Source organism: Thermobaculum terrenum ATCC BAA-798, from assembly GCF_000025005.1.
Lineage (GTDB): Bacteria > Chloroflexota > Chloroflexia > Thermobaculales > Thermobaculaceae > Thermobaculum > Thermobaculum terrenum.
The window spans coordinates 1,315,514-1,373,184 of the sequence record NC_013525.1 but is presented as its reverse complement, the minus strand read 5'-3'; the positions used below and the strand labels follow the sequence as shown (position 1 = coordinate 1,373,184).

At 46.2% G+C, this 57,671-nt stretch carries 55 protein-coding genes, 1 riboswitch and 1 other annotated feature (2 of these 57 running past the window's edge); of the genes, 34 read left to right on the top strand and 21 right to left on the bottom strand.

Going from position 1 to position 57,671, the window contains the following annotated elements; all coding sequences use genetic code 11:
• A protein-coding gene (gene coaBC, locus TTER_RS06420) for a bifunctional phosphopantothenoylcysteine decarboxylase/phosphopantothenate--cysteine ligase CoaBC (RefSeq protein ID WP_012875207.1) crosses the window boundary here: on the top strand, positions 1–331 show its final stretch. Its footprint begins 863 nt before the window's first position; only the last 331 of its 1,194 coding nucleotides appear in the window; its start codon lies off the left edge, out of view; the stop codon is at positions 329–331.
• Here coaBC and TTER_RS06415 read toward each other — a convergent pair whose 3' ends face one another.
• Together TTER_RS06415 and TTER_RS06410 are read right to left on the bottom strand one after the other, a co-directional pair.
• Complete coding sequence (locus TTER_RS06415) at positions 332–1,069, bottom strand: rhomboid family intramembrane serine protease (RefSeq protein WP_012875206.1); 738 nt, start codon at positions 1,067–1,069, stop codon at positions 332–334.
• A gap of 109 nt (positions 1,070–1,178) precedes the next feature.
• On the bottom strand, positions 1,179–1,490 hold the full coding sequence (locus TTER_RS06410) for a YtxH domain-containing protein (protein WP_012875205.1): 312 nt from the start codon (positions 1,488–1,490) through the stop codon (positions 1,179–1,181).
• Between the two features lie 169 nt (positions 1,491–1,659).
• Here TTER_RS06410 and TTER_RS06405 point away from each other — a divergent pair, with 169 nt between their 5' ends.
• The 15 genes from TTER_RS06405 (at position 1,660) to aroF (ending at position 16,604) form a co-directional block, all read left to right on the top strand.
• Positions 1,660–2,019: a hypothetical protein gene (locus TTER_RS06405; RefSeq protein WP_012875204.1), complete on the top strand. Its 360-nt coding sequence runs from the start codon at positions 1,660–1,662 to the stop codon at positions 2,017–2,019.
• Between the two features lie 21 nt (positions 2,020–2,040).
• Positions 2,041–2,772, top strand: coding sequence for a hypothetical protein (locus TTER_RS06400; RefSeq protein ID WP_012875203.1), 732 nt, complete (start codon positions 2,041–2,043; stop codon positions 2,770–2,772).
• Positions 2,773–3,002: 230 nt separating this feature from the next.
• Positions 3,003–4,952, top strand: coding sequence for a DUF2207 domain-containing protein (locus TTER_RS06395; protein ID WP_012875202.1), 1,950 nt, complete (start codon positions 3,003–3,005; stop codon positions 4,950–4,952).
• A gap of 27 nt (positions 4,953–4,979) precedes the next feature.
• Complete coding sequence (locus tag TTER_RS06390) at positions 4,980–6,149, top strand: DUF4178 domain-containing protein (RefSeq protein WP_012875201.1); 1,170 nt, start codon at positions 4,980–4,982, stop codon at positions 6,147–6,149.
• A 27-nt stretch (positions 6,150–6,176) separates the two neighbouring features.
• On the top strand, positions 6,177–6,893 hold the full coding sequence (locus tag TTER_RS06385) for a PspA/IM30 family protein (protein ID WP_012875200.1): 717 nt from the start codon (positions 6,177–6,179) through the stop codon (positions 6,891–6,893).
• 33 nt (positions 6,894–6,926) lie between these two features.
• The gene (locus TTER_RS06380) at positions 6,927–7,463 is read left to right on the top strand and encodes an antibiotic biosynthesis monooxygenase family protein (protein WP_012875199.1); all 537 of its coding nucleotides are present in this window, start codon (positions 6,927–6,929) and stop codon (positions 7,461–7,463) included.
• Between the two features lie 81 nt (positions 7,464–7,544).
• Positions 7,545–7,792: a binding site (T-box leader), on the top strand.
• Positions 7,793–7,847: 55 nt separating this feature from the next.
• Positions 7,848–9,350 (top strand): anthranilate synthase component I, encoded by a 1,503-nt coding sequence (gene trpE, locus TTER_RS06375; RefSeq protein ID WP_012875198.1) that lies wholly within the window; start codon positions 7,848–7,850, stop codon positions 9,348–9,350.
• A complete protein-coding gene (locus TTER_RS06370; RefSeq protein ID WP_012875197.1) occupies positions 9,331–9,927 on the top strand; it encodes an anthranilate synthase component II in 597 nt (198 codons plus the stop codon). The genes trpE and TTER_RS06370 overlap by 20 nt, the downstream gene beginning before the upstream one ends.
• A 3-nt stretch (positions 9,928–9,930) precedes the next feature.
• The gene (gene trpD, locus TTER_RS06365; protein WP_012875196.1) at positions 9,931–10,971 is read left to right on the top strand and encodes an anthranilate phosphoribosyltransferase; all 1,041 of its coding nucleotides are present in this window, start codon (positions 9,931–9,933) and stop codon (positions 10,969–10,971) included.
• A gap of 21 nt (positions 10,972–10,992) precedes the next feature.
• Positions 10,993–12,039, top strand: a complete 1,047-nt coding sequence (trpS, locus tag TTER_RS06360) for a tryptophan--tRNA ligase (protein WP_012875195.1) — start codon at positions 10,993–10,995, stop codon at positions 12,037–12,039.
• 11 nt (positions 12,040–12,050) lie between these two features.
• A complete protein-coding gene (gene trpC / locus TTER_RS06355; RefSeq protein ID WP_041424849.1) occupies positions 12,051–12,857 on the top strand; it encodes an indole-3-glycerol phosphate synthase TrpC in 807 nt (268 codons plus the stop codon).
• Entirely contained in the window at positions 12,841–13,467 is a 627-nt protein-coding gene (locus TTER_RS06350) for a phosphoribosylanthranilate isomerase (protein WP_012875193.1), read from the top strand. The genes trpC and TTER_RS06350 overlap by 17 nt, the downstream gene beginning before the upstream one ends.
• Positions 13,464–14,693: a tryptophan synthase subunit beta gene (trpB, locus tag TTER_RS06345; protein WP_012875192.1), complete on the top strand. Its 1,230-nt coding sequence runs from the start codon at positions 13,464–13,466 to the stop codon at positions 14,691–14,693. Before TTER_RS06350 ends, trpB begins: the two co-directional genes overlap by 4 nt.
• A gap of 1 nt (position 14,694) precedes the next feature.
• Complete coding sequence (trpA, locus tag TTER_RS06340; RefSeq protein WP_012875191.1) at positions 14,695–15,534, top strand: tryptophan synthase subunit alpha; 840 nt, start codon at positions 14,695–14,697, stop codon at positions 15,532–15,534.
• Between the two features lie 32 nt (positions 15,535–15,566).
• The gene (gene aroF, locus TTER_RS06335) at positions 15,567–16,604 is read left to right on the top strand and encodes a 3-deoxy-7-phosphoheptulonate synthase (protein ID WP_012875190.1); all 1,038 of its coding nucleotides are present in this window, start codon (positions 15,567–15,569) and stop codon (positions 16,602–16,604) included.
• A gap of 33 nt (positions 16,605–16,637) precedes the next feature.
• Here the strand turns inward: aroF and TTER_RS06330 are convergent, their stop codons facing one another.
• Genes TTER_RS06330 through aroB form a run of 6 tightly spaced genes read right to left on the bottom strand, consistent with a single transcriptional unit; the run spans position 16,638 to position 20,917 of the window.
• A complete protein-coding gene (locus TTER_RS06330) occupies positions 16,638–18,293 on the bottom strand; it encodes a MutS-related protein (RefSeq protein WP_012875189.1) in 1,656 nt (551 codons plus the stop codon).
• 22 nt (positions 18,294–18,315) lie between these two features.
• On the bottom strand, positions 18,316–18,603 hold the full coding sequence (locus TTER_RS06325) for an acylphosphatase (protein WP_012875188.1): 288 nt from the start codon (positions 18,601–18,603) through the stop codon (positions 18,316–18,318).
• Positions 18,604–18,623: 20 nt separating this feature from the next.
• Positions 18,624–19,079: a hypothetical protein gene (locus tag TTER_RS06320; RefSeq protein ID WP_012875187.1), complete on the bottom strand. Its 456-nt coding sequence runs from the start codon at positions 19,077–19,079 to the stop codon at positions 18,624–18,626.
• Positions 19,076–19,369 (bottom strand): chorismate mutase, encoded by a 294-nt coding sequence (locus TTER_RS06315; protein ID WP_012875186.1) that lies wholly within the window; start codon positions 19,367–19,369, stop codon positions 19,076–19,078. The genes TTER_RS06320 and TTER_RS06315 overlap by 4 nt, the downstream gene beginning before the upstream one ends.
• 28 nt (positions 19,370–19,397) lie before the next feature.
• Positions 19,398–19,835: a type II 3-dehydroquinate dehydratase gene (gene aroQ, locus TTER_RS06310; RefSeq protein ID WP_012875185.1), complete on the bottom strand. Its 438-nt coding sequence runs from the start codon at positions 19,833–19,835 to the stop codon at positions 19,398–19,400.
• Positions 19,832–20,917, bottom strand: a complete 1,086-nt coding sequence (aroB, locus tag TTER_RS06305) for a 3-dehydroquinate synthase (protein ID WP_012875184.1) — start codon at positions 20,915–20,917, stop codon at positions 19,832–19,834. Before aroB ends, aroQ begins: the two co-directional genes overlap by 4 nt.
• Positions 20,918–21,031: 114 nt before the next feature.
• Here aroB and hisS point away from each other — a divergent pair, with 114 nt between their 5' ends.
• Entirely contained in the window at positions 21,032–22,351 is a 1,320-nt protein-coding gene (gene hisS / locus TTER_RS06300) for a histidine--tRNA ligase (RefSeq protein WP_012875183.1), read from the top strand.
• Between the two features lie 30 nt (positions 22,352–22,381).
• Here the strand turns inward: hisS and TTER_RS06295 are convergent, their stop codons facing one another.
• The 4 genes from TTER_RS06295 to TTER_RS06280 form a co-directional block, all read right to left on the bottom strand.
• A complete protein-coding gene (locus TTER_RS06295; RefSeq protein WP_012875182.1) occupies positions 22,382–23,866 on the bottom strand; it encodes an aldehyde dehydrogenase family protein in 1,485 nt (494 codons plus the stop codon).
• Positions 23,867–23,907: 41 nt separating this feature from the next.
• Complete coding sequence (locus TTER_RS06290; RefSeq protein WP_012875181.1) at positions 23,908–24,969, bottom strand: tagatose 1,6-diphosphate aldolase; 1,062 nt, start codon at positions 24,967–24,969, stop codon at positions 23,908–23,910.
• 118 nt (positions 24,970–25,087) lie between these two features.
• Positions 25,088–26,902: a PEGA domain-containing protein gene (locus TTER_RS14700; RefSeq protein ID WP_148211905.1), complete on the bottom strand. Its 1,815-nt coding sequence runs from the start codon at positions 26,900–26,902 to the stop codon at positions 25,088–25,090.
• A 201-nt stretch (positions 26,903–27,103) separates the two neighbouring features.
• A complete protein-coding gene (locus TTER_RS06280) occupies positions 27,104–27,823 on the bottom strand; it encodes a ThuA domain-containing protein (RefSeq protein WP_012875179.1) in 720 nt (239 codons plus the stop codon).
• A 148-nt stretch (positions 27,824–27,971) separates the two neighbouring features.
• Between TTER_RS06280 and TTER_RS06275 the strand changes: the two genes are divergently transcribed.
• Genes TTER_RS06275 through TTER_RS14695 form a run of 8 tightly spaced genes read left to right on the top strand, consistent with a single transcriptional unit; the run spans position 27,972 to position 37,186 of the window.
• Complete coding sequence (locus tag TTER_RS06275) at positions 27,972–29,036, top strand: AI-2E family transporter (protein ID WP_012875178.1); 1,065 nt, start codon at positions 27,972–27,974, stop codon at positions 29,034–29,036.
• A gap of 56 nt (positions 29,037–29,092) precedes the next feature.
• Complete coding sequence (locus TTER_RS06270; protein ID WP_012875177.1) at positions 29,093–30,490, top strand: isochorismate synthase; 1,398 nt, start codon at positions 29,093–29,095, stop codon at positions 30,488–30,490.
• 8 nt (positions 30,491–30,498) lie between these two features.
• Positions 30,499–32,262, top strand: coding sequence for a 2-succinyl-5-enolpyruvyl-6-hydroxy-3-cyclohexene-1-carboxylic-acid synthase (menD, locus tag TTER_RS06265; protein WP_012875176.1), 1,764 nt, complete (start codon positions 30,499–30,501; stop codon positions 32,260–32,262).
• A 7-nt stretch (positions 32,263–32,269) separates the two neighbouring features.
• Positions 32,270–33,103: a 2-succinyl-6-hydroxy-2,4-cyclohexadiene-1-carboxylate synthase gene (gene menH, locus TTER_RS06260; RefSeq protein ID WP_012875175.1), complete on the top strand. Its 834-nt coding sequence runs from the start codon at positions 32,270–32,272 to the stop codon at positions 33,101–33,103.
• 22 nt (positions 33,104–33,125) lie between these two features.
• Complete coding sequence (gene menB / locus TTER_RS06255) at positions 33,126–33,941, top strand: 1,4-dihydroxy-2-naphthoyl-CoA synthase (RefSeq protein ID WP_012875174.1); 816 nt, start codon at positions 33,126–33,128, stop codon at positions 33,939–33,941.
• 26 nt (positions 33,942–33,967) lie between these two features.
• Entirely contained in the window at positions 33,968–34,873 is a 906-nt protein-coding gene (locus TTER_RS06250; protein WP_012875173.1) for a 1,4-dihydroxy-2-naphthoate polyprenyltransferase, read from the top strand.
• Between the two features lie 23 nt (positions 34,874–34,896).
• Complete coding sequence (gene menE / locus TTER_RS06245; protein WP_012875172.1) at positions 34,897–36,399, top strand: o-succinylbenzoate--CoA ligase; 1,503 nt, start codon at positions 34,897–34,899, stop codon at positions 36,397–36,399.
• On the top strand, positions 36,389–37,186 hold the full coding sequence (locus TTER_RS14695) for an alpha/beta fold hydrolase (protein WP_012875171.1): 798 nt from the start codon (positions 36,389–36,391) through the stop codon (positions 37,184–37,186). The genes menE and TTER_RS14695 overlap by 11 nt, the downstream gene beginning before the upstream one ends.
• Before the next feature lie 14 nt (positions 37,187–37,200).
• Here the strand turns inward: TTER_RS14695 and TTER_RS06235 are convergent, their stop codons facing one another.
• Positions 37,201–38,292: a M24 family metallopeptidase gene (locus TTER_RS06235; protein WP_012875170.1), complete on the bottom strand. Its 1,092-nt coding sequence runs from the start codon at positions 38,290–38,292 to the stop codon at positions 37,201–37,203.
• A gap of 189 nt (positions 38,293–38,481) precedes the next feature.
• On the opposite strand from TTER_RS06235, the gene trxB reads away from it, so the two are divergent.
• From trxB to acnA, 3 genes are read left to right on the top strand one after another with little or no spacing between them, the layout of a single operon-like run.
• Positions 38,482–39,459 (top strand): thioredoxin-disulfide reductase, encoded by a 978-nt coding sequence (gene trxB / locus TTER_RS06230; RefSeq protein ID WP_012875169.1) that lies wholly within the window; start codon positions 38,482–38,484, stop codon positions 39,457–39,459.
• 3 nt (positions 39,460–39,462) lie between these two features.
• The gene (locus tag TTER_RS06225) at positions 39,463–40,155 is read left to right on the top strand and encodes a thiamine diphosphokinase (RefSeq protein ID WP_012875168.1); all 693 of its coding nucleotides are present in this window, start codon (positions 39,463–39,465) and stop codon (positions 40,153–40,155) included.
• Positions 40,156–40,175: 20 nt separating this feature from the next.
• The gene (acnA, locus tag TTER_RS06220; RefSeq protein WP_012875167.1) at positions 40,176–42,920 is read left to right on the top strand and encodes an aconitate hydratase AcnA; all 2,745 of its coding nucleotides are present in this window, start codon (positions 40,176–40,178) and stop codon (positions 42,918–42,920) included.
• Positions 42,921–42,940: 20 nt separating this feature from the next.
• On the opposite strand, the gene thiE is transcribed toward acnA, so the two are convergent.
• From thiE to TTER_RS06195, 5 genes are all read right to left on the bottom strand, one after another.
• Complete coding sequence (thiE, locus tag TTER_RS06215; RefSeq protein WP_012875166.1) at positions 42,941–43,594, bottom strand: thiamine phosphate synthase; 654 nt, start codon at positions 43,592–43,594, stop codon at positions 42,941–42,943.
• Between the two features lie 148 nt (positions 43,595–43,742).
• Positions 43,743–44,825 carry an ABC transporter substrate-binding protein gene (locus TTER_RS06210; RefSeq protein WP_012875165.1) on the bottom strand — a complete coding sequence of 361 codons (1,083 nt, stop codon included), beginning with the start codon at positions 44,823–44,825 and terminating at the stop codon, positions 43,743–43,745.
• Between the two features lie 8 nt (positions 44,826–44,833).
• Complete coding sequence (locus tag TTER_RS06205; RefSeq protein ID WP_241215195.1) at positions 44,834–45,613, bottom strand: ABC transporter permease; 780 nt, start codon at positions 45,611–45,613, stop codon at positions 44,834–44,836.
• A complete protein-coding gene (locus TTER_RS06200; RefSeq protein ID WP_012875163.1) occupies positions 45,579–46,367 on the bottom strand; it encodes an ABC transporter ATP-binding protein in 789 nt (262 codons plus the stop codon). The genes TTER_RS06205 and TTER_RS06200 overlap by 35 nt, the downstream gene beginning before the upstream one ends.
• A 50-nt stretch (positions 46,368–46,417) precedes the next feature.
• Positions 46,418–46,539: riboswitch (TPP riboswitch) on the bottom strand.
• 60 nt (positions 46,540–46,599) lie between these two features.
• Complete coding sequence (locus TTER_RS06195) at positions 46,600–47,370, bottom strand: inositol monophosphatase family protein (RefSeq protein ID WP_012875162.1); 771 nt, start codon at positions 47,368–47,370, stop codon at positions 46,600–46,602.
• Between the two features lie 156 nt (positions 47,371–47,526).
• Here TTER_RS06195 and TTER_RS06190 point away from each other — a divergent pair, with 156 nt between their 5' ends.
• Positions 47,527–48,153: a helix-turn-helix domain-containing protein gene (locus tag TTER_RS06190; RefSeq protein WP_012875161.1), complete on the top strand. Its 627-nt coding sequence runs from the start codon at positions 47,527–47,529 to the stop codon at positions 48,151–48,153.
• Positions 48,154–48,193: 40 nt separating this feature from the next.
• Positions 48,194–49,492 (top strand): MFS transporter, encoded by a 1,299-nt coding sequence (locus TTER_RS06185; RefSeq protein WP_012875160.1) that lies wholly within the window; start codon positions 48,194–48,196, stop codon positions 49,490–49,492.
• 36 nt (positions 49,493–49,528) lie between these two features.
• Here TTER_RS06185 and clpB read toward each other — a convergent pair whose 3' ends face one another.
• Together clpB and TTER_RS06175 are read right to left on the bottom strand one after the other, a co-directional pair.
• A complete protein-coding gene (clpB, locus tag TTER_RS06180; protein WP_012875159.1) occupies positions 49,529–52,132 on the bottom strand; it encodes an ATP-dependent chaperone ClpB in 2,604 nt (867 codons plus the stop codon).
• Positions 52,133–52,156: 24 nt separating this feature from the next.
• Positions 52,157–52,462, bottom strand: coding sequence for a MerR family transcriptional regulator (locus TTER_RS06175; RefSeq protein WP_012875158.1), 306 nt, complete (start codon positions 52,460–52,462; stop codon positions 52,157–52,159).
• Positions 52,463–52,655: 193 nt separating this feature from the next.
• Between TTER_RS06175 and TTER_RS06170 the strand changes: the two genes are divergently transcribed.
• From TTER_RS06170 to TTER_RS06160, 3 genes are read left to right on the top strand one after another with little or no spacing between them, the layout of a single operon-like run.
• Positions 52,656–54,239 (top strand): amidohydrolase, encoded by a 1,584-nt coding sequence (locus tag TTER_RS06170; protein ID WP_012875157.1) that lies wholly within the window; start codon positions 52,656–52,658, stop codon positions 54,237–54,239.
• 14 nt (positions 54,240–54,253) lie between these two features.
• Complete coding sequence (locus tag TTER_RS06165; protein ID WP_012875156.1) at positions 54,254–55,288, top strand: M42 family metallopeptidase; 1,035 nt, start codon at positions 54,254–54,256, stop codon at positions 55,286–55,288.
• Entirely contained in the window at positions 55,282–56,493 is a 1,212-nt protein-coding gene (locus TTER_RS06160; RefSeq protein WP_012875155.1) for a trans-sulfuration enzyme family protein, read from the top strand. The genes TTER_RS06165 and TTER_RS06160 overlap by 7 nt, the downstream gene beginning before the upstream one ends.
• Positions 56,494–56,547: 54 nt before the next feature.
• Here the strand turns inward: TTER_RS06160 and TTER_RS06155 are convergent, their stop codons facing one another.
• The gene (locus TTER_RS06155; protein ID WP_012875154.1) at positions 56,548–56,934 is read right to left on the bottom strand and encodes a hypothetical protein; all 387 of its coding nucleotides are present in this window, start codon (positions 56,932–56,934) and stop codon (positions 56,548–56,550) included.
• Positions 56,935–57,042: 108 nt separating this feature from the next.
• Between TTER_RS06155 and TTER_RS06150 the strand changes: the two genes are divergently transcribed.
• Positions 57,043–57,671, top strand: partial view of a CapA family protein gene (locus tag TTER_RS06150; RefSeq protein ID WP_012875153.1) — the 5' portion only. Its footprint extends 346 nt past the window's final position; 629 of the gene's 975 nt are visible here — the first part of the coding sequence; it begins with the start codon at positions 57,043–57,045; the stop codon falls past the right edge of the window.

Sequence of the window (57,671 nt, the reverse complement as noted above, 5' to 3'; positions counted from 1 at the left end):
TCCTTCCAAGATGAAGAAGACTGGCGAGGACCTAGTAGTCAGACTAGTTGAAACACAAGATATACTAGCTTCGATTAGTGAGGTACCAATTGCTAAGGTTGGATTTGCAGCTGAGACGGAGAACTTAATACAAAACGCCAAGGCCAAACTAACTAAGAAGAACTTGGATGTTATTATCGCAAACGATGCTGTTGAGACGATCGGCTCTGAATATGCAAAGGTAGTCATTATTTCTAAAGATAATGATTACCTTGAACTTCCTAAATTACCTAAGGAGGATGTAGCTCAGAAGATAATATCTTACTTGGCGAATTATCTCCTTTCCAGGTAGTTATAACCTTGGATCATAATAACCTCTTGGCGTTACCTTGACCTCTCTTCCTCGAAATAGGAAGACCAACATCAATCCAGCAACGAATCCACCTATGTGTGCCCAAACGGCGACTCCTCCTGTCTGGGCTGTGGGCGCGCCAAGATCAGCTATACCTTGGAATACCTGTAGCAGTATCCAGATTCCTATAAGTATCAGAGCTGGTATATAGGTGGTAGTGATGAAGTAGAAAAATATTACTAGTGTTCTTATATTGGCTCGTGGAAACAGTACTAAATAGGCAGCAAGCACACCAGCTATAGCACCGCTTGCTCCCACACTGGGGATTGGTGATAGTCTATTGAAAAGGATATGTGTAATGCCAGCTATTATGCCACATGCAAGGTAGAAGATAAGATACTTTACATGTCCCATATTAGCTTCGACGTTATCTCCAAATACCCATAGGTAAAGCATGTTGCCACCTATATGAAGCAAACCTGCATGCATGAACATAGCGGTAAAGAGGGTGATGAATATAGGGTGTGGTGATGGAGCACCTATATCCCTTCCAAGGGTGTACTCTACTGGAATAACTGCCCACCTAGTGAAGAAAGCCTCTATCGATGCGGTGTTTGCAGTTAAGTTAATTCCCCCTAAGCTGGCTTCATATATGTAAACGAGTATGTTTATAGCAATTAGCGTCAGGTTAACAAACGGAAACCTAGCTCTATAGTTGACATCAGAGATCGGGATCATATCTTCTCCACAATATGGTTGGAATTATATGAATATGCTGCTGGATAATAATAGATCAATCTCCAGCAGCATCACTAGCAAGAGCTTCTTTAGTTACTGAATTTGTGTTCTAATGGGTATCCGGCCCCGAATGTCTTATCTGTTCGGACGCATTAGATATGTTTTCGCTAGCTGATGACTGCATTGACTCAGCCTTTTCTCCTGCTCTTTCAGTAGCTCGTTGAGCCTGTTCCACTACTTCCTGAGTACGCCTTGCTGTTCTATCTATAGTTTGGCTGCTTGCATCGAGAACATCAGAAACATAACCGGTAAGCCACTGTACGATTTGTGCCCTGGTTTCCCTACCGCTACGCGGGGCAAATAGTATACCGAAGGTCAATCCGTACACAAACCACTTAATTGCAGTTATTAGCTTGCTCACTTTTTCCTCCTTAAGATTTCTCTTCTTTCGGTCTTTGGTCTAACCTGTGTAAACTCGCCGCAATTATGATACTATCAATCTTAGATTACTTCTGAGGCTTAGCCACGGTAAGAGAGAAGCAAGAAATATGCCATATTTCTGTTTTAAATCCTGATTATGGAGGGTTTAGGTGGCTCATAGTAGACCCAGACTAGATGCTATTAGGGTTGGCATGCTCGTGCTATCCTCCAATGGTCCGCAGCTGCTTGGAACCATTGAGGAGATATTAGTCTCCCCTGACAAGAGGCGAGCTTGGCTTCGCTTGTCTGAGCATTCAGTTCCTATTCCCGTGGAAGCAGTTGAGCATATAGGCTCTAATGGTGTTATGCTCAATTCAGAAGCTGAGAAGAAATTGCTGACCGGTTGGGGAGATGTTCCAGCTGATTATGTATCCACCTATCTCTACCACTGGGCAGACTCCAAGCATGAACCAGCTGAAGTTCAAAAGGATCTAGAAGCCAATGCTTTGAACCCTAAGAAAGAGTCTTAGCTCGATGTTGGAGCATTTGTTATGTCTCAAGCCGTTTTGGCAATATTTCTGAGAGAAGAAGATTGTACTCGAGCTGTCGAGAAGCTTAGGGAAATAGGCGTAGAGCCCTCAGATATAGCCGTAATCCACCAATCTTCCCGGATTATTTCCACCTCGCTGGATAGTGAGGGACTACCTGAGGAGCTATTCACCGGAATATTAAGTGGTGCAATATTAGGTGGTTTGATAGGGTGGATTCTGTCTCTTGGAGTCTTTGATCTTCATGGTATAGGTCGTTTTGCCGCCTCTCATGCTTGGGGGGCGGTTATTTCTGGAACCTTTCTTGGAGCTGCTTTACTTGGTCTGCTATCTGCAGTGGCTTTTATATACAGCAGGCCTAGAAGTAGTTCTTATGATGAGATCAGAGAATCCTTGATCACCGTTAAATCTTCTTCAGTTCCATCTGAACAGTTGATAGCCTTATTGAAGTCCATAGGTGCGGAGAACGTACATCCCATAGAGTGGGATTTTGAATCCGGAGGAGGACTATTTCGATCATCTCAGATAGAGATAGGCAGCCCAGTATGGTCTTCGGATTCCAGAAATATAGGTGTTGTTGAATCCAAATACCAAAATAAATTTGTGGTACGTACGCAAAACAATGAGTTCGAACTCGATCTAAATAACGTCATAGGTATAGATTCCAGGGGTATCCACATCAATCTACCATCTATTGTATTTGCTAGTTCTCCTAGCGAACACGAAAGTCGTTGAAACCTCTCTATGCTGTTCTGAGTTGTTACCTAGGGAGATGCTGGGGCTTAGATAATGAACACTGTCAGTAAGCAACCAACATGGTATAAGTTAGCCGTTAGGTTAGATTTCGCTCGGCCTTTGTTCGCAACTCTTGTGGAAAGGAAGAACTTGATAGCCAAGTGTACAGCTGTGCTTCTCCTAGTGTGCGCTATATCAGTTACTCTTAGGGTAATTTACAGGATAGACAAATGAGAAACTACACCCTACTTCGAGTCTCCGTTCTCCTGGTGCTTACTTTCGTTATTGCCATCTTTCCCGCCTTTATCTTGTCTTCCTCTACCCATGCTCAAGATAAGTCCCTTGTCTGGGAAAGATTCGACTCTACTCTTAGTATCTCTAGATCTAATGAAGTAAGAGTGACTGAGATAGAACAAGTTAAGTTCTTATCCGGCACATGGCGCAACGGGAGCAGAACGATACCGCTAGATCGGATAGATGAGATCAAGGATGTATCGGTGGAACAATTAGACTCACAGGGGCAGGCTACTCCTCTAAGCTTTAATGCCGACCATAGAGGAAATGATGTTGTCATAACTTGGAGCTTTGATACTGCCGGTGCAGGTGATGTGCGCACGTTTAGAATAAACTACACCGCTGTTGGTGTGGTAAGGCTTTACCCCAACTCTCGACAAATAAGATGGCAAGCAGTGCCTCCAGATCGGGCTTTCCCTGTGCAAAGCAGCACTGTACGAATAATTTTCCCTGAGCCCATAGATCCTTCCAAGGTAACATTGGCTTCTTATCCTGAGAGGTTAGGGGGAACATCTAGATTTACAGATAACACTGCTGTGTTTACTGTTCGCGATATTCCCGCTTATGACGGATTTGAGGTTAGGGTTGAATTTCCCGCTGGTATTGTTGAGGGTCCACCACCCAGCTGGCAGGCTGCTGCAGATAGGGCTGATTATATTGCTGAGAACATAAGGCCGATAGCTAACTTCATATCTTTGTTCGTAGCAGTCTTATTGGCCTCGCTGGGTACTGTCTTCTTAGTCCTGCTTTGGTATACGAAAGGTAAGGATCCTGATGTGGGGCCTGGCCCAAGTATGTTGAAGGAGCCTCCTAGTGATCTTCCAGCTCCGCTGGTAGGTGTCCTGATAGATGGGAAAGCAGGATCTGAGGACGTGGTGAGTACCATCGTATCGCTTGCGGAAAAGGGTGTTATTTCTCTCGAACCTGTGGAAAGAAACGATCTGCTTGGCAGTAACAGAGACTATAGAATAACTTTGCTTGGAGATGTAAAGGATTCTTCTCTATTTCCCCACGAACGCGCTCTTCTATGGATGTTCTTCAACAATGGAGATAGAAAGGAAATATATCTATCTGAAGCTAAGCAGGTATTTACCGCGAGCATGCAAGTATTCACTTCTAACCTTTACGAGGAAGTTGTTGAACTTGGCCTGTTCAAGGCTAACCCTGAGTCTGTACGTAAGACTTACCGACGCATTGGGTGGACTGTGGTTATTCTAGGGGTTCTAGGAGCGCTAGTAGTTTCTATCTTGTTTAACACTTATGTCTCCTGGTTTCTTGGAGCTCTACCATTCGTTATTCTTGCAGTTTTGGGCATGGCTCTAGTTGCCTTATCTGAGGTCATGCCAGTGCGTACTGTAAAAGGAGCTATAGAGGCAAAGAAATGGCTAGCCTTTAGAAACTATCTTGCCAGGATGGAGTTAACTGAGAACCTAGCAAAGCAGCGTGAACTCTTTGAAAAATACCTTTCTTATGCAACAGTCTTTGGACTTAGTAACTCGTGGATCAAGAAGTTTTCGTCTGTTGGTGTACCGGCTCCATCATGGTATAGAGGCAGCTATGGATGGGAAGGATTAAATCGTAGTGGTTATGGTAGCTCTCCTTGGGCTGGTCCAGGACCTATAATAATCTTCCCTCCATTTGGCGGTGTCTCAGGCTCTGGACATCACGGTGGTTCTTCGGGAAGTGTTGACTCAGGAGAAGGTCTGCATGATAATACAGGTCTAACTAATATGGGAGACGGTCGTGGTGTACTTGACCGTTCTAGCGCTGGACTTGCGGACTTACTGGATATGGCTTCTGATGCTTTCGGCAGCTCACATTGGGGAGGCGGTGGTGCCGGCGGATTTGGAGGAGGTAGTGGAGGAGGCGGGGCTGGTTTCAGTTAGTGACAAGGATTTTTTGGAGAAACTAGGATGATCCCTCAGGGCAGGTTTTGGGGTGCTCTCATAGCTGCTGCTGGGATAGCTCTGGGTTTCCTTTGTCTTGTCTGGACTCTAACCTCAGCCGGCAGTACAGGAGGGAAGATATTAGGCTTATCTGTCGTAGTTATCTTGGCGCTTCCGCTGGTCTTTGGTGGCGCATATCTTTTTATGCAGGGATCCAAGGAGAAGGAGCGCGAGCAATTTATTGTGTCTAAGCAGAAGGCTTTGGAAGTAGAAACTCTTTCTAGAGCACAGATAGCTGAGATCATAGAATTGCAACGCGATAGAATCAAGAAAATTCTCCAATTGGAGGAATCCACTTTAGATCCTACCTCTTGCCTTATGCTGGAAGACATCACAGTGAGGCTTGAAGGTGCATCTCGAGTGTTACAGAGGTCTGCGTACGACCGATTAGCTAGCCCTGAATCACTACTTGGCTCACCAGGTAGTGATATAGCTGTGCAAAGCGTGGATAGCGCCCTGCAAGGTCTAGTTGAAAAGTTGGAAGATTCTGTATCCAAGCTCACTGGAGATTTATCCAATCAATCTTCTCGTACTAGCTCCATATCGGAGCTTGCCTCTATAACTGATAACCTTGAGGACGCTATAAATCGAAGATATGCGCTTGTTGCTGGCACTCACTCTAGAGCTTTACCGACTGTAGCTGAGCTTCTGAGCGATGTGGCTCCTGTGGGGGCAACCAATCTGTCCGACTTTACTAGTTTGTCGCCGGGGGATGCGGTTACCTACGAGGAAAAAGACTATCTTATCAGCGCTAGGCTTGAATGGAGGGATAGAGATAAGATTTGGTGGACATATATGCTGTCTTCTAAGGATGACACATGGCTTTATGTCGCGGACGGCGGTACCCGTATAGGCATCATGCATAGGGTCACTGGCATAGTCATACCAGAGGGAGACTCTTTTACTAGTGAGGGTAAAAGTTATCGGGCTGCGATCGATGGCACGGCACTTGTTGAAGTTACCGGGGCTAGCGGATCGAGAGGTGGGCTAATTGTTACATACAGAAGATATGATTCGAGTGAAGGCTTTCTCTGGGTTGAGACTTGGCAGGATGAGAACAAAATATTCTCGGGAAGATGGGAGCGTCCTGAAAACATATCGGTTTGGAAGAGAAGATCTGAAGACAGAAAGGAATAGAATCGAGAGATGGTAAGGAGGGGAAAGATGGCAAGCATTATAGAGCGTATAGGTACGATACTTAGGGCTAACATCAATGCCATGCTGGATAAGGCCGAAGACCCTGAAGCTATGATAGATCAGATCATTCGCGACATGGCTAGTGCCATCGCTGAAGCTAGAGCTCAGGTTGCGGAAATGATAGCTCAGGAGAAGATCATAGAGGCTAATTTGGAAAGAAACAGGTCGTTAGCTAATGAGTGGCGACAGAAGGCAGAGTTGGCAGTTCAAAAGGGACGTGATGATCTGGCTAGAGAGGCGCTCCGCAGATATAACGACTATTTGGAAAATGCCAGTGTCTATGAGCAGCAGCTAGATGCCCAGAGAAAGATAGTTGACAAGTTGAAGAATGAGCTTCAGGCTCTAGAAAGCAAGTATGAGGACGCTAGAAGAAACAGAGAAGTCCTGATTGCCCGACATAAGCGAGCTGAGACTCAGCGTAAGGTCGCTACCATAAGTGCACAGCTCAATACGATGGATCCTGCTGCTGAGCTTGGACGTATGGAAGAGAGGATAAGGCTAGAGGAGGCTAGAGCTGAGGCTGAAGCCGAGCTATCGGCAAGCTCCCTAGATGAGCAGTTCGCTGCCTTGGAAGGGGACAGTCAGATAGAAGCGCAGCTACAGGAGCTGAAGAGACAATTGACTGCAGGTTCTGCACAGGAGTCGCTGCCAGAAGGTACTTCGAAGGAATCTTCCGAACAGTGATTTCTGTCAATACCTTATATTAGGAGATGAGAAGTGTACGTCTGGATCACCGCACGTCGTATAAAACCAGGTCTTATGAAGGAATTTCTAAAGGCATGGCATGATCCAGGCAATGCTCTGCCGGTTTCTCCAAATGAACCGGGAGGCCCTACAGTTTATGTATTGCTGCCTACCGATGATCCTAATGAGATGTGGGGTGTAGGCTACTTTGATTCACTGGAGACTATAAAACGCTTCAAAGAAAGCCCTCAGATGGCAAGGCGTCAGGAGGCTTTGTCCCCGTATATAGAAGAAGTGCTTTGGGACAGGGTGTTTGAAGCTCATCCCTGGGTCGAGTATGAAAAGCCATTATATTATGCTGTATATGTGCGTATGCGACCTGCTCAGCGCTTCAGATTGATAGCTGTGTGCCCCAATGCGCGTGAGGCCATCAATCAGGCTGACAGAGTAATGCAGGAAGCCAGGGCCAGCGGGTACGAACATCCTGAATGGACAATGAGAGCGTTCTTCGATCCTAGTGAGGCCCCGGATTCTTTACCACCTAATGTTTGGCATGATCATGTTCGATAAACTGAAGTCTGACCATTGTTACTATAGCTAGTCTTGATTATCCGTTGGTCAAGTTGTATACTCTCCACAAAGAAAATATTTTGAAAGGCTTTGAACAGGAATAGTAGGCATTCAAGCGGGGCTCAGAGAGCCGGGTTAGGTGTGAGCCGGTGCCAGCGCGAATGCTGAATGGGCCTGGGAGCTGCGAACCGAAAGCTTCCTGCAAGTAGGCTTCGCCGGAGTCTCCGCCGTTACAAGGAGAGAGGTATCGGAGCTTGTGTCTCCCGTACCTCCTGAGTGAGGCCTTAGGCCTAATTGGGGTGGCACCGCGGAAGCCCTCCGTCCCCAGCTTGTCTGGGACGGAGGGCTTTGAATTTTAAGCAGCCTTAGTTAGGAGAATAGGCAGTGTACGCACCCGACTTTGAAACTTTCAAGAAGATAGCTAAGCCAGGAGTAATAGTTCCGATATATAAAGAGATCCTCGCGGATTTGGAAACGCCTCTATCTGCTTATGCTAAGTTGCTATCTTCTGACTACGGATTTTTGCTTGAAAGCGTTGAGGGTGGCGAAAGGATGGCCCGTTATAGCTTTCTAGGTTCTGATCCGCAGGCTATAGCTATCTTTTCGCGAGATGGTTCTATAGTTTTGCAGGATGAGCATCTAATTCCTCTGGATACAAATGATCCCCTGGATCTCGTTAGCCAGAGACTGTCCAGGCCGATAGTGGGCAAACCGAGAAATCTGCCGAGGTTTCTTGGTGGGGCAGTGGGGTATATAGGTTATGAATGTGCCTCTCTATGGGAAAGATTGCCGCTGGCTCGAGAAAGGGCTATAGATGTTCCCGATGCGATATTGATGTTTGTTGATACCATTCTTATATTTGATAGGCTTAGGCACAGAGCTATCGTTCTTAGTAACACCCTAGTAGATGAGGATTTATCTGGCTCCTATGGGAGGGCTATTGAGCGTATAGATAGCTTTATAGATAGACTTTCTTTACCTCAACGCCTATCTCAGGTTGATGCGGAAGTCCCTTCTGAGGACTTAGATATCCAATCGAATATGACTCCTGAAGAATTTTGTGATGCTGTAGAGAAAGCTAAGCGTTACATAGCTCAAGGAGACATCATCCAAGTAGTTCTATCTCAAAGATGGACAAGGCAAACCATTGCTACTCCTATGGATGTGTATAGAGCTCTTAGAGCTATTAATCCATCTCCTTATATGTTCTTGCTTCAGATGGGTGATATCTCATTGGTAGGTGCTAGCCCCGAGATGCTGGTACGTGTGCAGGATGGTGAAGTTAGTACGCATCCAATTGCGGGTACAAGACCCAGGGGTAAAGATGAAGACGAAGATAAGCGCTTAGAGGAGGAGTTGCGAGCCGATCCCAAGGAAAGAGCAGAGCATATCATGCTAGTTGATTTGGGAAGAAATGATATTGGCAGGGTATCTATCCCTGGCACAGTCCGAGTTACCCAGTTAATGGATGTAGAGAGGTATTCTCACGTGATGCATTTAGTATCTCACGTGGTTGGTAGGTTAAGGGATGATTATCCTTCATGGGAAGCCCTTAGAGCTTGCTTCCCTGCGGGAACTGTTTCTGGCGCACCCAAGATAAGAGCTATGGAGATCATAGCAGATCTGGAAAGAGAGCAGAGAGGGCCTTATGCGGGCGCATTGGGTTACTTCGGCTATGGTGGGAATCTGGATATGGCGATAACTATACGAACTATCCTGATGAAGGATGGGCTAGCGCATGTCCAGGCAGGAGCTGGAATTGTCGCTGACAGTGAGCCTGCTAGGGAGTACCAAGAGACCCGAAACAAGGCCAGGGCTTTGATGAGAGCAATTGGTATGGCTGAGAGTTTCTCAAAGGAGAATGCTAATGCTGCTGTTAATAGATAACTATGATAGCTTTACATATAACTTGTATCAGATGCTTTCGCAGCTTGGGCAGGAGGTCTTAGTTTATAGAAATGATGAGATCACTATAAGTGATATCCAAAACATGGCTCCTGATCGTATCGTTATCTCGCCAGGCCCGGGGACTCCAGATGATGCAGGTATATCATGCGAGGTTATAAAGAGTTTAGGTGGCAAGTTGCCAATACTTGGGGTTTGCCTGGGTATGCAATGTATCGGCCAGGTTTTCGGTGGAAGGATAGTGAATGCTGGTGAGCTTCTACATGGCAAGACCAGCCTTATATACCACACAGGTAAAGGGGTATTTAGAGACATACCTTCTCCCTTTGAGGCAGTGCGTTATCATTCTTTGGTAGTAGATAGATCGTCCATCAGTGATGAGTTAGAGATCGTTGCCCAAACTTCTAACGGCTTGATTATGGGATTAAGACATAGAAGTATGCCTGTCGAGGGAGTACAGTTCCACCCTGAGAGTGTGTTGACCGAATATGGATCCAAGATACTTGCAAACTTCCTTAACGTGGATCTCAAAGAGCCATTACAGCTAATAGGAGCTTAGGTCATGGAAAGGGATGTGTCAGTAATTTATGAGGCAATACACTTACTTAGCCAAGGTAAATCTCTGACTCGAGATCAGGCTGAGGCAGTTATGGACCTGATAATGGAGGGGCAAGTTACTGGTGCTCAGTTCGGTGCCATAATGATGGGTTTGCACTTGAAGGGGGAAACTATAGATGAGATAGCAGGTTTTGCCTCGGTGATGCGTCGTAAGGCTCTGAGGGTAAATGTCAAGGGTGATGTCGTAGATACCTGTGGAACTGGTGGAGATAAGGCTGACACTTTCAATATAAGTACTACTGCTGCTTTCGTTATAGCTGCAGCTGGTGCCAAGGTTGCCAAGCATGGTAATAGGGCTATGAGTAGCAGGTGTGGATCAGCCGATGTTTTAGAAGCCTTAGGAGCGAGGATTGACCTTGGCCCTACTGCTGTAGAGAGAGTTATAGAGGATACTGGTATGGGCTTTATGTTTGCTCCTCTGTTCCATCCAGCTATGAAGTATGCAGCAGGTCCAAGAAGGGAAATGAGAGTAAGGACTATATTCAACATACTGGGACCTCTTACTAACCCTGCTGGAGCAAGAAGACAAGTGCTAGGGGTAGCTGATAGTGCCTTAGCATCGAAGATGATAGAGGCATTGCGTGAGCTGGGTTCCGTACATGCGTTGGTTGTGCATGGAGAGGATGGCCTTGATGAGATAACGCTATCTGGTCCTAGCATGGTATACGAACTTAAGGATGGGAAGATAAGCAGGTACGAGATCTGTCCAGAGCAGTTTGGATTTAGATCTTCTTCAACTCAGAGTTTACGCGGAGGCGATAGAGAAACTAATGCTGATATTACTAGGAAAGTTCTCACTGGTACCTCAGGCCCAGCTAGAGATGTAGTTCTAATAAACGCTGCTGCGGGCTTAGTAGCGGCGGATGTAGCTGAAAATCTGAAAGAGGGCTTGGAGATTGCGGCTCGTGTCATCGATGAAGGAGCTGCTATGGAGAAGTTGGACGCTTTCATAGGTGCGACTCATAGGTTTGCTGAAGAAAATTAGGGTGATTAGGAGGTCATTACATTGAGCGTTTCTGAGCTTGAAAAGGTTCCAGCCAATCTATCCCAGGCCCCCAAGTCTCGGGTTTTATCTGGAATCATGCCCACCGGGGACCTACATATAGGCAACTATATAGGCGCTATCAAGAACTGGGTTGCTATGCAGTACGAGCATGACTCCTTCTTCTGCATAGTCAATATGCATGCTATCACCACCCCTCAGGATCCTAAGGAGCTTTACGAAAAGACAAGAGAGGTGGCAGCGCTATATATCGCCTGCGGAGTGGATCCAAAGGTATCGACTATATTCGTGCAGTCGCATGTCCCAGCTCATACTGAGCTTTGCTGGATACTTAACTGCATCGCACCAATGGGGTGGCTGGAACGCATGACTCAGTTCAAAGAAAAATCGAAGGGTGATAGAGAGAGGTCCAGTGTCGGGCTCTTTGATTACCCTGTGCTTCAGGCTGCAGATATCCTGCTATATGGAAACGTTCCCCCAGTACCTCTCTATGTGCCCGTAGGAGAGGATCAAAAGCAGCATCTTGAGCTTGCGCGGGATCTGGCTGAGAGGTTCAATCGACTGTTTGGTGATACATTGGCCATACCTGAACCATACATACCTAAGTATGGTGCTCGCGTGATGGGACTGGATGATCCTACCAAGAAGATGAGCAAGAGTGAGAAGAGTAGATACCATGCTATTAGGCTTTTGGATAGTCCAGATGATATCAGGAAGAAGATTGCTAGGGCAGTGACTGACCCTGGTAGAGATATAAAGTTCGACCCGGAAAGGCCAGGTTTGTATAACCTTCTAACTATTTATCAGGCTGTCACTGGTCAATCCGAGGAGGAGATAGAGGCTCACTTTGAAGGAAAGGGTTATGCCGATCTTAAGCGGGAGCTTGCTGAAAGGTTGGTTGAGTACCTGGCTCCTCTCCAGGAGAGGTATCGTGATATAAGACAGGATCCATCTTATCTGGAGAACGTTCTGGCTCAGGGAGCTGAGCGTGCACGCGAGACATCTGCAGTAGTTCTGAATGCTGTCAAGAAAGCTGTGGGTTTGGAGTAATACAGTTGACTATGAGCAAGAATTTCCTAAGCGAGATCATTGATAACAAGCTCGAGGAAATCAGGGAAAGGCGCAATATTAATCCTGAACATGTCCTCATAAGCAGGCTTGATCGAGTCCGACCACCGCGGTCCTTATACAAAGCACTGCGCACGGTAAACACAGTGGGGGTTATTGCGGAGGTCAAGCGCCGCTCTCCATCGAAAGGAGATCTGAACACAACTCTCGATCCTGTCTGGATGGCTCGGGTTTATCAGAATGCACGAGCATCAGCTATAAGTGTACTGACTGATGAGAAATACTTCGGTGGATCGCTTGATGATCTTCAAAGTGTGAGCTCCCAGGTTGGTATCCCGGTGTTGCGCAAGGACTTTATTCTTGATGAGTACCAGGTAGTTGAGAGCAGGGCTAATGGCGCGGACGCCATACTGCTTATAGTTAGGGCGCTGACTGGAGACAAACTTGCCTGTCTCATAAATGCTGCCTCTGAGCTTGGTATGGATGCTCTTGTAGAAGTTCATGATGAAGAAGATGTAGACCTGGCGTTGGCGTCAGGAGCTCGTCTAATCGGCATAAACAACAGAGACTTGGAAAGCTTCCATACCACGATTGAAGTTACTCAGCGATTGGCTCCATATATTCGTGATCGTACTGATTCAGAGGTACTAGTGATCTCGGAAAGCGGTATCTTTAGTAGATCTGACGTGGAAAGCGTACAGGCAGCTGGAGCCGATGCTGTGTTGGTAGGTGAAGCCCTTGTTGTCTCAGGTGATCCTGCTAAGAAGATAGAGGAGCTGAGGGGTGAGCGTCGAGGTTAAGTTTTGTGGCATCAAGACGCTTGAACATGCACGTCTAGCTTCGCAGCTTGGTGTCGACTACTTAGGATTTGTATTTTATGAGAAATCTATTAGATACGTAAGTCCTGAAGATGCCGCGCGTATAGCTGATCAACTGAGAGGTGATATCAAATTGGTTGGGGTTTTTGTTAATGAAACCCCAGAAAGGCTTAATGAAGTTGCAGATCTCGTAGGTTTGGATTTAGTACAGCTTTCAGGGGATGAAAAACCAGAGATCATTTCCTATATCCGGAAACCAGTGATCAAAGCTATTCACGTCCTAGATGCTTATACCACTAGATCTCGAGTTGAGATCTATAAACCTTTATGTGAGATGATCCTTCTGGATACATACTCTAAGGACAAGATGGGAGGTACAGGGAGAGTATTTGACTGGTCCATAGCCCGGGAGATATCGACTTTCTATCCTGTCATGTTAGCAGGAGGTTTAAGTCCGGCTAACGTGCAGGAAGCTATAAGAATGGTGCGCCCTAAGGCCGTGGATGTAAGTAGTGGGATCGAGACTGATGGCGTCAAAGATCCTATCAAAATGAAAGCTTTTATAGAAGCTGTAAAGGGTGTGGAAGTATGACTGAGAATACAAGTTCTTTTTCTGCTATAGGTAGCCACTATCCCGATAATAAAGGTAAGTTTGGTAGGTATGGGGGCAGGTACGTTCCTGAGACTTTGGTGCCTGCTTTGGATGAGTTAGAAGAGGCTTACGCTTCCATCAAAGATGATCCCGAATTCCAGCAAGAGCTTAACCAGCTGCTGAAGGATTATGTGGGTAGGCCTACTCCCTTATATCATGCCAAAAGACTGTCTGAGATCCTGGGTGGTGCCCAAATATATCTCAAGAGGGAGGATCTAGCGCATACAGGTGCTCATAAGATAAACAACGCTCTGGGACAGGCTCTACTTGCTCGCAAGATGGGCAAGAGAAGGATAATAGCCGAAACTGGAGCTGGTCAACATGGTGTGGCTACTGCTACCGTCTGCGCCATGTTGGGTCTAGACTGCGTGGTCTATATGGGTTCCGAGGATGTTGAAAGGCAAAAACTGAATGTATATAGAATGGAGCTCTTGGGTGCCACTGTGGTGCCCGTCGAATCTGGTACCAGAACTCTCAAGGATGCTATCAACGAGGCGATAAGGGATTGGGTTACCAATGTTAGAGAGACCTTTTATCTTATAGGGTCAGTTGTGGGACCACATCCTTACCCTATGATAGTGCGGGATTTTCAATCAGTGATCGGAAAAGAGTCAAGGGAGCAGTTTCTATCTAAGGTGGGACGTTTACCAGATATTATAGTTGCCTGCGTGGGGGGAGGAAGCAACTCAATGGGCATATTCTATCCGTTCATTGAGGACAAAGATGTAAAGCTCGTTGGGGTTGAGGCAGGCGGCCTGGGTATAAGCTCTGGTAAACATGCTGCTACCCTCGTAGCAGGCAGCTACGGTGTCCTTCACGGGGCTGCCATGTATCTACTGCAAGATGAGAACGGCCAAATCATGGGTACGCATAGTATTAGTGCAGGCCTTGATTACCCCGGGGTTGGCCCAGAACACTCATATCTCAAGGATATAGGACGCGCGGAGTATACCAGCGTCAATGACGATGAGGCTCTTGAGGCATTCAAGCTTCTTTCTCGTACAGAAGGTATTATCCCTGCTCTGGAGTCTGCACATGCTGTTGCCTACGCCGCTAGATTAGCTCCTCAAATGTCTACTGACAGCTTAATACTCATCAATCTCTCCGGGCGTGGGGATAAAGATCTCGGGACCATAGTTGGTCCTGCTCAGGAGGTAGGTGCCTAATATGATATCTGTTGCTGACAGTTTCCAAAAAGCTAGAGATGAAGGCAGGTTGGCTTTCATTCCCTATATAATGTCTGGCTTTCCTGACGAACCTGCATCTGTCGAGATAGCGAAGATGTATGCTGAGACCGGTGCAGACATTATAGAGCTAGGAGTGCCTTTCTCGGATCCTCTGGCAGATGGCCCTACTATACAGCGGGCATCTAATAGAGCGCTTGCTAATGGTACCACACTGAGATCTAGTTTGGAAGTTGCGGAGAACATAGCACGGGAAGTAAGTATTCCTATAGTGATGATGAGCTATTACAATCCCATACTCAGGTATGGGGTACAAAGATTTTTCCAGGATGCATCTAATAGCGGAATATCAGCGGTGATAATTCCGGATCTCCTGCCGGAGGAGTCAGAAGAGGTTAGCACTTACTCGAGTGAATATGAAGTGGGGTTGGTATTTTTGGTTGCTCCCACGAGCACGGTTGACAGGATCAAATTGGCTGCACAGGCAGCTAATGCCTTCTTATATTGTGTATCTCTTACTGGAGTAACTGGAGCTAGAGATAGCCTTCCTGATTATCTTGAGCCTTTCCTCAGAACCGTCAGAGGACAAACAGATCTACCTCTTGTTGTGGGGTTCGGTATATCTAAGCCCGATCATATTAGACAATTGCATCAATTTGCTGATGGGGTTGTAGTGGCCAGCGCTATCATCAGCATGATAGAGAACTCTCCAAGCTGGCAGGAGGCCTTAGATTCCCTCCGTGCTTATCTAGGCCAAATGCGTGCTGCTACATTTGAATCTCTTAGCAAAGAGAACGTGAACGAGATTAAGTCCACAGCCTAATTTCTACAAAAACTTGTTTACGGAGGCATAAAGTGATCGTGGTGATGAAGGTTGGAGCGAGTGAGGAGGAGATAGGGAGGGTGATAGAGAGGATAGAGGTGGAGGGATTGAGTGCGCATGTGAGTCGAGGGATGGAGAGGACGGTGATAGGGGTGATAGGGCAGGGGGTGGACGTGCATCGGATAGCAGGAGTGCTAGGGGGCATGAGTGGGGTGGAGAGCCTGGTGCCGATCAGCAAGCCTTTCAAGCTGGCCAGCAGGGAGTTTCACCCGCAGGACACGGTGGTGGAGGTCAACGGGGTGAGGATAGGAGGGGAGGAGGTGGTGGTGATAGGAGGGCCATGCAGTGTGGAGAGCGAGGAGCAGACGCTGGCGACTGCCAGGGCGGTGAAGGCTGCTGGAGGGAAGCTGTTGAGGGGAGGGGCCTACAAGCCCAGGACCTCGCCGTACAGTTTTCGAGGGATGGGAGTGAGGGGATTGGAGATACTGGCCAGGGCGAGGGAGGAGACGGGTTTGGGGGTGGTGACGGAGGTGATGAGTGTGGAGGAGCTGCCGGTGGTGATGGAGTATGCGGACATGCTGCAGATAGGCACGAGGAACATGCAGAACTATGCGTTGTTGGAGGCGGTGGGGAGGACGGAGATGCCAGTGCTTTTGAAGCGTGGGATGAGTGCGACGGTAGAGGAGTGGTTGTTGGCAGCGGAGTACATCATGGCGCAGGGCAACAGGCGAGTGGTGTTGTGTGAGAGGGGGATAAGGTCGTTTGATCCTTACACGAGGAACGTGTTTGATGTGGGGGCGATAGCGTTGGTGAAGGGGTTATCGCACCTGCCTGTGATAGGGGATCCCAGTCAGGGGACAGGGAGGGCTAGTTTGGTGGTGCCTGTGAGTTTGGCGGCTGTGGCGGCTGGAGCTGATGGGTTGTTGGTGGAGGTGCATCCCAATCCGGAGGGTGCGATGAGCGACAACGCCCAGCAGGTGACGTTTGAGGGTTTTGAGGAGCTGATGGCAGGCGTCAGGAGGGTGGCCAGCGCTATCGGCAGATCCGCCGCCGAGCCTATGAGGGTATAGAACTAGGTAATCTTACCTAGTTCTATACCCTTCTTAGTTTTTTTCTATGTAGCTCCTATGATTCTTTTCTTTTAGAATTCTTTGCAAACCTTCGTAGGTCAATCCATGCTTGATAGCTATCTCTGATGCGAAAGAAGTGCTAGTTGGCTCTCCTGGCTTTATCTTGAAAGTGGACTCTACTCTGCCATTTTTGTGAGAGGTTTCCGCCACTAGGTTTCTGATTTTTGACTCAGATTGCATGTTAAGCTCATTGACCGACAGAGCCAGATCGTGTAGATGTGTTATGAGTACACCTCTGGCCCGCATTAGCTGCAATCCTTTGACGAAATCCTTAGCTATAACCAAAGCTTCCCTTTCTGATGTACTGGTAAGAGGTTCGTTCAATAAGACGAGAGAATTCTCTGTGGATTCCTCGAACAGCTCTCTGAGCCTTCGTATCTCGTCATCCAGTCTACCTTCTCCAATTGTCGATGTCTCCGCGCCGGGAAAATGGGTTAGTATGTTGTCAACCGGACTTATCTTAGCTTCCTTCGCAGGCACGAATAAACCACTTTGGAACAGAACTTGTGCTTGTCCGATAGCACGGCAGAACGTTGTTTTACCCCCTCTATTTGGACCTGTTACGATCAGTAGCGGATACTCCGCGTCTACAAGTACATCATTCGCTACAACTGATCTACTGAAGTCTGAGCCGTCTATCTTATCCCTGGCCTCCATCTGAATAGCTAGCGATAAATTGACGAGAGATTCTGCATAAAAGCACTTTTGCCCCATCGGTAAAATTCTGGGTCTACAGAAATTCAACCCTCTTTTCTCCAGGTGTTTTACCAGTCTTACGGCTCCTAGGTAAAACGCTATATCGTTTTCCAGAGCTACTATTGGGGCTGAGCTAACTCTTTTGAAAGTATCTAGAACCTTCGAGAGGGGTTTTACAGCATTCTCTAATAGTGTTTGAAGCTCCTGATAAAGCTTGCCGTCTCTTGGCAGTCCTCCAGAAGTTGATCTGTGAAGTTGACCTATTCCAAATCTTTGGTCTTCGCTACTAGTAGTTAGGAGTTTATCAAGCAGAGTCTTCTTGCCCTTAAATACATAGTTATTAAAGCTGATGATAGCAGCAGATTCAGGCTGCAAGTCGGGTCCAAGATTGATACCTATAGTTACGCTGTTTGTTTCACTTAGGGCTTCGTGTAGACTAGGTAGCTCTTTTCGTAGGTGTTCGATTGTTGGGTCATCATGAGCTCTGGCTACATCTTCTCTGAGTGATGTCAAACCTTTCGATTTAACATAAGGCGCATGTGCAAGGGCGTTATATAGTTGGTCCAAACACTCAATATATCTATCAAGCTCGCTTATTCTATTGATCACAGAGATTAGTGGGGAATCCCCGGGCCAATGGTAACCGGACGGACTCCTGAGCTCAATTATCTTCGGCAATAGCTCTAATAGTTCCTTAAATAACTGCTCATCATTCAATATATCTTCGAGTATTTCCTGTCGATAAGCTATAGTTTCGAGATCTGTTGGGAGATTTTGTATGATCTGCCTGATTGCATCTCGATGCCGAGCGTCAATGTCTAGCTTCTGCACAATGGGGGATAAATTGAGATCTTCGTAGACTCTATCTGAGATATGTACGGAGCTCTTTTCTTTAGGCCAAAGTAAACTAGTGAATCTTTTTATATCTGTCATGATCCTCTTTGGAGAAGTAAAACTATTTCACATAATAAACAATATCAAAAGATTTACAGTCTTGCTGTAGAGTTTCTTGCATGGCCTGTATCTTTTCAACCCTTGCCATTCGAGGTCCTATTTCACACCATCGCAGCATTTCTTCTACTCTCTCCTTGGGCCCCTGGAAGACAGCCTCCACGCGGCCATCGGGTAAATTTCTAACCCAGCCACATAGACCTAGTTGAGTAGCCTTACGTTTGCACTCAGCTCTGTAGTTAACTCCTTGTACCAAGCCAGACACAAGGACTCTTACCCTGATCAAATCCATATGCTTTACTTCTTCCTAGCCTATGCTGGATTTAATAAGGCAAAAGTCAGGAATATAACTAGCATGGCCTCTATAACGCCAAGTACTATCATGCCTAAACCTTTCGACGACAGCTTACCTGCCGAGACTTCGTCTCCTCTTCTTCGTGCTCGCTCACTCAGCGTAAAGGCCTGTATAGATGTAATTATTGGTGCTAATAATGCCAGTAGCATCGCCAATTGAAGAAGCAGGGATGCATCCCATCTTCTCAAGGCTTCGGCACCGTTCCCAGTAGAGTAACTTATAAGCAGTACACTTGCTAAGAGCAGGAAGCATGATATCTGGATAACCGGAAGCCAGTAGAATGATAGCTGTCGTAGCCTGTTGCCTGAGTTAGGATCCCTGGCGAAGTTTATGGATACGCGTATATCGGTATAGGCTATTGCACCTATTATGGCTATTGTTATCAGAACTACCAACAAAGATTCGAGCTTCATCGTTTCCTGTGATAAAGGCTCATCTGAAGTCTTCTGGATTCCTCGATGATAACATCGTAGATAGATTTCAGTGCTGAGTCGCTCAGAGGACCGCGATTAGCACTAATGATGTTGGAGTATACCACTATTTCCCTGTCTGGGACGTATACTGCACTTTGCGAATCGTTACGTTTGAGCTCTCCTATACGCAGGGATAAACTAGCGCGCTTGTTTAGGAGTTCGACAAGTGCTTTGTCTATTTCATCTATCTCCTGCCTAAGCTGTTCAATTTCGCTTCCTGCTTTTCCCATTGGAACTTTCCTAGATAAGTTTTACTTATTATCTATCTAACAGGTGATCATATAGAAGTTGAAGTGCTGCTGTGTATCCTCGATATCCAAATCCAGTTATTTGGCCCAAGACTATAGGTGCTATGACCGACTTGTGTCGCCACTCCTCGCGCGCGTAGACGTTTGATAAGTGTACCTCGACTATTGGTACCCTCATGGATTCTAAAGCATCCCTGAGTGCTAGTCCGTAGTGCGTTAGAGCCCCAGGATTTATTATGATCCCGTCACAGTTACCGAAATTCTCCTGGAGGAAATCTATTATGAAGCCTTCATGATTACTCTGCATTATAACCAGTTCGCATCCTAGCTCTTCAGCCTTTTGGCGACATAGCTCATTGATCTTTTTCATGCTAACACGGCCGTATATCTCTGGCTGCCTTTGACCAAGCATATTCAGATTGGGGCCATGTATAAGCAATATTCTCACCGTATGTACTCCCGCATAGCCAATTCCACTATGTCTAGTGGGACGTCAGATCTTATCTCAGCCTTACCTATAGCTCTCAGTAGTATCCATCTACTCTTGCCACCCTCGATCTTCTTATCAAGTTTTATAGCTTCTCTGACGCTAGCAGCTTCAATACCTTCGGCGTATCTAGGAAGCCCGAACTCAGCTATCAGTTCATTCTGGAGTTGTAATGATTCCTCATCAAGCAAACCCATCTCTTTGGCTATTAGCCCGGCTGCCTGCATCCCTATTGCCACAGCTTCCCCATGAAGATATTTGCTGTAGCCAGTAGCAGCTTCTATAGCATGACCCAATGTGTGTCCATAGTTGAGTATGGCCCTTAGCCCTGACTCTTTAGGATCCTTCGTCACTATATCCAGCTTTATTTCCGCACACCGCGAAATCACAGGCAGCATCTTTGGTATGTCTTTTGATTTCAAGTCGTCTAGATGATTTGCAATATAATTGTAAAGAGAATAATCGTAGATCATAGCATATTTGATGACCTCTGCCCATCCGCTTCTAAGCTCCCTTTCAGGCAGGCTTATAAGAAGAGATACATCTATGAAGGTAAGTTTGGGCGGGTAGAAAGAACCTATAAGGTTCTTTGCTCTTGGGTGATTTATGCCGGTTTTCCCTCCTATGCTGGCGTCCACCTGTGCTAACAGAGTGGTAGGTACCTGAACTAGATGCATACCCCTGAGGTATGTAGCCGCTACCCAGCCCGCTAGATCTCCTATAACGCCACCCCCAAGTGCTAATATAGTGTCCTTTCTCTCAGCTCGATTTTCAGCTAGCCAATCCCATAGATAGCTAACCTGTTCGAGATTCTTGTATTCTTCCCCAGATGGAATTACGCAGGTGTGTGTTTCTATACCAGCACTAGTTAGGATTTTTGCTATAGTACCTTCGTACAGGTCGGCGATATTCTTATCAGTTATTACAAATATCCTTTTGCCGACATCATATTCTCTTAGTATTTCTGGAAGGCATGACAATATTTCGTTACCAACGATTACAGGATGCATGCCTGATAATGTCTTGACGCTAGCTCTAAGCATGGGACTCCACTTTGATCCGTTAGGTTACCTGCGTGATATACTTTTTCATCACCAAGTTTTTGTTGCTAATAGCATAGCAAATAGAGTTGAAATTTCACCTTTTGGGAGGCCAATTTGTCGGATCGACTAAACCCCCAGCGCTTGAGAGGTTTCAGAGATTTCCTGCCGGAGTCCATGGCTCTAAGGAAATACGTTATACGCACCTTTGAGGAGATTTTTGAAAGGTATGGTTTCCTCCCCCTAGAAACACCTTCCCTTGAATATGCGGAGACATTTGAGGGGAAGAGTAGTACTGAAGCTGAGACTCTCATGTATAAGTTCGTGGATGCTGGAGGTAGAAGGGTCGGCCTGAGGTATGATCTAACTGTTCCGCTTGCTAGGGTTGTTGGGATGCACCCAGATCTTCCTATGCCTTTCAAGCGCTATCATATTGCTCCAGTGTGGAGGGCAGAAAGACCTCAGAAGGGAAGATATCGCGAGTTTTGGCAGTGTGATGTGGATATAGTGGGCTCAGATGAACCAGCTGCTGATGCTGAGATACTGGCTATTATCTCTGATTGCCTAAGTGCAGTAGGTTTTAAAGAGTACCGAGTTCTAATCAATCACCGCAAGATACTCTCTGCGATGGCCAGGGTTGCTGGTGCCAGTCCCGAACAGGCTGTCCATGTATATAGAGCAATAGATAGGCTATCAAAGGTAGGCGCCGATGGAGTTAGACAGGAGCTAATACAACTTGGTTTGTCTCCTGACTCTTCCGATAGGCTTATAGCTCTTATAAACATCGAGGGAGATGCGGATACAGTGCTGTCTCATCTTGAGCGACTCCTTGAGGACCAGCCTGAGGGCATACAAGCAATCAACGAACTTAGGTCTATACTCAACCTCCTTTCTAACTATAACGTGAATATGAATTCCTATCTGATTCAACCATCCCTGGCACGAGGTCTAGATTACTATACTGGTGCCGTTTTCGAGACGGTAGTTGATGAGCCCAAAGTGGGATCTGTAACTGGGGGAGGCAGATATGACGAGCTTGTTGGTATATTCGCGGGCAAGAAAATCCCCACAGTCGGTACAAGCTTGGGGCTAGAGCGTATTATAGATGTACTTGAGGAATTAGGACTAATGACTCCACCTCGGGTGTCAGCTGATGTGTTTGTGACCGTGTTTGATACCAGTTGTATTGCCAGCTCCATTCAGATAGCAGCTAACCTGAGGAGAAAAGGGATAAAGACGGAGCTATATCTTGGTAAACCTGGTTCACTTAGGAAGCAGCTAACTTATGCATCGCGACTCGGCATTCCTTGGGTAATCATAGCTGGACCTGATGAGCTAGCCAACAACGAGGTTACGCTGCGAGATATGCAGAGCGGCGAGCAAAAAAGGTTACCTTTACACGAACTTCCTGAGCATATAAAGAGTCTTTGGAGCTAGGATATAGTCATACAAGCAGCCAAAGACGAGCTAAGCTCCCAAGTCCCTATTGTCATAGGGAAGTATCATGATCTTGTACTCTGTCATATGCTCTATCGCATAGCGTATGCCTTCTCGACCCAATCCAGAGTCTTTTACACCGCCATAAGGCATATTGTCTACTCTGAAAGTAGGTACGTCGTTTACGACTACTCCACCAACCTCTAGTGCGTTAAAAGCTAGTGTAGCTTTACTTATATCATTGGTGAAGACACCTGCCTGAAGGCCGAATCTGGATCTGTTTATAGCTCTCAACCCGTCCTCAAAATTTTCTACTGGTGAGATGATTACTACAGGAGCGAAAGCTTCCTGGGAACAAACCCTAGCATCCTCAGGGACGTTCTCGAGTATTGTGGGTTCAAATATGTTGCCGTCTCTCTTGCCGCCAGTAACGACCTTAGCTCCTTTCTGTACGGCCTCTTGTACCCAGCTCTCTACCCTATCCAAGGCTCTATTATCTATAAGAGGAGATACGTCGGTGTCTTCTTGAAGAGGATCGCCTACCTTGAGTTTGCCTGTTTGCTCTACTAGTGCTGCTTTAAGATCTTCGTAGATGTCTTTATGTACGAATATCCTTTGTACGCTGATGCAGATTTGTCCTGCATATGCAAAAGATCCGTAAGCTAGTCTCCTAGAGGCATGCTCTATGTCTGCGTCCTTGTCCACCACTACGCCTGCGTTGCCTCCAAGCTCTAGAATAACGTTCTTTTTACCTGCCTTCTTTTTTAGCTCCCAACCAACCACGTCCGAGCCTGTAAATGTGAGGAGCTTTATCCTCTCATCCGAGACAAGAAGATCTCCGGTATTTCTATCCATAGGCAGCACACTAAGTGCACCTTCTGGCAGATCTGTTTCCTCGAAGAACCTAGCTACCTTTAGCCAGGTGATAGGTGTCTTGCTAGGCGGCTTGAGAACTACGGGATTCCCTACAGCGATAGCCGGTGCTACCTTATGAGCTGCCAAGTTTAATGGGAAGTTGAAAGGTGAGATGGCAGCTACAGGTCCTATGGGGAATCTTCTCACTATACCCATCTTGTTTGAGCCAGAGGGTAATAGATCAAGGGGTACTACTTCCCCGTGAATCCTCTTGGCCTCTTCTGCAGCGAGGGTGAAGGTAAGAATCGCCCTATCTACCTCCACCCTCGAATCCTTTATCGGTTTCCCAGCTTCTAGTGTAATGGTGCGTGCTATATCTTCTTTATTCTCACGGAGGCGGGATGCGACGTGTTGTAAGATATTGGCTCTTTGGAAGCTCGGCATAGAAGAGAGCTGGTAAAAAGCCTCCTGTGCTTTAGTTATTGCCTTGTCGAGCTCTTGCTTCCCGGCTTGATAGGTATAAGCCACCACCGAGCCATCATATGGATAAGTTACTTCTAGCTGACTGGAGGTGGTTACCCAATTCCCGGCAAGGTATATTGGGAATTCCCCCATTATGTATTTTGACTCGGTCCTTTTTTCTACCTGTTGCGTAGCCATTTCCCACCTCCGTAGCTTCTGTCTATGAACAGCTTTTTGCCTTATCTAAACGTCTCAGGTAGATCTACAACTTCTATGTTGTCCAGTCCACCATATCTCTCCCACCAGGGACGAGCACCTTGATATATAACCTCGTTCAAGGCCTGTATGTTCTTTACTCCTTGGTCACTCAACCAGCTTCTCAGAGCATCTGCCCCGCCCTGGGCGTAGGCTGGTATCCCGTCCTGCCATGTAGCTCTACCGCACAATACTCCGGAGTAAGGCACGCCAGCCTCGTTAGCTAGAGCTAGAGTTTCTCTAAATACCTCATCACTGACTCCAGCACTCAGATATATGAACGGTACTTTAGAGAGAGATGCAGCCTCTCTAAAGTGCTCGATGGCCTCTTCCCGCGTATAAGCAACCTCGCCGGTGGTGTTAGCCTTCACACCTTCTACATATTTCATATTGACAGGTACTTCTACTTTGAGTACGTCCACACCGTACCTGTCTTGTGAGAATTCAGCCATATACTTCTTTACTTTCGAGGGCTTGACCTTGGCGAACTCGAAGCTCTTCTCATCACCAATTTCGTCACTGTAGCATACGGGCTCTAGGAAGAAAGGCACGTCCAGAGCCCTGCATTCTGCACCTACCCTCTCTATGAATGCATGCTTAATGGTATTGATCTTTGGATCGTCGTCCGGATCGTAGTACATAAGTATCTTTATAGCGTCTGCCCCGGCTTCCACTAACCTACGTACCGACCATTCAGGAAGCAGGTCCGGAAGCCTACCTTTTGTAGTAGTATCATATCCTGACTTTTCGTACGCCAATAGCAATCCTTTGCCGCTTGCCCTTCTCTTTGCTGCTTCTAGACCGTATTCCGGATCAAGGAGTATAGCCGAGGCATAAGGAGTTAGTATCTCGGAGACTAGAGCTTTGAACTCTGATAACTCCTGGTCGGAGACATCGCCCCCCTTGGCTTTAGCAAGAGCCTTCTTGAGGGAACCTCTCTGGTCCATGGCTGCGGCAGCTATTATTCCCTTCTCGTCCGCAATTTTGTTTAGACCTTCGAACTTGCCCCTGGTCATGCGCACCTTGGTAGCTGTGGTTTGAGCCATTTTCCTACTCCCTGGAAATATTGATTTTCACACAGATTGTCGGCAGCACAATTGATGCCAGGATAAAGATAGCATGCAGCTTTCGGCCAGGCAAGGGAGATAATTTAGCCCTGCTAATCTATCTCCAATCTAGACTGCCGTATTGTGGGATAGCCTGTATCCATACGGCGCCTTTATTCACTTTTACTTGCTTTCCATCTTTATCAAGATAGATCGTTGGCTGCTTGGTGCTAGTCTTCTTCCACGTCGCCTTCTGGACGGTACCATCTTGGAAGATGTAAGCAGGACCGCTCCCGAATACTTGTACATCTTCTCTGGCTTTGTCATCTCCAGGTATGCGATGTATCTGATGTACTCTTACTATCACAGTTGAAGCCCTTATTTGTTCACCAGTAATTCTCTCTATTGCGGGCTCACCTTGCATCCATCTTAGATAAGTGTTGGTTTTAGGGTCCCAACGCCATTCCACATAGTACCAATCGTTGAAGCGTATATTTATGTATTCAGCTCTTCTGCCCGGCTGCTTTATGCTTTGGTCTTTGAAGAGCAAGCCTCCCCAAGTACCTCCTTTGAGACTTCGACCGACCATCTTTTCATATCTACGCAGTGCTGATGTGCTGGTATACAAGTTGTGAGGGGCTACTCTGTCTTGAGTTCTATAAAAAGCTCGACCGTCCCAAAGGGCGTTTGTTCTGACCAGTCCTATCTGATCCGCAAGTCCTGCTGCACCTGGAGCACCACCTGCATGTATGTATATCGGGTTGAACTCCTTGGCCCAAAGAACGAAATACTTCCTTGCGCTCCGCACAGGACCTACTACTGGTGACTCCCTTGTGATAAAGAATGCTATGAATCTAGATATCCCAAATTCTGCAGGTGCTTCCAGTACCACATCTGCATATGCTAGACCTGATTGTGGTCTAGCATCCGGATGGTTCTCTATCATGACTGCTAGAGGTCTACGGGGAGGTGGAGCGGATTCTATCTGTTCGAGAGTAGCTTTTACTTTTATTGTGCTACCAGGAGCTACTTTGTATTTCTTGCGGAAGGTTTCGTAGTAACGCTTGTTAAGCCTTACCCAATGGTTTCCAGGCTCAAGGTTCTTGATCGTAATTGGTGCAAATCCTCTAAATTTTCGGTCTATAAAGACCTTTACCCCCTTTTGGGAAGTAGTAATAGCAATAGTGCCTGGCTTAGGTTTGAGGCTAAGGGTTATCTTTTTAATGTCTCCAGGACTAAGGGATATATCTTTAGTTGCCTCGAAATACCCTTCCCTCTTAGCAGAGATAGTGTGCTTACCAACTTCTAGTTCGAGCTTTTGATCTCCTGATCCCACCTTATGTTTGTCCACAAAAACGACTACATTCTTGTTTGGGACGTCTATTAGCAAGATGGGTTTTACAGCAGCCAAGTTACAACTAACATCTATTGTTTGCCCCGGCGATACATCTACTATCTTTTTACATTCCTTATAGTGATCCTTTCGAATTGTTATGCTATGTTTGCCCGGGGTTACACTTAGCTTGCTAATTGGCGTATCACCAACCTGTTTGCTATCGACCTGCACCGATGCTCCGTTTGGTTTCGAGTTGATATTAAGCGCGCCGTTGAGGGCAATAAGCTTAATGTCTAAGCTTACTCTATCCCCCTCACCCAACTGTACTTCCTGTTGAGATTCTTTGTAGCCCGAGAGCGAAACAGTCACCTTGTACGTACCTGGCGAGAGATGAAGTGTATTGGGTGTTCTACCTGAATCTTTTCCGTTGACTTTTATTTCTGCTTTTGCTGGTGTGCTGGATATCTCTAGCGTTGCCCTTGCTGGTTGATGTGTTGGAGTGCTCAAGTCTTGTCCACTGCCCTGGAAAGGCATTCTACATGCGGATATAAGACTTATTATCGTGATCAGAGTGAATATTCTAAATGTTGTGTTCACTTTATAAAGCACTCCTGGAAATTTCAAATATCATCGCCTGCTTCTTAGAAGGGGAGTTTAGCATAGAACTTACTTAGTAGTTATGAGTTCGCTATTGATTGACCGATTATTTTCCTTTTTGTTTACAGGTTACAAAAGTTAGGCGTGGTACTCACTTCTAGTACCACGCCTAACAGATGGGATTTTTACGATTATAGATGACTAAGCTCTTTTTTCCACCGGTTGGGTATTCCCGAACACTCTGACAGGAGTGAATCTAGGCGCAGCCCACCTTACTGCGTTCGAGATTATCTTTTGTACGTTCTCGTTATGATATGTGGGCAGGGTCTCATGCCCAGGCCTGAAGTAGAAGATCCTTCCAGCTCCTCTCGTATAGCAGCAACCGCTTCTAAAGACCTCTCCCCCTCTAAACCAGCTAATCAGCACCAACTCATCAGGTTGAGGTATATCGAATGGTTCGCCATACATCTCCTCTGGAAGTTCAAAGTACTGATCTACCCCTTCTACAATGGGGTGACCTGGTGAAACGACCCAGATTCTTTCGTAATCGTCGTCGCGCCACTTTAGATCACAACTGGTGCCCATCATTCGTCTGAAGATCTTAGAAAAATGACCTGAATGGAGGACTATAAGTCCCATGCCATTTAGTACTCTTTGCTGGACTTTATCAACGATATGATCAGATACTTCATGGTGTGCCATATGGCCCCACCATATCAATACGTCGGTTGAATCTAGCTTGCTGTCATCAAGGCCGTGATCTGGCTCATCCAGCGTAGCTGTCCGGACTTCAAAACCTTGTTGTTTCAGGAAGCCAGCTATTACGTTATGTATGCCATCTGGATAAATTTCCTTTACTCTTGGGTGAGTCTTCTCGTGTCTAAATTCGTTCCATACTGTGACTCTAATAGGGTCAGACATATATACAACTTCCTCCTCACAAGAAATCGCCTAAGGCTGGTGTTTCTACTGTAGCATCAAGTAGCCTCTTAACTCTAGAAGTGAACACTTTGACACAGAGATGATTAGGATGGACAATATTATCTAATGTTCGGAACCTGGAGGGTTCATGAGTGCCAAGCAAGTATTTATCAACACCCTAGTAGTTCTTTTAACTTTAGCTGGGGCATACCTGGTTATAAGGTTGCTTGACATAATTGTGCTGTTCGTGATAGCTATAATATTCGCCTCGGCGATTTCCCCTGCTGTCGCCTTCCTAAATAGGAAATTGCCTCTAGGAATTTCCATAGCCATAGTCTATCTAGGAATTATCCTAGTTTTTGCTGGGATACTTTCCTTGATAATTCCTACTGCTGTTAGGCAAGGAATGGCGCTAGTTGAGTCTGGCCCGGATATGGTGCGGGCTGTCGAAAGACAGATCATAGAACTACAGCAGAGGTTCAATATACCGGTAGAGAATCTATCTGGCGATCTTCAGGAGTATTATAGGAGGCTTATATCCTCTGCTCCTAGGTTGGCTGCGGGTATATTGAACGTAACTCTGAGCTTCATTAGTGGTCTAGGTGCTTTTGTGGCTATATTGGTGATGGCATTCTACTGGTTGCTTGAAAGAAGGGGAGTGCAAAGTACCTGGGTAGGCCTCGCTTCTCCAAGCAGTAGGCCTGAGATAAGGCATATCATTGATGAGATAGAAGCTAAAATAGGAGCCTATGCACGAGGGCAGATAACGCTTGGGCTTATAGTAGGAATTGCTTCTTTTATAGGTTTGACGATCCTGGGTATTAATTACGCCGCCATATTGGCTCTTATAGCTGGTATATCAGAGCTTATACCCATAGTAGGCCCCATAGTCGGAGCGATACCAGCGGTCCTAATAGCTCTGTCGCAGTCACCTAAGCAGGCCATATTAGTGGTCTTACTTTATGTAATAATTCAGCAGATGGAAAACCACCTGCTTGTTCCTAAGATCATGCAGAGGTCTGTTGGGCTAAGTCCTCTTACAGTGCTCTTCGTAGTGTTAGCGGGTGGATCACTGATGGGGATAATAGGAGTGTTGTTGGCTGTGCCTGTTGCCTCTGCTATACAGGTGATACTCTCGCATACCTTGCTCCGTCGAGAAGAGACAGATACCCTGTACAGGGAGAATGAAAAGTTAGAGACACCTAGCGGCTAGTACTTTAGTTGCTGCTGCGCTAAACTGTCTTGGATATACTGCTTGGAGTTGTAATCGTGTCTATAGATGTTGCTGATCTTAAGCATCTGAGTTTGAAGATATCTCGTACGGTATCAGATGTTGAATCACCCTCTATACTGTTCTATGAACTCCCACACCTGTCTCTAGACATGCTCATTACCCTATTTGCTGAGCTATCTGCCGACAACCAGTGTCAGTGTTATCTGTGGTCTGATGATAGAGGATTTTCCATGCTCGGGTTTGGGGTTGCGAGGTCTATAGAATATGAAGATTTCGCGGCTCCAGCCATTGTTCGAGAAGATATTCAAAACCTTCTGTCTTGTTTTGATATAGGAGATAGCTCTTCTCCCATCTTAGGACTGTACTCGAGCTTTGATCGCGCTGATGATCCACAAGCCTTCTGGGCCAGAGAAGTTTGTCTAACTGTGTTTTTGCCGACGGTATGCTTATACACTCGAGATGACAATTCCTACTTGCAAGTTGCCATATCGAGGAAAGAAGAATTGGTTCAGATATCTAAGGTATTAGACTTGCTAACAGCAGTTCATCCCGAGAAGTCTTCTAGTGATGCAGCTGAGAATGTTCAGGTATTAGGCTATAGAACTGATCTAGATATCAGTACGTGGAGCGCTGCCATAAACACCATAAAGAGGCATATAAGATCTGGAGAAGTAGAGAAGGTAGTCCTTTCCCGAAAGGCTTTCTTAGCTCTTGACCAACAGCTGAATCTAGGTGATTTCCTGAGGAACTTGCATTCTGACTATCCTAACCTTTATCTCTACGCTCTTAGTAAGGATGGTTTCTGCTTTGTAGGGTCATCGCCGGAGATGCTTGCGGAAGTTTACGATGGGAAGCTAGCTACTATGGCCCTTGCCGGATCAGTACCATTAGAGGTCTCAAAAGATTCAGTTGCTCAGAAGGGCTTAGCCTTAAAGAGGCTACTTGGTAGCAGCAAGGATATGCATGAGCACAATCTCGTAGTGCAGAGTATAGTTGAAGCTTTAAAGGAAGTAGCAACTCATATAGGTGTGGAAGATCTGACAGTTACAAATTTACCTAATATCTTGCACTTGCAAACTCCTATCAAGGCATATCTCCAGCCAGGACGTGATTTGCTAGATGCTTTGACATATATTCATCCAACCGCGGCTGTGGCCGGTTATCCTAGATATCCTTCTATAGATCTTATTTCTGCCTTAGAGCCTCAACCACGGGGGCTCTATAGCGGTACCATGGGGTGGATTGATGCTGAAGGTAACGGTTCATTGTCTGTATCACTCAGATGTGCTGCAGTAAGAGATAAGCTGGTTGTTGTGTTTGCTGGTTGTGGAATGGTCTCTGATTCTGATCCCCAGGCAGAGTATCTGGAGTCCGAGGCTAAGATGCGACCTATCTTTTCCTCCCTGCCGTTCGGGGTATATGGCATCAAGTAGGATCTCTTATGAGTGAAATTGGAAAGATTAACCTATTGGCAGCTAGAGCTCTAGCTGATGAGTTGATTAGATGCGGTGTGGAGCATGTGTGTTTAAGTCCTGGCTCCCGATCCGCTCCTATGGCTATAGCTTTTGCTGAGACAGGTCGTAGACTCTGGGTGCATTTCGATGAACGTTCTACGGCGTTCTTCGCTTTGGGGTTAGCTAAGCACTCCCGAAAACCCGTAGTGGCCCTGTGTACATCAGGTACGGCATCATCTAATTTCTATCCGGCTGTTATAGAAGCTAGTTATTCTGCTACACCGTTGATAGTCATTACCTGTGACAGACCACCCGAGCTTGTTGATTTTGGATCTCCACAAACTATCGATCAGAGTAAGTTGTATGGTATTTATCCTAAGTGGCATATAAATCTGCCTGTCCCATCGGATGATTTTCAGGTAGATAGATATCTGAAAGCTGTGGCTAGAAGGGCTTATCAGACTGCACTATCTTTTCCTGCCGGTGTAGTACACCTCAATTTTCCTTTCAGAGAACCCCTTATACCTGAGGAAATCGAAAATAGGAAAGATGATTCTTGCGAGGATATGCATTCTATCCTTACGCCTGATCTTGAGGGGACTTCTCCTCTCTCGAAAGCATCAGCGAGTAAGATATCGGATTTGCTACAGCAGTCTAGGAGAGGTTGGATAGTATGTGGTTATTCTGGAGGTAGTGACCATCTGGATTCCATCCTGGAGCTTTCGGCTAGGCTCGGCTATTTGCTAGTAGCTGATCGTGTTTCTAATCTTGGTATTCATAATGTAGATAGAAGCTTACTTATCTCTAGCTATGATCTGCTATTGGGTGGAGATCCTCGCTACTTACCCGAACCTCCAGAGGTAGTACTGAGGATTGGAGCTTCTCCTACATCCAAGAATCTCAACCGTTATCTTAGACAATTAGATCTCAAATTCAGTATTTTGCTCGATAATTTTGGCCGATGGCATGATCCTGATTGGGCTGCGGACATAGTTATACAATCGAGTGCTAAAGAGTTTGTTGATTCAGTTCTCCAGTTCCTGCCTGATAGATTGAATCGAGACGTAGGTTGGTTGAGTAAGTGGGCTGAGCTGGACAGTCTAGTTTCCTGCAAACTAGCAGAGACCGTACTTGGAATCAACAATGCTCTATTCGAAGGGCGTATTTTCTTTGAACTATCGGATGCTCTTCCGGCTGGCTCTCAAATATTTGTCGGTAACAGTATGCCAGTCAGAGACTTAGAAACTTACTTCCCATTTACAGACAAGGCATTTCATATCTTTGCTAACAGGGGTGCCAACGGTATAGATGGAGTTTTGTCCACTGCCACTGGAGTAGCGGCATCATCAGGTAAACCTGTTTTTCTTGTGATAGGAGACTTGTCCTTTGCACATGACGCCATAGCTTTGTCAATATCAGTTAAACATTCTATCCCCATAAAAGTGATACTGGTCAACAACAATGGAGGTGGCATATTCTCGCTGCTACCATACAGAAACCATGAAGAATTCTTTGAATTGCTTTTTGGGACTCCTCATAATCTTGAATTAGGGCGCGTTGCTGGAGCCTTGGGGGTCAGATACCATCCTTGCAGTAGCTGGCAGGAGTTCCGAGATGCGGTATTAGAATGCCAAAATTTGGAAGGCCCGGACTTAATTGAGATACGTACCGACCGCGATATAAATAGAAAGATTCGGGCTGACATTCGCCAGGAAATACAAAAGTATATAGCATCTATGAACCCAATTTAGAGTAATCATGCCTGTAGCATTGACTGCTGGAGTAAAAACATATTACGAGACTTATGGTAGTGGCTTCCCCATGCTTCTATTGCATGGTTTCACGGGCTCACATCATACATGGGAACATATAATTGAGCCCCTGCAAGACCATTTTTCCCTAATAACTCCTGATCTGGTAGGACATGGCTTGTCTGAAGCCCCTTTAGAGGTTGATAAATATAGTATGGATTATGCGGTGCGATGTTTATGTGAGTTGTTGGACCTTTTGAATGTCAGTAAGTATATTTTGCTCGGATATTCCATGGGCGGACGCATAGCCATGCGTCTGGCTCTTCAGGACACTTCTCGTGTTACTGCCTTGATCCTTGAGAGCACATCTCCTGGGATAGAGGACGAGGATAGCAGACAAGAAAGATTACGTAGTGATCAATCATTGGCCGATATGATTGAAAGAGAGGGAGTGAAATCTTTTGTCGACTATTGGGAGAGCCTCCCGCTATTTCATACCCAAAAAAAGTTACCAGAAAATATCAGGCTGCGGATTAGAGCCGAAAGACTTTCACATAGACCTATAGGCCTAGCTAATAGCCTGCGAGGTCTGAGCGCTGGATTGGATCTGCCTATCTGGAATCAGTTGTCTAGTATAGATTGCCCAACATTATTGGTTGCTGGGTGTGAGGATAAAAAATATGTTGAGATGATGCGTAGAATGCATCATTCTATGCCTAAGTCGAGCTTGGAGGAGGTGGAGGGGTGTGGTCATTGTGTACATCTTGAGGATCCAGATAGATTCGTTTTGATAGTCTCTAATTTTTTATTGCATCATGGGCTTGTTAGTAAGCGTAACTAAAAACTGAAAGGAGCAGTGTTATATGGTTCAGTGGAAGAAGGCGAAAGAGTATCAAGACATAATCTATGAGAAAGCGGAGGGTATAGCAAAAGTAACTATCAATCGCCCTGAGGTTAGGAATGCATTTCGGCCTGAAACCGTCAAAGAGATGATAGATGCCTTCAACGATATACGTGAGGATCCTGAGATAGGTGTTGCCATCCTAACTGGTGCAGGAGATAAAGCGTTCTGCTCTGGAGGTGACCAGAGATACAGGGGTGAGGGTGGTTATGTTGGTGAAGATAACGTCCCAAGGCTGAATGTGCTAGATCTTCAAAAGCAGATAAAGTATCTCCCCAAACCAGTTATAGCTATGGTAGCTGGTTATGCTATCGGTGGAGGGCATGTGTTGCACTTGATCTGCGACCTTACTATTGCTGCCGATAATGCTATCTTTGGCCAGACTGGTCCTAAGGTAGGGAGCTTTGATGCAGGCTATGGTGCAACCTACATGGCCCGAGTAGTGGGTCACAAGAAGGCCAGAGAAATATGGTACCTCTGTAGGCAATATACTGCTCAAGAAGCCCTTGAGATGGGTCTAGTAAACAAGGTTGTACCGCTTGAGCAACTGGAAGAGGAGACCATCAAGTGGTGCAAGGAACTCCTTGAGAAGAGTCCCATAGCTCTTAGGTTCCTCAAGGCTGCCTTCAATGCCGACACAGATGGTCTGGCAGGTATCCAAGATCTCGCTGGCAATGCAACGATGCTCTACTACATGACAGAAGAGGCTAAGGAAGGATATAGAGCTTTCCTAGAGAAGAGAAAGCCGGATTTCTCCAAGTTTCCTAGGTTACCCTAAGCTTGACTAGGAGGTCTTTATTTCTCATGACTGGCAGGCCCGCATACGATCAAATGAACATGCTCAGGGCTTGGCTGTTAGCTACTAGACTTCCGACCTTACCTGCGGCTGTTGTCCCAGTGTTGGTGGGTACAGCAGCCGCCATCCGAGAGGGTCACTTTCGACCTCTGGGATTCGTTGCTGCGCTCCTTGCGGCTTTACTTATACAGATAGGTACCAACTTCATAAACGATTACTATGATTTTCTCTCCGGTGCCGATACCTCGAACAGAAAAGGCCCCATAAGACCTCTCCAGCTAGGCCTTGTTACTCCTCGAACCATGTTTCTGGCGGCTGCTCTTTGTTTCCTAATTGCAGCTTTGCTTGGCTTATATCTTATCTATCTTGCAGGGTGGCCGATACTTGTTATAGGTATAGCGGCTATCATAGCTGCTGTTACTTATACCGGAGGTCCTATTCCATACGGCTACATAGGCCTAGGTGACTTATTTGTGTTCATTTTCTTTGGCCTAGTGGCTGTCATTGGTACCTACTACGTACATGCAGAGTCTGTAAACGGCTTCGTTTTACTCCTTTCTTTACCTGTTGCTGCGCTAGTTACTGCCATACTGGTAGTCAATAATGTTCGCGATATCGATTCTGACAAAGCTGCTGGCAAGAAAACCCTTGCCGTTATCATTGGTGATCGTGCTGCGCGTAGTGAATACTTAGTACTTATCTTGGTTGCTTATCTTACCGTGATCATTGGTGTCATCTCAGGGATCTTGCCTATTTGGTCTGCAGCGGTTCTCTTCACTTTGCCCCTGGCTATTAGGTCCACGCGGACAGTACTGTACTCTTCTAAAGGGCCAGAATTAAATTCAGCTTTGAAAGCTACAGGTAGATTACATCTGATTTTTGGGTTGATCCTATCAGTGACTTTGCTAGTTTAGCCTTTCTCCTGAGGAATGCCGTTATGTCTGAGAGCTTCCTTTTGCCTAACTGGCTTCTATATCAATCTAAAACTAATGCCAATCATAAGGCACTGTTGTATGGGAATGAGGTCATTACTTATCGACAACTTTACCATAATGTTGTGGCTCTTGCTTCGATCTTGGCCAAAAAAGGAGTAGGGCCTCATGACAGAATAGCCATATTATCTAAGCCGTCTCTTAACTTTATATATGCTGTGCATGCAGCCATGCAGATTAGTGCCATTGTGGTTCCCTTAAATACGCGCTTGTCTCGAGAAGAAGTTGCCTACCAACTCAATACGATTAAGCCCAGAGTACTACTTGTTGATAGTTCTAATCTGGGCAAAGTGGCAAATATGGCTCTGTGTGATAGTGCAGATATAGTTTTGATGGATGAAATGGTGTTGAACTCATCCCCAGATCATAGTTTTAGCTCCCGGGATTATTTCAAGTCCAGCGATCCTTTAGCTATCATCCATACCTCTGGCACTACTGGTAAGCCCAAAGGTATAGTTCTGACTTATGGTAATTTCTGGTGGAACGCTGTTGGCTCGGCTCTAAACATAGGAGCTACTCCTCAGGATATCTGGCTAGCCTGTATGCCGTTGTTTCATGTTGGAGGGATGTCTATCATCATTCGCAGCGTTATCTATGGGAGCTCAATTTTACTTCATGAAGGGTTCGATCCTGAATCGGTCAACTATGATATCGAGAAGCACGATGTTACTTTGCTATCGGTAGTCAGCACCATGCTCCGACGGATGATAGATAGCCGAAATGGAGTACGGTACGAGTCACGTTTGAGATGCGTACTCCTAGGTGGAGGTCCTATTCAACCTGATCTTGTGTTAGAGGCGCTAAATATGGGACTACCTGTGGCTCCAACATATGGTATGACCGAGACTACTTCTCAAATAGCGACCATGCCTCCATCAGAGGTACGATCCAGGCCAAGCTCATCGGGAAGACCTATAATGCCAGCGGTTCTGAAGGTTTTTGATGAGAATAGAGGTTATCTGGGTCCAAACCAAGAGGGCGAGATAGTGGTTGAGGCTCCTATGCTCTTTAGCGGCTACTGGGATCCAAAGGCGGGGATCTTACCCAGGGAGAGTGGAGAATTCAGAACTGGGGATTACGGATATATTGACGATAACGGCTTTCTCTATGTGATCGATAGGAGAGATGATCTGATAGTATCTGGTGGGGAGAATATATCTCCAGTTGAAGTTGAAAGTGTGCTTATGTCCCATCCTGAAATAGATGATGCATGTGTTACGGCTGTTGCTGACCAAGAATGGGGTCAGATTCCTGTAGCCAGCGTTAAGTTGAAAGTTGGTTCAAACCTCACTGAGGAGGAAGTAAGATCCTACTGTAAGTCTCGTTTGGCTTCATATAAAGCTCCTAAGAGGGTGATTTTTGTGGAGTCAGTGCCTCGTAATGCAGCGGGCAAGCTCTTGAGGAGCCAGGTGAGTGAGATGCACAAGAGGGTGATGAGTGAGAAATAATAGTTTTTCTAAATCACCCCTTATAAAATACTACGTCTATGGCGATGGGGAGACAGTATTATTTGTTCATGGTGGTTTTAGCAATGGGAGGGCTTCTTGGAAGCGTCAGATAGGCGAGCTCGCAGCCTTCGCAAAGCTTATTGTTGTGGACCGAAGAGGGCATGGGTCAAGTCCAAAATTACCTAGACCTTACACTATCTTGGGAGATGCCTTAGATATTCTCAAAGTGGCAGACCTCATAGGGATCGACAGAATTCATTTGGTAGGTCACTCTTATGGTGCATTAGTAGCTTTGGAAATTGCGTTAAGACGAGAGATCCAAGTCGAGACGCTCCATCTGATAGAACCCCCAGCGCTTAGCATACTTCGGAATGATCCAGCTGTCATAGACCTGTCAGAGAATCTCAGAAGGGTACAGAGACTGGGTCCTAATATGGGTAAAGATTGGACTGCCAGGCTTTTTCTAGAGAAGCTTCAAGGCAAGGATTTTGTGGAGTATGTAGCTAGTTCGCCCACTTGGAACAAACTTTTACTGGAAGCGAGTCGTTTCTGGTATGAACAGTTTGCAGCAGATTATGATCTAGATCAAAATGATCTTGTCAACCTTCATGTTCCTACTTGGGTGTACGTTGGATGCCAGTCTAATCAAGTCCTAGTCCGAGTATCGAAAGAATTGTGCGATCTTTTACCATGTTGCAAGCTGGTACAAGTACCGGATGGTACACATATGCTGCAAGCTGAGAGCAATGTACTCAGCCTGCAGCTAATCTCATTGATTAATCCCTAGAATCAACACCCAGATTAGGAAATTTCCAAGATCGCTGGTCTGTATATCTTATGACCATCTATGTCAACTTCTATCTTAGGCCAATCGGTTATGTCCGTGAGCACCTCGTTGTTATCTGCCCCGACCAGTATCGTGTCTTCAGACTTTACTCCAGTGATGCTTGGGTTCCAAGCATATGCTTGTCCTTCATACACTATTTCTTGTGATGTGGGAGTGCCAAAGAACTCTCTACTTTCGTATCCTGCTATGCCGCCCTGGTGATGCAGCTTCCACTCATCAGCAAAACCATTTTGCTTGTAGGCATGTATTGCATGGGTAAACACATCGGATAACCTTGTGTTCGGCCGAGTATGATGTATTAGCGCAGCATCCACGTTAGCCACAGCAGACTGCTTTATTGCTAAATCTTCTGGGAGCTTCCCAAAGTGGATCAGGCGGGTTATAGAACATACCAACCCCCACTTTCGGCCGCATAGGACGAGCATGGCATATTTTGAAAGTCTTTTGTCGGTAGGTAGAGGATGCCTGTAATCATAGACTCTATCATCGACTGCAACTAGATCGACTATTGGCCAAGCTCCTCTAGATTCGGTCTCGTATGCAAGTATTGCAGCTATCTCATGCTCTGATTGTCCAGGGGTAATTTTGTGGATGGCCGCATTCATCGCCTCAGCACAGATCTTACCTAGCTGTCTAAATCTCTCCTGCTCTGGAAGCAAAAGCCTGGACCTCAGACGAGCTATATCTATTGATACATCCACAAAATCTTTACTTGAGAAGTCGGCTCCAACCCTTTTACCAACAATTAGCTTGGATAGAGACGTTTGTTCACTGTACCAATCATCCACTATGAACGTCCATCCCTGTTCCTCTAATTTCTCTTCTTTAGAAAGCCTCGGTGCCTCGATTCTATTGGTAATCAGGTACTTGCTATCCTGGGTGATCACGATCGTAGCTGTACCGAGCTCGGATGCTGTATTTACATAACTTGATGCGCCGCAGGTAGCCCAAGCGAACGAGCTGACTCTTCTTAGAACCAAGGCATCGAGCTGGCTATTCTCTAGCAGCTGTCTTATTGCTTCAAGCTTTTGATCCAATTCGTTCATATAGGTCCTACTCCTGTAAAAAGTGGGTTGCAGCTATCTCCAATATTGTGTCTATTCTTATACATCTGCCGGGAATTCTTCAATAACATATACTTGCTTTGTAAATGTGAGAAAATAGTTATGGAATACTTGGGTCACTGACTTTTGTTGCAGTCCATAGTGATAACACAATTCTCTAGGAGATCATTTATGGCTCAGACTGATACTAGAAGCGTGATAATCATAGGTTCTGGTCCAGCTGGATATACAGCTGCTATTTATGCTGCTAGAGCCAACCTAAGTCCTCTGGTCCTCGCTGGTAGCCAAATGGGTGGCCAGCTGATGATAACGACCGATGTAGAAAACTATCCTGGCTTTCCTGATGGTGTTCAAGGTCCTGAGCTAATGGCTCTATTCCAGCAACAGGCAGAAAGATTTGGGGCTGAAATAGTACCGGTGGATGTGACCAAGGTTGATTTCTCGTCGCGTCCGTTTAAGGTTTGGACTGATGAAGAGGAATACTCTGCTCTATCTGTGATCATTGCCACTGGAGCATCTGCCAAGTTTTTGGGTGTTCCAGGTGAGTCGGAATTTATGGGAAGAGGTGTATCAGCATGCGCCACTTGTGATGGCTTTTTCTTCAGAGACAAGAAGGTGGTGGTAGTTGGTGGTGGCGACGTAGCTATGGAGGAAGCACTATTCCTGACTCGATACGCTAGCTCTGTGACCGTCATACATAGAAGGGATCAGCTACGGGCTAGCAAAATAATGCAGGAAAGGGCTAAATCCAATCCCAAGATAGATTTCATCTGGAACACAGTGGTTGAAGAGATACTAGGGGATCAAAATGTCAAGGCTATAAAAGTTCGTAACGTCGTTACAGGAGAGTTGAGAGAAATCCCCGTTGATGGTGTTTTCGTAGCGATCGGACACAAACCTAACACCGATATATTTGTTGGTCAGGTAGAACTGGATGAGAAAGGCTACATAAAGGCCCAAGATTCATGGAGTACAGCTACCAACGTAGATGGGGTATTTGCAGCAGGAGACGTGCGCGATCACAAGTACCGTCAGGCTGTGACAGCTGCTGGTGATGGATGCAAGGCTGCGATGGACGCCGAAAGGTGGTTGGAATCTCAAGGCGTGCAAGTAGACATAAGTGATGAAATTTATTCGCTACCAAAATGACCAATGCTAGCGGTGCTTGTATCCGGGGGCGAGATCTCCTCTCCAGAGCTATTCTCACCCTTATTTAGGGAAGCGGATTTTCTTGTAGCAGTTGATTCGGGTTATCATTTGTTTCAGGTAGCAGGAGTCAAGCCCAACCTATTGGTTGGTGATCTTGACTCCATCTCTCCGGAGATGCTTGCCCATGCTCGAGAAGCTGCAGTTGACCTAATAACATTCCCAACCGAAAAGGATTATACAGATACTGAATTGGCCATAAAGCAAGCTGTCGATAATGGCTGTTCAACCATATTGGTCGTAGCTCCTTTTGGAGATAGGATAGACCATACTTTGGCCAATGTTCTCCTATTGACCTCTCCTAAGTTTAGGAATTATGACCTGAGATTGCTCAATGAGTTTCAGGAAGTGCGCCTTATTAAAGGGTCTATAAGCATTCGCTCTCACCCTGGAGAGGTTATATCCTTATTGCCTCTGTCGGATGTGGTTGAGGGCATAACTACTGCTGGACTCTATTACAGGTTGCAAGATGCTAACATGATTAGGGGGCCAGCTTTGGGAATCAGCAATGTAGCTACTTCAGAGATAGTGTCAGTTTCTGTTGTTTCTGGTGATCTACTTCTAGTTCGGATTTTCCAGAACGGCCTGGATCCTAGTGAATATATACGTAATGAGCTTGGGTGTAAGTCGCTAGATTAATCTCATTTGGAGGCAGTGCTATGGAAAGAGCAAGCAATGACGGTCTAGGCTCCTTAGATAGCTTTTCGACGCCCGACGGGGCTTCCTATTCGTACTATAGCCTAGAGAAGCTAGCATCTCAGGGGTATACATCAATAGATAAATTACCCTTAACCATAAAGCTATTTCTTGAAAATCTTTTACGTACTTCCTCTCAGGAGAGCCAGAGCGAAATAGATCGCTTAGCAAGATGGTCCCCTCAAGATGCTGGTAAATATGAATTTCCATGGATGCCTGCTAGGGTACTGCTACAAGATTTTACTGGAGTACCTGTGGTGGTCGATCTTGCAGCTATGAGATCGGCTGCAGCGCGTATGGGTAAAGATCCTAAGAAGATCAATCCTTTGGTACCTACTGACCTTGTCATAGACCATTCTGTACAAGTGGATTTCTTTGGTACTAGGATGTCTTTCTATCAGAACGTTGAGCTAGAGTACCAGCGCAACGGGGAAAGATATGCATTGTTGAGATGGGCTCAACAAGCTTTTGATAATTTCAGGGTTGTTCCCCCCGGTACTGGTATTGTTCATCAGGTTAACCTTGAATACCTTGCTAAAGTGGTGCAAGTATCTACGCATGGCAACAAACAGATAGCTTATCCAGATACCCTTGTAGGGACTGATTCTCATACCACCATGGTTAATGGACTTAGCGTTCTTGGATGGGGCGTAGGTGGTATTGAAGCCGAGGCAGTACAGCTGGGGCAACCTATGTATATAGTCTGCCCCGAGGTTATAGGTTTCAAAATAATCGGCGAGATGAAAAGTGGTACCACAGCCACCGACCTGGTTTTGACTATCACCCAGATACTCAGGCAAAGAGGCGTAGTAGATAAATTTGTAGAGTTCTTTGGCCCTGGCCTTGATAAGCTTAGCGTTGCTGATAGAGCTACGATATCGAATATGTGTCCCGAGTATGGAGCTACAGCCGCTATTTGGCCTATAGACGACGAGACACTTCGATATCTCAGGATGACAGGTAGGTCTGATGAACTGGTTAATCTAGTAGAACACTATGCCAAGCTTCAGGGGATATTCAGGTACTCCGACTCACCAGAGGCTATCTATAGCGATGTGATAGAGTTAGATCTATCTACTGTCGAGCCAAGCATGGCCGGGCCAAGGAGACCTCAGGACAGAGTGGCGCTTCAGGATGTAAGGAGGTCTTTCTATGATACCTTTGGCTCCCTGATACGTGCTCATAATGAGCAACCTAGTGGTGCCGTTAGTACTTCTTCGGGAACTGCAACACTTGAAGCCAAGCGAGTAGTTGATGTGAGGCTGGACGGCCAGCATGGTGAAGTTTCAGATGGATCAGTAGTGATAGCTGCTATCACCAGCTGCACCAATACTTCTAACCCATCTGTTATGCTCGCTGCAGGGCTAGTGGCCAAGAAGGCTGTAGAACGTGGGCTCCTTAGCAAACCTTGGGTAAAGACAAGCCTTGCACCTGGCTCTCAAGTGGTTACTGATTATCTTGAGCGATCAGGGCTTCTTCCATTCCTTGAGGCTTTACGTTTTCACCTAGTTGGTTATGGATGCACAACCTGTATAGGCAATAGTGGTGCAATATTAGGACCAGTTGCCGAGGCGGTTCAGGAGAATGAACTGGTAGTAGCCGCGGTTCTCAGTGGTAACAGGAATTTTGAGGGCAGGATAAATCCGTTAGTTAGAGCAGCATATTTGGCTTCCCCTCCGTTAGTGGTGGTTTATGCTCTAGCCGGGACTGTCGATTTGGACCTTACCAAAGATCCTGTAGCCTACGATCCTAACGGCCAACCAGTATTCCTGCATGACATATGGCCTACACAAGAGGAGCTCAATGAAGTACTTGAAAAGTCTGTAAGTGGAGACTCTTTCCGGAAAATCTACTCAAACGTGTTCTCCGGAGATGATCATTGGCGCAATCTTCCCGTGCCTCAAGGAGAACTTTATAGTTGGGATCCTGATTCTACTTATGTTCAAGAGCCACCATACTTTGATGGTATGTCGATTGATCCGGAACCTCTTCAGGATATACACGGAGCAAGGGTCCTTGCCTTGCTTGGCGATAGTGTCACTACCGACCATATTTCGCCAGCAGGATCTATTCCCAGAAATAGTCCCGCAGGCCAATATCTAATGGAGAAGGGGGTACCTCCTGTACAGTTCAACAGCTTTGGCTCTCGTAGAGGCAATCATGAGGTAATGATGAGGGGGACATTTGGCAACATACGCCTGCGGAACATGTTGGTCCCTGACAGGGAAGGTAACTGGACCATACATATCCCTTCAGGTGAAGTAACAAGCATTTACGAAGCCGCAATGAGATATAAGGACGAAGGTGTGCCTTTGATAGTAATAGCTGGTAAAGAGTATGGAACTGGGAGCTCCCGGGATTGGGCAGCTAAGGGGCCGAATCTTCTTGGAGTAAAGGCCGTGATAGCAGAGAGCTTCGAGAGGATACACCGGAGTAACCTCATAGGCATGGGTGTGCTCCCTCTACAGTTCCTAAATGGACAAAATGCCCAGAGCCTAGGATTGAGTGGCAAAGAGCTCTATCATATATCTGGAATAACACATATAGAGAAACCGAGATCCAAGGTATCAGTTGTAGCTGTGCGTGAAGATGGATCCCAAGTGGAATTTGAGGCCCTGGCGCGAATTGATACTCCGAAAGAGCTTGAATACTACAAGCACGGGGGAGTGTTGCAGTATGTCCTAAGATCCTTGATCAAAAAAGATTAAGTCACATAGAGTAGCTGCCTCTAGCTAGAGGCAGCTACTCTTAGAGAGTCGACAAGTTTTCTTATCTCTTGCGCAGCGCTCTTTGGGTCATCTGCCCCTACTATAGCCGTTGTAACTCCAGGGCATAGGACTCCAGTAGACATAACATCCTTTAGGTTATCCACCCTTATACCACCGACAGGTACAACCGGAATATTTACCGTCTGTGTGAGCCGTCGAAGGCCATCTATTCCCATAGATGGGCCCTTATCGATTGCCCACCTTGTCCTGAATAAAGGTCTAGCGACTATAAAGTCAGCACCTGCTTCTTGGGCTTCTAGAGCTTCCTGGGGATCGTAAGCACTGGCTGCTATTAGCATGGTATCACCTACCAGCTTTCTTACGACCTCTATAGGCAAGTCTTCTGGACCCAGGTGAACTCCATCTGCTTCTACAGCCATGGCTATATCTGGGCGGTCATTTATTATCAGGTATGCGTTATATTGCTTAGTAAGTTCCCTCAGCTGTTTAGCGACTTCATATTGCCTTCGAACAGTAGCTCTTTTGTCTCTAAATTCGATAACATTAGCTCCACCCTCTAACGCGAGCTTTGCTACCTCCGTGTGCATTCTGCCCCCTGATAGATCAGGGTCTGTTATCACGTAAAGGCTAAAATTTAGTGCCTTGGTAGGCATTAACTTCACCTCCAGTAAACAAGTAACACCTGGCGCGGAATAAAAACTATACTAAGTACAGCACTAATGCTGCCAGCAATATAGCATAAAACTAGTCTCTAGTAACGAAGCTATATATAAACCCTAGCTATAGCAAGATCTGAGGATCCTAGCTATTACCATAAGGTAACAGCTCGTTCGTGAAGTAGGATTTGTAGTCAGGCTCTTGCTTGAGCGGTTTATTGTCAGGACCTAGTAGATTGCCCGTTTTGTACATGAAGCGTGGGTAGTTTGTCCATACTCTCAGATCCTGTACACCCCAATGCTTCTTTTCCGCTTTGTATCTGGGACTCAGCCATCTCTGACTTTCTACAACCAGTCCTGGGTCTGGGAACGTACCCTTGGGTGCTGCTTGTATCAGTATCTTTGCAGAATCATCAGGGTGCTTTATAGCATATTCATAGCCTCTGGCCGTAGCCTCCATGAATCTCTTAGCTAAGTCGTGAGATCTGTCCAAGAACTTTCGGCTGGTAATTATAACTGGTGTATAGTAGTCGGGTACACAATAGTCCTTAATGTAGAATACGTTTAGTTTAAGCCCTTCTCTCTTTGCCTGAATGCCCTCCCATCCCATGAATATCCATACGAAGTCAGCTCTCTTAGCTTTTAGAGCCTCGTATCCAAACACATTGGTGGTTACCGTCTTGAAATCTCCCTTTCCACCATCACACTTTATTACTTCTGATATAACTGGCTTTTCAAAAGGAGAGCCAAAGCCCGCATATCTTTTACCGTCGAGCATTCTTGGCCTGTTAATACCAGATTCTTTCAAAGTAACTAAGGCAGAAGTGTTATGTTGGATAATCGCAGCGACAGATATAACGTCTAATCCTGCTGCTCTGGAAGTTACTACCCCTTCTTCGAAACTGATACCGAAATCTGCTTTCCCTTGAGAAACTAACTGATTAGTATCTGTTTCGGAGTAAGGGAGTATCTTGAGATTGATCCCGTTTTCTCTGTACCACCCCTTCTGCAAAGCCACATATATGCCTGTGTGGTTTGTATTTGGTGTCCAATCGAGTGCCAGTGTTACGGTCTGTAATTTCTTATTGCTTCCTTCGCTTGAGCTTGGCGTTGTTGTGAATACGCTTCTTACGACACTCGGAGTTGCTTGAGTGGCCTGACTACCGCATGACACTGTGAGTAACATCAAGACAATTAGGATAAGATATGTTTTACTCTTACTGAACATACAACCTCCTATGAAGTAGCTTTTGCATGCCACGGTATTAGTTTGCGCTCGACTAGATTCGTCAGCCAGAATAGTCCTATGCTAAGCAATGCAGTAACACATATCGCAGCGAAGACTAGATCTGTTCTAAAGGAGTTCTTGGCTGTTTGTATGAGTATGCCCAACCCTTGGTAAGCTCCAACGTATTCTCCAAATATCGCTCCTATCACTCCGTAAGTGACGCCGACTTTTATCCCTGAAAACAGGTAGGGGAGGGAAGCAGGTAACTGAACCTTGGTCAATGTTTGTAGCCTATTAGCACCCATAGTCTTCAGCAGCTTTATAAGCTCACGGTCAGTACTGCGAAGCCCATCTACCATGGCGACTACTATCGGAAAGAATGTCACCAGCACTACGACTATGACTTTCGGAGCCAGTCCAAAGCCGAACCATAGTACAAGTAATGGAGCAAGAGCAACCATTGGGATGGTCTGGGACACTACCAGTACTGGATACAGAGTTCGATCTACGAGTTTAGATATATCTATCAAGATGGCTAGGAACGATCCTACTATGATCGAGATGGTCAAGCCTATGGCGGTTTCTAGCAACGTATAGAGGGTATTGTTCAGCAGATCGCTTCTTGCATACCATAGGGCGGCAACTATTCTTGAAGGAGATGGCAATACTGTTTGGTCAACTCCTGCAGCTCTAACGTAAACTTCCCAGACGAGGAGCATTAGTATTATGAATAGTATTGGAAGCAACAATTCACTAGTTGACTTGTGCTTTGACTTTACTTCCTTCACCTAAGCTCTCCATAATCTCCCGTTTTATTGCCAAAAATTCTTCAGTGAGCTTCATTTCCAAGGTTCGGGGACGGCCGAAAGGGACATCTAACACTTCCAAAATTCGCCCAGGTCTTGGGGTAAATACTACAACTCGGTCGGAAAGCCATATGGCCTCTTCGATATCATGTGTAACCAGTAGTGTAGGTATCTTGATTTCATCCCATACTCGCATTAGCCAGTTCTGCATATCTACTCTGGTTAGTGCATCCAGGGAGGCAAAGGGTTCATCCAGCAGCATAGCCCGACCTTCACAGCAAATAGTTCTGATAAAGGCTACTCTCTGGCGCATGCCTCCAGATAGTTTGGAAGGAAGTACGTCCTCAAAGCCCTCTAGTCCCGCTAGTCGAAATAGTTCTTGGGCTCTACGCCTGGCAGTTTTCTTATCAACACCCTTGAGTTCTAATCCTAGTATTGAGTTGTCGAGAGCAGTACGCCACGGTAATAACAAGTCCTTCTGGGGCATATAACTAACATGCCCTAGTCTATGGGACGAACTACCGACGAGAACCCTACCCTGTGTCGGCTCTTCCACCCCTGCTACGATGTTCAGTAATGTTGTTTTGCCACAGCCACTAGGGCCTATTAGGGATACAAATTCTCGATCATATACTGTAAGATAGACGCTATCCAAGGCTTTTGTAGCCGTAGCGCCCTCGCCAAATACTTTGGATACCCCAATTATTTCGATAGCGATATTATCCTCTGTTGACATGTCCTGATCACTCCCAAACAAAAAAAGCCGTCGGGTAGAAGCCGACGGCCAAAGAGATCTGTATGATTCCCTGCGCCAGCATTACCCGGTTCAGGTTCCAACGGTCGGTGGAGCTCCCTGGGGATTGTCCACCCTCTCAGCCCGGCTGACCCGAGCTCCCGTATCCTCAATATTCACTTGCCACCAGACTATAGCAACGCTGATAACCTTTGTCAATCTAGAAGTTGGCAATCTAGACTCTACTGGTAACATTTATCATAGCCTCATGTAGTTTGCCGTTAGAGGCAACTATTTCGTTCTTATAGCTAGTGAACTTACCACCATAGAAGTCAGTTACCTTACCTCCAGCCTCCTGAACTATGATAGCTCCTGCGGCTATATCCCAAGGAAAAACATATCTCTCGTAGTAGGCATCCATCTGCCCTGTTGCTACATAGCACAGGTCTAGCGAGGCAGATCCTAGCCTTCGCACTCCTTGAGCATGCAATGTGAAGTAAGTCCACAGCTCTATGATGCTCGAGACCTCGGACCTGTCATATGGAAATCCTGTGACCACAAGGGAATGTATCAAATCCTCAGTATCTGAGACTTGTATAGGTTTGTCGTTCTTTCGAGATCCTTCGCCCCTGGCTGCCGTGAACATCTCATCCGATATGGGGTTGTAAACCACTCCGAGTATCATCTCTTCCTCATGCTCAAGGGCTATAGACACTGCAAATAGAGGAAAGTTGTGCGCGAAGTTTGTAGTGCCATCCAAGGGGTCGATTATCCATCTGAGAGGCTGAGTGCCCTCCTTGATGCCACTCTCTTCAGCATATATACCATGATTGGGAAATGCTTTGTGTATGGTTTCTATAATCGTCTTTTCAGATTCAAAATCCGCGGTTGTTACTAAATCCACTCGACCTTTATAATGAACTTGTACACCTTTCTCAAACATACTTCTCAGGACTTTTCCGGCCTTGTAAGCGGCCTCAATAGCTACTTCCAGCTCTTTTTGCACTCTCTTTTCTCCAATTGATCAGATGATTGGTTTCCTTAGGCATTTTAGTACAATCAATTGGGCTTGCGATTCCCTGGTGTTGTATTTGCGGATACACGTTACTGCATATATGATTGATCTAGCTAGAAACAAGATGTTTCAGGAGTGAAGCCTTCCATGAGTAAGCGGGTCGACGTTGAGACCAGGGTTCGTGAGCTTGCATCTAAGCATCCTGGTTGGACTCCCAGTCAAATAGCCATTTACCTCCAAGGGGAGAATATCAAGATCACGAGCGACGAAGTTAGGAGGATACTAAGAGGTTCTCGAGCTGGTTCGTCAGCACGCACACGCTCTGCTACACCTACTACCCGACCTGCTAGTAGCTTGCCTATAGGTACTATCTTCGGACTAATCTTTTTCATAATTCAGACAGCTGTGTCCTATGTAGATCCTAATAACTACTATCTATATGCTGAAATCGCCTTAGCAGTGATTGCAGTTGGGCTTATAGTATGCGGTGCGTTGGCTTCTCGCATTGGAGCTCTAGCTGCGAATGCTGGGGCGTTAGCTAGCTTAGTATTTGGAATAGTTAGCTTTTTACTCTTAGTAGTATCGTATAATTTCTTCCCAAGCATCTACTCTAAGTTGCGCTACGATATTTACCCAACAGCAAGAGATTTTATCCCGAACGGTTTAGTACTCTATGTTGCTTTCTTGATTGTCTCTATAGTAGCTGGATTCGTACTGGGGTGGACAGGGGGAAAGCTCTTCGGACGTAGGAAGAGGAGAGTTGCATTTCAGTAGCTTTTAGCTGATCATAAGGCTAAAAAGTTGAGGAAAATGCATGCCTACCAACCCTGTAAGAGGGATTCCATATTCGATCAAGTCCCTGCTTAGCCCTGCAAGTTGGGTGCTCTATGATCTTGCAAATACTATATTCAGCTTTGCTGTACTCAGTTTTTATTTTCCTCTGTGGCTCAAGGCTGTTGGAGGATCGGACCAAATTTTTACCAACGCTCTAGCCGTGTCTTACTTGCTGGTATTCATTACGGCTCCAGTTCTCGGTGCCATATCAGACCAAGCTCCTCGTAGAATACCCTTCCTCGTAATTACTACCTTGATATGTATAGGACTTACATTTTTCCTGGGAAGTGGTGGACTCCTGCTATCCCTAGTACTAGTTGCCATTGCTAACTACTTCTACCAGGTAGGGCTGATATTCTACGATGCCTTGTTAGCAGATGTTAGCACCGAGAAAAACCGAGGACTCATTGGAGGCATCGGTGTTGGATTAGGGTACTGTGGATCTCTAGTTGGTCTACTAATTGGTAGCTTAGTACTAGGCGACAGCACATCAACTGATAGGTACAGTTTGGTCTTCAAGGGTATAGCTTTATCCTTCTTATTGTTTTCTTTGCCTTGTTTTTTCCTGGTAAGAGAGAAAGAAAGGCATGTATTCGTAGTGTCCCCAGCTGCTGCTGCAGCAGAAGTACTGCGCAATCTTAGAAATACATGGGGGATTATGAGGCGTTGCGAGGGACTTGGCAGATTCCTCTTAGGCAGGGTTTTTTATACAGATGCGGCTAATACGCTCATATTAGTTATGGCTATCTATATGACTGAGGAGATCGGACTAAGCAGGACGGATGCTGAGAAGATAGCATTTGTCAGCATCATAGCTGCGATATTTGGGGGCATTGTCTGGGGTGTAGTAGTTGATCGTGTGGGCCCCAAAAGGACATTAGACATGGTCCTGATCCTTTGGATGATAGTGCTTGCTTCGGGCATAGCTGTTCCAGCCTTACACTTGAGCTCGCAATTCTTTTGGGTAATAGGTTGTCTAGCAGGGATAGCCTTAGGGGGGACATGGAGTTCTGATCGGCCTCTGATGATAAGGCTATCGCCGCGTGACTACCTGGGGCAGCTTTACGGGCTGTATAGTATGGCAGGTCGTTTTTCAGCCATAGTTGGACCATTGCTTTGGGGACTAATAGTAGATACCTTAGGACTGGGGAGGCCATTGGCAGTCGCTAGCTTACTGATAATGGTCTTGATTAGCTACCTGATCCTGCGTAAGGTAGATGATGGTATAAGAGCTTGGATGGGAGAAAAATATGTGCCCGTTACTGCAAATATGCAGTAACGGGCACAACCCAAAATATAGGATTTTTATACTTGTCTATACTTCGGCTGCTTCTGGCTCTCTAGCTTTTGCTCTGAACTGAATCTGCCCGTTCACATAATCTACTATGATAGTATCTCCATCTTTGAACTCGCCCTGCAAGATCCGCATGGCCAGTGGCTGAACGACTTCCTTCTGTATAACCCTCTTTAGGGGTCGTGCGCCATACACCGGGTCATATCCAGCTAGCGCTAGATGTTCCTTAGCACTTGGTGTTAGCTCTATAGACATATGTCTGTCTCTAAGCCTCTCTCTCAGGCTATTCAGCTGCAGCTCTACTATCTGCTCGATCTGCTCGACTCCTAGAGGCTTGAATATGACTATCTCATCTATTCTATTGATCAACTCTGGCCTGAAGTGTGCTCTTACCGCGTCCATTACTCTGCTTCTAACCTCATCCCAGCTCAAGCCGGGTTCCATGATCCATTGGCTACCAAGGTTCGAGGTCATGATTATTATGGTGTTTCTGAAGTCTACAGTTCTCCCTTGCCCATCAGTGAGTCTACCATCGTCCAGTACTTGCAGAAGTATGTTCAGGACTTCAGGATGTGCCTTCTCCACCTCATCGAATAGTATCACGCTGTAAGGTCTTCTTCTCACTGCTTCGGTCAACTGCCCAGCCTCTTCGTAACCAACATATCCTGGTGGAGCTCCTATCAATCTAGCTACTGAATGCTTCTCTCCGTACTCACTCATATCTATTCGGACCATCGCCCGCTCGTCGTCGAACAGAAACTCAGCTAGAGCTCTGGCAGTTTCGGTCTTACCTACTCCTGTAGGTCCCAGGAATAGGAAGGAGCCTATAGGGCGATTGGGGTCCTGCAACCCGGCTCTCGCGGCTCGTATGGCGTTAGCCACTGCGGATATAGCCTCATCCTGCCCGACGACTCTTTGTCTGAGATACTCTTCCATGTGGATGAGCTTCTCCACCTCGCCGGATAGTAGCTTGCTAACGGGTATACCTGTCCAGCGGCTAACTACTTCTGCTATATCCTCTTCAGTCACCTCCTCTTGCACCATTCGGTTTTCGGAGGTCCTTGCAAGTTGCTCCTCTAACTCTTTGAGCCTCCTCTCCAGATTAGTCAGGTCAGAGTATTTGAGCTGAGCAGCACGGTTATAGTCGTAATTTCTCTCTGCCTGTTCTATCTCATGCTTGACTCTATCTATACTCTCCTTTACGGAGTTTATTTCCTGTAGCAGGGACTTCTCCCTTTCCCATTGCATGCGCAGGGCTTCTCTCTTTTCCTTTAGATCAGCCAATTCCTTCTCAAGATTAGCTAGCCTCTCTTTGGAAGCTTCATCCGTCTCCTTCTTGAGAGCCTCCCGCTCTATCTCTAGCTGCAAGATCCGACGCTCAAGCTCATCGAGCTCCACCGGCATGGAGTCTATCTCCATCCTTATCTTAGAGGCCGCTTCATCCACTAGATCTATAGCTTTGTCTGGGAGGAAGCGATCCGATATATATCTATGGGAGAGTACAGCTGCTGCTACCAAAGCGCTGTCTCTGATCCTCACACCGTGGTGAACTTCATACCTCTCTCTTAGTCCTCGGAGGATGCTAATAGTATCCTCAACAGAGGGCTCGTCAACATAAACCGGCTGGAACCTTCTCTCCAGGGCAGCGTCCTTCTCTATGTACTTGCGGTACTCATCCAGAGTAGTGGCACCTATAACTCTGATCTCGCCCCTAGCTAGCATGGGCTTGAGTATGTTCCCTGCATCTATGGCGCCCTCAGCAGCACCTGCACCCACCACAGTATGTAGCTCATCTATAAACAGGATGATTTTGCCTTCGCTGCTGGTTACCTCTTTAAGCACAGCCTTCAGTCTTTCCTCAAATTCACCACGAAACTTTGTGCCTGCCACCATGCCAGCTAGATCCAGCTGGATTATTCGGCAGTTTTTGAGACTCTCTGGCACATCTCCACGTACTATTCTCTGGGCTAATCCCTCGACTATGGCTGTCTTGCCTACCCCAGGCTCGCCTATAAGTACTGGGTTGTTTTTCGTGCGTCTGGATAGCACCTGAATAACGCGCCGAATCTCTTCGTCTCGACCTATCACTGGGTCTAGCTTGCCTTGCTCAGCCAAAGCCGTGAGGTCGCGTCCGTACTTCTCAAGAGCCTGGTATTTCTCCTCGGGGTTAGGATCTGTAACCTTCTGGCTACCCCTAACCTTGGACAGCGCTTGCAGTACAGTGTTCCTGTCAAGGCCCCTGCTTCTTAGTATTCTCCCTGCCGTGCCCATGTCTTCACACAGAGCCAGCAACAGATGCTCTGTGCTCAGATACTCATCCTGCATCTGCTGAGCTTCTCGCTCAGCGTTGGATATGATCCTTGATAGCACAGGTGAAAGATAAACCTGCACACCCGTACCGCTCACTCGAGGTAGCCTACTAAGTTCGGCCTCAAGCACTCGTACCACATCCTCAGGTGAAGAACCAGCAGACCTTATTACGGCAGGTACGATGCCATTTTCCTGAGTGAGCAAAGCATAAAGCAGGTGTTCAGGTTGTATCTGGCTATGGCTCCTGTTTTCAGCCTCTCTTTGAGCCTGGATAAGCGCCTCTCTGGCTTTTTCAGTCCAACCTTCTACATTCATCTCTTTCACCTCAGTGGATTACTCTTATTCTTCCTCTTCACCTGGCACACGATGCGAGAGTGGCCAGGACTTGCGTAATCTCAATACCTCCTTAATACCGGCATAGTTAATGCCCTTTTTGGCTAACAGGGCTATCTCTATAATCAGTTCCACATCTTCGTCAGAGTACCTTCTGGTCTGCCCCTCAGTCCTAGCTGGACTAATTAACCCGTATTCCTCGTATTGCCTCAAAGTATGTGTAGGTACTCCTGTCATGATGGAAACTACACTTATGGAGTACTTTGGGAATTTTCTGTCCTCGTGATAGTTCTGATTGCTATCCTTTCTCATACCTCATCCTACTAAATCTAATAATTTTTGTCAAGTTTTATATATATCGTTGGTAAGCATGGGTTATATTATTACGAAACTTGCATGACGTTTACTGTTCATAATTTTACCTAAATATCTCAGACATTGATCGCTTTACACTGCGATAAACGGGGATATAGAATGCCTAGGTGATTTAATTTGAGGTATGTGTATGAGTAAGAAGCTCTTCTACAATGCTCGCTTCCTAACACTCAGATCCCAAGAGGAAGTTGTTGAGGCTTTAGCTGTTCAGGATGGCAGGATAGTAGCTCTGGGCTCTCGAGATGATTGTGAGAGCATACTTGGTAATGGTTTCCAGAGGATCGATCTATTTGGATACTACGTAATACCTGGCCTAACGGATAGTCACATTCATTTTGCTGAATTCTCGAAAAAACAGGACTGGCTTGATCTTTCTGAAGTTAATTCGCTACAATATACTCTACATAAGGTAGCACAGAGAGCTTCATCTCTCCCAGCAGGTTCTTGGTTGCTTGGGAGTGGTTGGACAATAAATAACTGGCATGATGTCAATAGACCACCCACTAAGCAAGATCTTGATAATGTAGCTCCTGACCACTTAGTAGCACTCTTTAGTAGGGATTTCCACTCTGTATGGGTCAATACTCTTGTGTTAGAGCGTGCAGGAATATCTAGAGATACTTCTGCGCCTCAGGGGGGTGAAATAGTTAGGGATGCATCAGGCGAACCTACTGGTTGGCTTTTAGAGAATGCTCAAGACCTGATAGATCACCTTCTACCGGATTACTCTCGGGAGCTGCCTGAGCTTATAGTGAAAGCCTCTTACAAGCTGTTATCCAGAGGGATCACTTCTATACACGATTTTGACGGTGTGGATGCTATAGAGGCTTATAAGCAGCTATCCTCCAACAGGCGGATTGAGTTTAGAGTATATAAAACTATACCAGCTTATCACTTAGAAACTGCTATAGAGCAAGGTCTTAGAACTGGGCAAGGTGATGAATGGTTCAGGATAGGACCTGTCAAATTCTTCTCCGATGGTGCTTTAGGCTCTCGTACTGCTGCGATGCTCGAGCCTTATCTAGACGATCCCAGCAATACTGGAATTGAAGTAATGAGTCTTGAGGAACTGAAGGAAGGTATATATAAGGCTAACAATAACGGTATCGCTTGCGCCATACATGCCATTGGAGATAGAGCTAATCGGAATGTCCTAGATGCATTCGAATACAATCTTGAAATTAACACGAATTTCAGAAGCTTCAGAAATAGGATAGAGCATGTACAGCACCTCCATCCCAGTGACTTACCTAGACTTGCACAGCTAGGGATAATAGCTTCTATGCAGCCCATTCACTGTATCTCTGATATGATGGCTGTAGACAAGCTGCTGGGTGACAGGGGGAGGTATTCCTATGCGTGGAATAGTCTATTGGCTCAGGGAACAAGCTTAGCCTTTGGCTCGGATTGCCCTGTAGAGACGCTAGATCCTTTTATTGGAATATATGCAGCCGTTACAAGGCGCAGGCATGAGTATTCTCCAAATGGTTGGTATCCTGAGGAAAGGATATCGGCTTATGATGCTCTACGTGCCTATACACTCGGCGCTGCTTACGCTTCTGGGGAGGAATCTATAAAGGGCGTCATTGATGTTGGTATGCTTGCAGATTTTGCAGTAGTGTCGTGTGATCCGTTACATTGTGATCCCGAAGCTTTGCTGGAGACGGAGGTACTCGCTACCTACGTGGGTGGGGAGGAAGTCTATACATCTTAAGTTGGAGGTTTTTGATGAACGAGTCTCTTTTGCGTGATCTGCTTACCACTCCTGGTGTATCCGGTAGAGAGGAAAGGATAAGAAAGTATGTCATAGATCAACTCTCTCCTCTCGTCGACGAAGTTAGCGTCGACGCCATGGGCAATGTTATAGGGGTAAAGCACGGAGAAGAACCCAGTGTAATGCTTTCTGCCCACATGGATACTATAGGATTTCTTGTCAGCCACATTGATGATGACGGCTTTATACGCTTTGTGTCGGTGGGAGGATTCGATCCTAGGACTCTCGTGATGCAGAGGGTAATAGTCCATGGGAAGGATGATTACGTGGGGTTGATATCTCCTTCTTCTAAGCCTATACATCTCAGTAGACCAGAAGATCGAGACAAAGCCGTAAAGATCGAAGAGCTCTTTATAGATCTTATGATGCCGCCTGACCAAGTCAAAGCGAATGTGCAGGTAGGAGATCCTATTTCACTTTGTCGAGAAGTAGTCGTCAATGAATGGTCATTTGCTAGCGCATACCTGGATGACCGTATTGGGGTTTACATAATGCTAGAGGCTCTCAAGAGGGCTTCTCCCAACGTCAAGGTGTATGCTGTGGCATCGGTACAGGAAGAGGTTGGGCTTCGGGGAGCCCGTACTAGTGCTTATGGCATAAATCCAAGCATAGGCGTTGCTATTGATGTAACTATAGCTGGAGACATACCTGGGATGGATAAAACTCAGCAAGTTACATCTTTAGGCAAAGGAGCCGCTATTAGCATAATGGACGCTGATTCGATTTCAGATCCTAGGCTAGTTTCACAGTTCAGATCTGTAGCGGAGAAGTACAATATTCCATATCAAATGGAAATTTTACCTAGGGGAGGAACGGACGCTGGAGCTATCCAGCAAGCGCGTGCTGGGGTGCCAGTGATAACCCTCTCCATTCCGGTAAGATACATACATACTGTTAATGAGTCTGCCAGGATATCGGATCTCGAAGCCACTATCGATCTCTTGTCGAAATTCATGGAGCATGCTCATGAGGTGAATTTGTCATGGTAAGTAGACCCGACGGTAAGCCTTTAGGATTTAACACTCAGCTGGTCCACTCGAGTACGTGCAGCTCTCGGGTGGGTGAGGTCAAGCCCGTAGTCCCGCCTATCTATTCTAGCGTTACCTACGTTTCTGAGGACCCTGCAGATCTCAAATCTATCTTGCTTGGCGAAAAGGAGGGGTACGTATACAGCCGTAATGGCAACCCTACGGTATCTGAACTAAGAAAAGCTATAGCTGATATAGAGGCAGCTACAGATGCAGTAGTCTTTGCTAGTGGTATGGCTGCTATCCATGCTTCGCTGATTGCACTTGGGGTATCTCCTGGAACTAAGATTGTCGCTAGTAAGGATCTGTATGGCGTCACTGTTTCCCTGCTGAATGAGGTTATTAGACCTTTGGGTGTTGAGGTAATTTATACAGATCTGACTGATTTGGAGAATGCTGAACGCGTGATTACCTCCCAGAAGCCGCTAGTAGTGTTCTGTGAAACTGTATCTAATCCTTTGTTGCGGATAGTGGATATCAGGGCTATAGCGGATATAGCCCATGCTGTGAGGTCTTTTCTCGTTGTGGATAATACCTTCTGCACTCCCCTTATGGCCAGACCTCTCGAGATGGGAGCGGATATATCGCTGAACTCTACAACCAAGTATATTAGTGGTCATGGGGATGTAGTGGGAGGATGTGCTGCGGGGGCTTGGGATGTGTGTGGCCGGATGCAATCTGTAGCCATCTATAGTGGAGGTGTAATGGGACCTTTTGAGGCTTGGCTTACTCTGCGAGGTATGAGGACGCTAGGCCTGCGATTTGCAAAACAATGTGAAAATGCTCAGGCTATAAGTCGACTTCTAAAGGACCATCCGGCAGTATCTGCAGTAAATTACCCTGGTCTTGAGTCTCATCCACAGCATGATCTCGCTTCTGATATGTTCCATGGAACATACGGAGCTATGTTGTCCTTCAGCCTCAAAGACGACACAGTCGAGGCTGCTTATAGGTTTATGCGTGCTCTGAAGATATGTCTGCCTGCGACTAGCCTTGGTGATGTCTTTACCTTAGTCCTTCATCCTGCTACTAGCTCTCACCTTACCATGAACGAAGATAGCAGGCGTGCTGCTGGTATAACTCCAGGGTTAGTGAGGATATCTGCCGGTATAGAAGATACAGATGATATATTGACGGATATCGCTAATGCACTTGATGCTATCTAAAGAGACAATATCTCCCTTGAGATTTTTACTCTCAAGGGAGATAAGTCCTAATAATTAGGACCCAGGTCGAATTTCTCGACCGTAGTGCCTATCCTCGCCAGTGATTGTCCTAGTTCTGAGTCCAGGTATTTCCTGCGGTGTTCTTAGGCTATTATTTTCATGCCAAGCCATGATTAAGAGGACGAACGCTGCAGGGAGGAAAAATAGCCCTGCGAAATAGACGAATGGAATGAAGTCTCCCTCGTCCAACATAGGTACAAAACCTAGTCCCCTTATCATGGCGGTTATGGGTGCTATTAGGCCCATTAGAGCTGATATACCTGCCCAGTATAGGTAGGCGCGCAGGGACCTGTCTACAAACCTTAGTCCAATCACACTGGCCAGGAGCAACCCGATCGAGATGATAGTGAGTATGATTAGGATTATTTGTATTGGATGCATACCTACAATTTACTACAAGTAAGCGCTTCTTGCCAAGCCCCAAAATATCTCCTAGGAATAGAGTTTGCTGCCTAAGTGGTTAGGAGATTAGGAGGCAGAGGGCAAGCGATGAAGATTTGCTTTCTCGGAGATGTAATGCTTGGAAGAGGGGTGAATGAAGCTTCCAAACACATGTCTCCTCAGGATCACTGGGGTGATACTCTTGAGTTGTTGAGTTTGGCAGACCTGCGTATTATCAACCTTGAGTGTGCTATTACTGATTACAATACTCCATGGACGAAGACTCCCAAGGTATTCCACTTCAGAGCTGAGCCTAGAGCCGTAGAGATCCTGAAAGCTGCTCGCATAGATATATGTTCTCTAGCTAACAACCATACTCTAGATTTCTGTGAACAGGGCTTACTTGATACGCGCGATTATCTACTTAGAGCCGGTATTTGTCCTGTAGGTGCTGGGAAAGATATTTATGAAGCTTCTAAGCCTTGCCTAGTAAAGGCTGGTAACTTCACAGTAGGTGTAGTAGCTTTCACTGATAACGAACCCCCGTTTGCTGCTGGTGAAAACAAACCCGGAACGAACTATCTGGAAGTATCTCTGGATCCATCTGTTCTAACTGAGGTAGAGAGGACCATCCAGCAGACACGAGACCTAGGAGCTGATATAGTGATATTCTCAGACCACTGGGGCCCCAACATGAGATTGCGTCCTTCACCTCTATTTAAACAGTTTGCTCGCCG

Excerpts from the sequence above, each read along its gene's own strand:
- TTER_RS06330 (WP_012875189.1), bottom strand. The coding sequence starts at position 18,293 with ATGACAGATATAAAAAGATTCACTAGTTTACTTTGGCCTAAAGAAAAG.
- TTER_RS06225 (WP_012875168.1), top strand. The coding sequence starts at position 39,463 with ATGCTAGCGGTGCTTGTATCCGGGGGCGAGATCTCCTCTCCAGAGCTA.
- clpB (WP_012875159.1), bottom strand. The coding sequence starts at position 52,132 with ATGAATGTAGAAGGTTGGACTGAAAAAGCCAGAGAGGCGCTTATCCAG.
- TTER_RS06280 (WP_012875179.1), bottom strand. The coding sequence starts at position 27,823 with ATGTCTGACCCTATTAGAGTCACAGTATGGAACGAATTTAGACACGAG.
- TTER_RS06160 (WP_012875155.1), top strand. The coding sequence starts at position 55,282 with ATGGTAAGTAGACCCGACGGTAAGCCTTTAGGATTTAACACTCAGCTG.
- TTER_RS06385 (WP_012875200.1), top strand. The coding sequence starts at position 6,177 with ATGGCAAGCATTATAGAGCGTATAGGTACGATACTTAGGGCTAACATC.
- TTER_RS06250 (WP_012875173.1), top strand. The coding sequence starts at position 33,968 with ATGACTGGCAGGCCCGCATACGATCAAATGAACATGCTCAGGGCTTGG.
- menD (WP_012875176.1), top strand. The coding sequence starts at position 30,499 with ATGAGTGAAATTGGAAAGATTAACCTATTGGCAGCTAGAGCTCTAGCT.
- menE (WP_012875172.1), top strand. The coding sequence starts at position 34,897 with ATGTCTGAGAGCTTCCTTTTGCCTAACTGGCTTCTATATCAATCTAAA.
- TTER_RS06320 (WP_012875187.1), bottom strand. The coding sequence starts at position 19,079 with ATGAAGCTCGAATCTTTGTTGGTAGTTCTGATAACAATAGCCATAATA.
- menH (WP_012875175.1), top strand. The coding sequence starts at position 32,270 with ATGCCTGTAGCATTGACTGCTGGAGTAAAAACATATTACGAGACTTAT.
- TTER_RS06415 (WP_012875206.1), bottom strand. The coding sequence starts at position 1,069 with ATGATCCCGATCTCTGATGTCAACTATAGAGCTAGGTTTCCGTTTGTT.
- TTER_RS06400 (WP_012875203.1), top strand. The coding sequence starts at position 2,041 with ATGTCTCAAGCCGTTTTGGCAATATTTCTGAGAGAAGAAGATTGTACT.
- TTER_RS06210 (WP_012875165.1), bottom strand. The coding sequence starts at position 44,825 with ATGTTCAGTAAGAGTAAAACATATCTTATCCTAATTGTCTTGATGTTA.
- thiE (WP_012875166.1), bottom strand. The coding sequence starts at position 43,594 with ATGCCTACCAAGGCACTAAATTTTAGCCTTTACGTGATAACAGACCCT.
- aroB (WP_012875184.1), bottom strand. The coding sequence starts at position 20,917 with ATGCTTAGAGCTAGCGTCAAGACATTATCAGGCATGCATCCTGTAATC.
- trpB (WP_012875192.1), top strand. The coding sequence starts at position 13,464 with ATGACTGAGAATACAAGTTCTTTTTCTGCTATAGGTAGCCACTATCCC.
- TTER_RS06290 (WP_012875181.1), bottom strand. The coding sequence starts at position 24,969 with ATGGCTCAAACCACAGCTACCAAGGTGCGCATGACCAGGGGCAAGTTC.
- trpD (WP_012875196.1), top strand. The coding sequence starts at position 9,931 with ATGGAAAGGGATGTGTCAGTAATTTATGAGGCAATACACTTACTTAGC.
- TTER_RS06315 (WP_012875186.1), bottom strand. The coding sequence starts at position 19,369 with ATGGGAAAAGCAGGAAGCGAAATTGAACAGCTTAGGCAGGAGATAGAT.
- TTER_RS06370 (WP_012875197.1), top strand. The coding sequence starts at position 9,331 with ATGCTGCTGTTAATAGATAACTATGATAGCTTTACATATAACTTGTAT.
- menB (WP_012875174.1), top strand. The coding sequence starts at position 33,126 with ATGGTTCAGTGGAAGAAGGCGAAAGAGTATCAAGACATAATCTATGAG.
- TTER_RS06200 (WP_012875163.1), bottom strand. The coding sequence starts at position 46,367 with ATGTCAACAGAGGATAATATCGCTATCGAAATAATTGGGGTATCCAAA.
- TTER_RS06235 (WP_012875170.1), bottom strand. The coding sequence starts at position 38,292 with ATGAACGAATTGGATCAAAAGCTTGAAGCAATAAGACAGCTGCTAGAG.
- TTER_RS06155 (WP_012875154.1), bottom strand. The coding sequence starts at position 56,934 with ATGCATCCAATACAAATAATCCTAATCATACTCACTATCATCTCGATC.
- trxB (WP_012875169.1), top strand. The coding sequence starts at position 38,482 with ATGGCTCAGACTGATACTAGAAGCGTGATAATCATAGGTTCTGGTCCA.
- TTER_RS06275 (WP_012875178.1), top strand. The coding sequence starts at position 27,972 with ATGAGTGCCAAGCAAGTATTTATCAACACCCTAGTAGTTCTTTTAACT.
- TTER_RS06175 (WP_012875158.1), bottom strand. The coding sequence starts at position 52,462 with ATGAGAAAGGATAGCAATCAGAACTATCACGAGGACAGAAAATTCCCA.
- trpA (WP_012875191.1), top strand. The coding sequence starts at position 14,695 with ATGATATCTGTTGCTGACAGTTTCCAAAAAGCTAGAGATGAAGGCAGG.
- TTER_RS06165 (WP_012875156.1), top strand. The coding sequence starts at position 54,254 with ATGAACGAGTCTCTTTTGCGTGATCTGCTTACCACTCCTGGTGTATCC.
- TTER_RS06395 (WP_012875202.1), top strand. The coding sequence starts at position 3,003 with ATGAGAAACTACACCCTACTTCGAGTCTCCGTTCTCCTGGTGCTTACT.
- TTER_RS06295 (WP_012875182.1), bottom strand. The coding sequence starts at position 23,866 with ATGGCTACGCAACAGGTAGAAAAAAGGACCGAGTCAAAATACATAATG.
- TTER_RS06390 (WP_012875201.1), top strand. The coding sequence starts at position 4,980 with ATGATCCCTCAGGGCAGGTTTTGGGGTGCTCTCATAGCTGCTGCTGGG.
- TTER_RS06325 (WP_012875188.1), bottom strand. The coding sequence starts at position 18,603 with ATGGATTTGATCAGGGTAAGAGTCCTTGTGTCTGGCTTGGTACAAGGA.
- acnA (WP_012875167.1), top strand. The coding sequence starts at position 40,176 with ATGGAAAGAGCAAGCAATGACGGTCTAGGCTCCTTAGATAGCTTTTCG.
- TTER_RS06190 (WP_012875161.1), top strand. The coding sequence starts at position 47,527 with ATGAGTAAGCGGGTCGACGTTGAGACCAGGGTTCGTGAGCTTGCATCT.
- trpC (WP_041424849.1), top strand. The coding sequence starts at position 12,051 with ATGAGCAAGAATTTCCTAAGCGAGATCATTGATAACAAGCTCGAGGAA.
- TTER_RS06185 (WP_012875160.1), top strand. The coding sequence starts at position 48,194 with ATGCCTACCAACCCTGTAAGAGGGATTCCATATTCGATCAAGTCCCTG.
- TTER_RS06170 (WP_012875157.1), top strand. The coding sequence starts at position 52,656 with ATGAGTAAGAAGCTCTTCTACAATGCTCGCTTCCTAACACTCAGATCC.